Origin of the sequence: Corallococcus sicarius, from assembly GCF_003611735.1 — a bacterium.
Taxonomy (GTDB): domain Bacteria; phylum Myxococcota; class Myxococcia; order Myxococcales; family Myxococcaceae; genus Corallococcus; species Corallococcus sicarius.
On the sequence record NZ_RAWG01000005.1, the window covers coordinates 1 to 55,874 of the forward strand.

Here is a 55,874-nt window from a genome sequence, read left to right on the forward strand (position 1 = left end):
GCCACGTCCAGCACGGAGAAGCCCCGGGGCAGGGGAAGCGGGGCCCGGCCGCCGGCCCGCCCGGCGGGGACGGCTTCGCGGTGACGTGCCTGCCCTGCTTCAAGCTGCCAGAGTGGCTCCATGCCCGCCCCCGCTCCCGTGCGTCTGCGCCCCGCCCGTCTCGATGAGATCGAGCGCGTGCGCGAGATTGAGCGCCTCTCCGCCCGCCGCTTCCTCGGCACGGACCTCGCGGCCCTGGTGGACGACGAGCCCACCGACGCCGCCACGCTCGCGGCCCGCATCGCCACGGGGGGACTGACCGTCGCCGAAGGGGAGGAGGGGAGCCCCGTGGCCTTCCTGATGGCGCGCCCCGTGGAAGGCTGCGGCTACATCGAGCAGGTTGACGTCCTGCCGGAGCACGCCGGCCGGAGGCTGGGGGCCGCGCTGATCGCGGCCCTCGAGCCGGCCTGGCCCGCGCTGTTGCTCTCCACCTTCCGCGACGTGCCGTGGAACGCGCCCTACTACGCGCGGTTGGGCTTCCGGGTGATCGAAACCCTGACGCCAGCCCTGGAGGCCATCCGCGCCGAACACCTCGCCCGGGGACTTGATGAGAGCCGGCGGGTCTTCATGCGCAAAGGCGGCAGCAAGCTCACCGTGCCCTGAGCCACCCTCTCCCGCTTCGAGGGCGGCAAGCTGGCCGAGTACAACGCGTACGTCGACGCGTCGAAGCTCTTCAACCCGTAGGCTCGGCGGACGCGAAGCGCGTGTCGATGTGCAGCGCGCGCGACAGCGTCAGCGTCACGGGCGTCTTCGCGGCGATTTCGAGCAGCCGGGCCCGCTGCTCCGCCGTCACCGTGTCAGCGCAGTCGAGGACCCGCTCGACGCGCTCACCCGCCGGCTCGCGAAGGAGCTTGAGGCGCACGACGAGCTTGCCCAGGTCCCACTTCTTCCGCTCCGCGTACATCTTGAGCGTGATGGCCGTGCACGCGCCAAGCGAGCCCATGAGCAACTGGTACGGCGCGGGGCCCAGGTCCCCTCCGCCGCGCGCCGCCGGTTCATCCGCGATGAACTGGTGGTGTCCGGTGCGGATGTGCTGGGCAAGTCCTTCACCGCTCTCCACCGTGGCGACGGAGAGCAACACGCTGTCGGGGGCATGGGCCATGGGCCCCTTCTACGTCAGGTCGAAGGGCGCGCAAACCTGACACAGGGCTGTCACTGCCAGGGGGGAGTGTGCAGCGCTTCTTCGATGGGCTGCCCCATCGAGCACCCAGGAGGTTGAACGTGAAGAGTCCCGCGGAGGTGGTGAAGGCGTACTTCGACGCGTGGAGCACGAAGGACGAGTCCCTGTTGCGCAGCACGCTCGCGCCGGACGTGAGCTTCGTCGGGGCGCTCGGCGCGGCGGAGGGCGCGGAGGCCTGCGTGAAGGGGCTCCTCAACGGCATGTGGAAGGTGTCGCCCCAGGTGACGGTGCTGCACCGCTTCGTGGATGGGGACGAGGTGCTGACCTGGTTCGAGATCCATCCCTCCGAGCGGCAGCCGGTCCCGGTGGCGAACTGGAGCCACGTCGAGAACGGCCGCATCACCCGCATCCGCGTCACCTTCGACCCGCGCCCGCTGCTGGAGAAGCGTTAGGGACCCGCGAAGAGATACGAGCCGTGCATGAAGGTGAAGAGCTTCTCGTAGTTCGCCGCGTAGTTCACCGACGCCGGGGCGGAGTCCTCGGCATAGACCGTCGTGCCGGGAGCCCCGTCGAGGGACCGCCTGACGATGACGTCGACGAACGCCTTATCCCGCCGGCCACTTGGGGTGTAGAGGGCGCCTGCACCATCCAGCAGCCCGAACTCACCACTGTAGACATCCTCGGGGAACGTGCCGTACGTGCCCTCCAGGGTCGCGACGCCGTCATGGCCGATGTGCCACAGCTGCTGGACAGTGGCGGCCTGGGAGAGGGCCATCCGAAAGCCCGTCGCATGTGCGCGTGCGTCGATGAAGGTGTGGAAGGCCGGCAACCCGGTGACAGGGAGGACGATCCGCTCCGGGGTCAGCACGAGGAACTCCAAGGAGGAGGGCCCGCGTGCGAGCAGGTGGTTCGAGGCGTTCCACGCCATCAGCCGTTGCCCGGACGACACGACCTCCCCCGCGACGTTGTAGTAGATGTTCGTCCCTCCGCCAGAGCCGCAGGTGTAGGCAATGGCGCCGGTGCCCGCCTGCATGACGAACGCCCCGACGTCCTCGGCGATGCCGCACGCTGGCGCCGGAAGCCGGGTGTCGTTCTCATTTCCGTTGGAAGGGTACGAGCGGGTCCTCCCCTCGATCTTGAAGGAGTCCGGAACGAAGACCACCACCCGTTGCGGAGTCTTCTCCTCGTTGATGTAGTGGATGCGGCCGGTGGGTGAGACCGTCGCATTGCCGCGACCGGAGCCGTAGCAGCCGAAGCCCACCTGCGCGCGCGCGGGCGTCAGGACGCTGGAGATGGCGTCCTGGTAGCAGGCGCCCTCGGAGAGCGTGCCCCAGATGAGCACGTCATTCCCGGCCGTCGGCGCGGACTGGCACTGATTGTCCTGTCCGCACGTCGCCGCCCAGAGGGAGCCGCTGGCACAGTCGTCGGAGGTGTTGCACCGGCCAGGCTGGAGATCGCATTTCCGCGTCGAGTCGTTGCAGACCTCGTGGGACTGGCAGTCCGTCGCCGACAGGCAGGAGCCCTCCGCGAGCTCGCAGGTGTACCCGGTCCCGCAGACCTCCCACTTCTGGCACTGCGTGCTGCTGCTGCACATCCCCTCGCGCGGCTCGCACCGCCGGTCCGCCGAACAGGCCTCCCAGCCCCGGCAATCGCCATCGCCGCCGCACCCGGTGCAGAGCCCTTCCTGGCAGCGCAGGCCCGGCAGACAGCCGAAGTCGTTCTCGCACAATCCCTCGGGCGTACTCGTGCACGCGAGGAACAGCACCGCACCCCACACCACGAACGAACGCATCACCAGCGCCCTCTCACGTAGAAGTTCCCGCCGCCCTGGCCATCCGAGTCGAATGACACGGTCGACAAGCCCCAGAAGGTGAGCCCCGTGAGCGCGACGACGCCGCCGCCAATCATCAGGGTGTTCGCCAGCGTGTTGTAGGTCTTCACCTGGTCATACCTCGGGCGGTCCGCCGGCACGAGGCGGCCCTCGGTGTAGCGGTTGGAGAGGTCATTGTTCAGGCTGCGGCTGCGCAGCCCGAAGAACCCGCCGGTGCCCAGCACGAGCGCGCCGCCAATCGACGCGTAGATGCCCGTCTTCCGCATCCACCCGGACGCGCTGGGCCTGGGCTGGTCGTAGAGCGAGTCGGAGGAGTGCGACGCCGAGCCCTGCTCATACAGCGGGTCGAGTTCACCGGCGGGCTGGGGCGTGGCCGCGACGGCCTGCGCCTGCGGCGCGGGACGGACCTCGGCCTGGGGTTCGGTGGGGGCCACGGCGTCCGCGACCGGGGTGGACTTCAGCTCGGTGGCGGCTTTCTCCAACTGCTCGATCGCGAAGTGCGCCGGCCGCAGGTCCAGGAACCCGGCGACGAAGCGGAAGTTGACGGGCTTCGTCCGCTGCTGCTGGGCGGTGATGAGCGACAGGGTGACGGAGACCATCCCTTCCTCCATCGCCGCCTCGGCGTAGATGACGGCGCCCCCACGCCCGAGCCCGGCCAGGCATTCCGTCGTCGCCTTGGGCGCACACGATGCCTTCAGCGGCACGGGGCCGCGCAGGACGAACGTTCCAAACCGCCGGTCACTTGAACGGACCCCGGACTCGATGAGCCCCTCCGCGTCGGTGCGGATCTTCGGGTCGAGATTTCCCTGTACCGGGTAGAGGCTGACCACGATCTGCGCGCGGGCAATTCCAGGCACCGCGAGGATCGCCGTCAGCACGAACAGTCGAACGACTCGTGCGAGCAGCATTGCGCGGGACGCTATTTCACGAGTGTTCGATTGTAAATATACCGCAAGTGTTCACCGGGTGGGTCGCGCCACACTCAATTTCGTATGGAGTTAGTTCCCGTTTTCCCTGGCTGCGGACGTCTGGTGTGGAGGTTCAGGGCAGGCGGCGGTCGCACTACGGCGAGCGCGGCGTCAACGGGCCCATCGACGACCTGTGGACCGATGCGCCCATCGCCTATCGCAAGCAGAGCGGCGGGGACTACGACATCCCCGCGCTCACGCTGAAGCCGGGCCTGGGCGACGCCCGCGCAAGCGGGTTCCGCCTCCACGTCCGGCGTCACGACTGACGCGGCCGCGAGCCCTCGCGCCTACTTGCCCTTGGTCTTCTTCAGGACGGCGGGCTTCGCGGCGGTCGGCTTCGCGGCGGCCGACTTGGCGAGGACGGTGTTGCGCCGGGCGGCCAGCTCCGGGATCAACAACAGCTCGATGCGACGGTTGCGGGCGCGACCCTGCGGCGAGGCATTGGCCGCCAGGGGCCGCGTGTCGCCGTAGCCGGCCGCGAGCATGCGCTTCGCGGGCACGCCGCCCTTGTCCTGGAGGAAGCGCACCACGTTGACGGCGCGCGCGACGGACAGCTCCCAGTTGGTGGGGAAGGTGGCCTGGAGCTTCTGCGTAGGGGGCGAGTCATCGGTGTGGCCCGACACCTGGATGAGCTTGTCATCCACCTTGGCCAGCACGCCGCCCAGCCGGGTGAGGACCTCCTGGCCGCGCGCGCTGATGCTGGCGTCACCCGAATCGAAGATGACCTTGTCGACGAGGTCCACCTGGAGGCGGCCCCCGTTCTGCGTCAGGCGGATGGCGCCCTCGGCGATCTCCTTCTTCATCTTGTCCTGGAGGTCCTCGAAGGTGGCCTTGAGTCGGGCCAGCTCCGCCTCCTGCTCCTGCACCGTCTGGCTGAGCTGGGTCTTCTCGGTGTTGAGCTGGTCCTTCTCGCTGGCCAGCTTCGCGCGCTCGGCCTCCAGCGCGGCCAGCTTCGTCTCCAGCAACGCCTGCGCGGCCTCGGCCTCGCTGGCCCGGGCGGCCGCCGCCACCGCTGCTGCATCCGCAGCGGTCGTGTTGCGATGCGCCAGATAGAGCACCAGGCCCGCCAGCACCGCCACGAGCGCCGTCACCAACCAGGGCACCCAGGCCCTTCCGCGTTCCGTTTCCATGTCGCGACCTCCGGGGGAATGGACGGAGGCCACGCTAGTGACATGCCCCGGGTGCGCCTCAATGCGACCGGGTATGTGCAGGTATCTGGAGGTGCATTGTTGCACCCAGGGCAGATGCGCGGGGGAGCTAGCTCGTCTGCGACGCGGACGGGAGGAAGCCCGGGGCCACGGGGTCGCGGCGCGCCTGGAAGCGCCGCCACACCCGGCGCTCCCACAGGGCACCTCCGAGCAGCACCGCGACGCCGCTCCAGAGCAGCAGCGGATTCTCCTCCAGCGCATGGCTGAGGACGAGCAGGGCGCTGCCGACCACCGAGATGACGAGCGGCCCCACGCGATGAAGCCGCCACGCCCGCCACGCGCTCACGACGAGCGTCACGCCGATGGCCACCACCAGGAGGAGCAGATGGGTGGACTCGGAGAGCGAGACCCCAATCCCCACGAAGGACAGCACCTTGGCATAGGCCGAGAGACACGCGGGGCACACCGCGCAGGCCAGCAGGGGCAGCAGCGAAGCCCAGCGGCCACCGGGCTCTCCGGCCGGGCTCGAAGCCTCCGCCCGATGATGGGCGCAGTCGCAGGAGGAGCAGGGGGGGACAGGCCCGGCGTTCATCTTCACTTGAGACATGGGTGGAACCCCTCCGTGAGCGCCAGCACTCCGGTTCTCGCCTGGGACATCCAAGGCGAGAGGGACGCCTCAGGTATCGCACCGTGGACACATTTGCAACTCAGTTGCGTATATGGGCTGTGCGCGCCGCGCCGCAACAGGCTGTTGAAGGTGCCCGCGACGTAGATGAAGGCCCCGGTGCAATGAAGCAGTGTCAGCCGGCTTGAAGGCGCATGAGCATGTGCAGGTAATAGAGGGGCAGGGTGCTGCGCTCGAAGGCAGCGCACAGCAGGAGGACCGCGATGCCCGCTGCATCCCCGACGACCTCACCGCCATGAAGCGGTTGATGGAACAGCACGTACCCAGGCGTGAAGCGTCCCAGCCTGTCGGAGCCAAGTCCCTCGAGCAGGATCGCCGCTGCTCCGGCCACGACGGAAACGCCGGACCAGCGCCTGGGGAAATCCACATCGTGAGTCTATTGCGGCTGCCTCCCCGGTCAGCTGGAAACCGCTCGAAGGGTCGCGGGTCGTCGGGTGTGGCGGAGGACGTACTCGACGAGCCGCGCGTGCCCCTCGAGGAGCTTCATCGTGTGCGCCCGATGGAGGATGGAAGCCATGACGACATCGGCGGCGGTGAAGCCGTTGCCCACGAGCACCTCCCGGCCCTCGAGTCGGCGCTCGACGAGCGAGAGCAGCACCTCCAGCGGAGGCCCGGCTGTGGGTCGCCCCTGCGCTGCAATCACAGGCTCCAGGGTGACCTCGGCGAAGAGCAGCCATTGGAGATAGTCGCCACGCTCGGGGGAGCCGGGGGGAGGCGCGAGGCGGTGTTCTGGAAAGCGATCCGCGAGATGGAGGCAGATGGCGGACGATTCGAAGAGGGTGACCTCGCCGTCGACCAGGACGGGAACCTCTCCCAGCGGGTTGAGCGCGAGGAATTCCGCGGACCTGTGCTCCGACTTCGCCAGGTCCAACCTCACGAGTTCGTAGGGGACCTCGAGTTCCTCCAGCAGCCAGCGGGGGCGGGTGGCTCGGGTCCTGGGCGCGAAGTAGAGCTTCATTCGCTCCAACATGGCTGCCCGGGGAGCGCCGGACAATGTGGACGGACTGGACACTTTGTCAGGCTAGGCTTGACGAACATGATCTCGCCCGCCGACATGATCCTCTTCGCCACCGTCGTTCGTGAAGGCAGCTTCACGGCAGCCGCGCGCCGCATGGGCATCACCAAGCAGGCCACGAGCGAGCGCATCGCGAAGCTGGAGGCGCAGCTCGGGGTGCGCCTCCTGGAGCGAACGACGCGCAAGCTGCGGGTCACTGGCGCGGGCGCGACCTACTACGACCGCTGCGCGTCCATCGCGGAGCAGGTCGAGGAAGCCAACCGCGAGGTCCAGGAGGGGGGAGACGAGCCCATCGGGCTGCTGCGAATCGCTTCACCGACGCTCTATGGCCGTCGCTACCTCGTCCCCGTCGTCACCCAGTTCCTCATCACCCATCCGCGCGTGCAGATCGAGCTGGTGTTGGCCGACCGTCGCATCGACCTCGTCGAGGATGGACTCGACCTGGCGATTCACATCGGGGCGCTCGAGGACTCCTCCTGGGTCGCGCGAAGGCTCGGAGAGGCCGCCACCTACCTCGTCGCGAGTCCCGGCTACCTGGCCCAGCACGGGAGCCCGCGCGCCAAGGACCTCCAGGCAGCCCGGTGCATCGGGTTCAATGCCTTCGAGACCTGGAGCGTCGAAGGCGTGAAGTCGCGGATCCACCCCGTGCTCGTGGTGAGCGACCTGGAGGTGGCGTGCGAAGCCGCGATGGCCGGAGTCGGCATCGCGAGGGTGCCCGACCTCCTGTGCCGCGAAGCCGTCCGCGAGGGCCGCTTGAGGATCCTCTTCGGGCCGAAGCCCGCGGTGCTGCGGCCCATCTACGCCGTCTACCCGAGTCGCCTCAACCTGCCCGTGAAGGTCCGCCGGTTCGTTGAGGCCCTGGCAGCACACGTCGATGCTTGACAACCAATAAGTGTAGGCTTATTGGTTGTCCATGCAGAGAGCGGTCGTGGCCGAAGACAAGATCTTCCAGGCGCTGGCGGACCCCAGCCGCAGGGCGATCTTCGAGTCGCTCACACGTGGCGAAGCGGCGGTGAAGGACCTGACTGCGCGCTTCGCCATCTCCCAGCCGGCGGTCTCACAGCACCTTGCTGCCTTGAAGGACGCCGGCCTGGTGAACGGCCGGCGCGAAGGGCGCTGTGTCTACTACCGGGTGGAGCCGCGCGGGATGAAGCCGCTCATCGACTGGATCGCGCACTACCGCGCCTTCTGGACGGAGCACGTCGATCGCCTTGAAGAACTGCTGGAGAAAATGGACGAATGAGCCCCTTCGACAAGACAGCCCCGTCGCAAACCGACGCCATTTCATTCGAATTCGATCTGCGTCATTCGCCGAAGAAGGTCTGGCGCGCGCTCACCGACCCTGAGTTGCTCACCGAGTGGCTGCTGCCTGCCGTCGGGTTCAAGCCCGAGCCCGGGACCGCGTTCGCGTTCAAGACGCAGCCGTACCCCGGCTGGGACGGCACGGTGAACTGCCGGGTCCTCGAGAGCGAAGAGCAGCGGAAGCTCAGCTACACGTGGGTGGTTGGCGACATGGTGCTGGACACCGTCGTGACCTTCACGCTCACGCCCACGGAGGCGGGCACGCGCCTGGCCCTCGTGCAGTCGGGCTTCAAGCCGGACCAGAAGCAGAACTTCGGCGGTGCGCGCTACGGCTGGAACATGATGGGCGGGAAGCTCGTCGACCTGCTCGCGAGGATCCCATGAGCACGCAGGCCTCCGTGTCCTGGACCCATTGGATCCGGGTGAGCCACCGCTGGCTGTCCCTTGCCTTCACGGTGGCGGTCATCGCCAACTTCGTCGCAATGGCAAAGGGGTCCACCGTTGTCTGGGTGGGTGTCCTGGCGCTGATTCCGCTCGCCTTGCTCCTGTTCTCCGGTCTGTACTTGTTCGTGCTGCCGTACGCCCACAAGTGGCGCCGCGGGCGACGCGCCCATTGAGCTCTGGAGGCAGAATGACGAAGGCCACGTCGCAAGCAAGCAAGCCACGCAAGGTGGCCAGGAAATCCCAGCCCAAGGCCACGCCGGAGAAGTCCGCTTCCCAGCTCATCGATCAGCGCATCCTCGACCTGGGGGACTGGCGCGGGGAGACCCTGGCCCGCATGCGGGCGCTGATCCTGGAAGCGGACCCGGAGATGACCGAGGAGTGGAAGTGGATGGGCACTCCGGTCTGGTCGCACCACGGGATTGTCTGCACGGGAGAGTCCTACAAGGCGGCCGTGAAGCTCACGTTCGCCAAGGGGGCCCGAATCCCAGACCCATCAGGCCTCTTCAATTCCAGCCTGGAGGGCAACACGCGAAGGGCCATCGACATCCACGAAGGGGAGAAGGTCGACGCGCGCGCGTTCAAGGCGCTCGTGAAGGCCGCGGTGGCCCAGAATGCTTCGACGGCGAAGCCGAAGCCCGGTGCGAGCAAGGCGAAGCCGGTGAAGCTCCTCTCCGGCGGCAATCCGCAGATCGCGAAGGGTGACGGCGACGCCCCGGTGCAGGCGTACATCGACGCGTTGCCGGGCTGGAAGCGCGACATCGGGAGCTGGCTCGACGCGCTCATCGTGCGGAACGTGCCTGGGGTGAAGAAGGCCGTGAAGTGGAACACGCCGTTCTACGGCCTTGAAGGCCAGGGCTTCTTCCTGGGGATGCACGCCTTCACGAACTACGTGAAGGTGACCTTCTTCCGCGGGACGTCGCTGCGACCGGTCCCTCCCGGCCCCAGCAAGACCCCGGACACGCGTTACTACGACATCCGCGAAGACGACCCGCTCGACGAGGCGCAGATGGCGAAGTGGGTGAAGCAGGCGGCCTCGTTGCCCGGCTGGATCACGTAGCCTCGCGACGCTGACGCGCCCAGGCCTCGAAGCTCATGGGCGAAAGGCCGTAGGAACGCGCCATCTCCGGCCGTGCCAGTACCGGGGCGACGTTCATGTACGTCAGGCCTCGCGCCACGCCAGGGTGCAGTCCGGCCGCGACGGCCTCTTCGACCGTGCTGGACTGGACCGCGTACTCCTTGCCGTCGAGGCGCGAGAGGATCTCGGCGACCTGGGGAAGCGTGAGCAGGTCCCCCGCGAGCTGCAGCGTCACACCGTGGAACGTCGCGGGATCGTTGATCGCCGCGGCGGCCGCCTTGCCGATGTCCTCCGGCGCGATCAGCGCGATGGGCCGGTCGGTCCTGATCACCGTGAGCAACCGGCGCCCGTCGACAAAGCCGGCGGGATCCAACATCGGCTGATCCATGAAGGTGGCGGGCAGGAGGAGGGTCCAGTGCTTGAAGCCCGCGGTGCGGACGAGGTCGCAGGTGGCAAGCTTGTTCTCCCAGTACTCCTCGTGCGACTTCCAGCGCCCCTCCGCCCAGCCCTCGACGTTGCGGTGGTCGCCGACACCGGACGTCGCGGTGTGCACGAACGTCCCGACGCCCTCGGCGAGCGCGGCCTCGACGAGGTTCCTCCCTTGCTGGCGCTCCTTGCTGTAGTCGACACCGGTCGCGGAGAGGATTGGCGACTGCATCGAGAAGACCGCCCGCGCCCCCGCACAGGCGGCGCGCAACGACGCCGGCGCGTCGAGGTCTCCGACGAACACCTCGGCGCCAGCCGCCGCGAGGGCCTTGGCGTTGGGCGCCTCCGGATTGCGCACCAGCACACGCACCGATGTGCCGCCTTCGGCCAGCAGTGCCCGGGCGGTGGCGCCGCCCTGGCGCCCTGTGGCGGCGGTGACGAGAACGGAATCGGTGCTGCTCATGGGCAGCTCCTTTCGTAAGTGGGGGACCCCACCGTTTAGTTTCGTGGTTAGATATGGGGGGGCACCCCGCTTGTCAAGGAAGGCCCTTGTGAGGAGAGGAGCGCCGTGGAGCATGTGAAGCCGTTGCGAGCGGACGGGCGACGCAACCGGGAGCAGATTGTCGCGGCCGCCGCGGAGCTGGTCGCCAGGGATGGCGCGCAGGCGTCGCTCGAGGAGATCGCGCGGCGGGCAGGGGTAGGCTCGGCGACCCTGCACCGGCACTTCCCGTCGCGGCAGGCGCTGTTGGAGGCGGTATTCCGGGACGGCGTCGCGCAGCTCTGTGCGAGCGCAGCCGCGCAACCGGGCAAGAATCCCGCCGCCGAGTTGGCGACCTGGCTCGAGGAACTGACGGTCTACACCGCGACCCACCGCGGGCTTGCCGCTGCGCTGCTGACCGGCCCGGATGGCCTCAAGGCCGAAGAAATCTGCTGCACCGACATGCTGCTCGACGTGTTGAACGTCCTGGTGGCACGGGCGTCATCGGTGGGCGCGATTCACGCCAGCGCCACAACGAAGGACCTGATGGTGCTGGCGAACGCGATCGCCGTCGCGAACGAAGACGATCCGCTCACCGCGCGCCGGGTGCTGCACCTCGCGCTCACCGGCATCCGGCCGTGAACGTGGCGAGAGGGCCCCCGCTCGGCTGTCGGTGATTGCCCGCAGTCTGCTTGCGGCAGAAGACGGGTATCACCTGGCCTTCGCTGCCAGCTCCCTCGCCGCCTCGACGAAGAGGCGCAGGGGGCCCGAGCGCCGAGCGCGGCTGGGAAAGTAGAGGAAGAAGCCGGGGACGGTGGGCGCGTAGGCCTCGAGCACCACCTTCAGCCGGCCGGTGCGCAGCTGCTCCCGCACCTCCGGCTCGAAGGCGTACGCGAGCCCGGCGCCTGACTCGGCCAGGGACAGCATCACCTGGCCATTGTTGGAGATGACGCCCCCGCGCACCGGCACGCGCCAGTTCCTGCGGCCGCGCTCCAGCTCCCAGGCGTAGAGGGCCCCACTCGTTTGCGAGCGGTAGGTGATGCACTTGTGGCGCAGCAGGTCCTCGGGCTTCTGGGGCGTGCCGTGGCGCTCGAGGTAGTCGGGAGCGCCCACCACCACGAAGCGAAACGGGTCGGTGAGGCGCACCTGCACCATGTCGCGCTCGATGGCCTCGGTCAGCCGCACACCCGCGTCGTAGCCCTCGGCCACGATGTCCACGAAGCGGTCTTCGACGACGACCTCCACCTCCACGCGCGGATGTCGCTCGCCGAAGACTGGCAGGACGGGCGTGATGACGAAGGGGACGGCCATCTGTGGGGTCGACACCCGCAGTCGGCCCACCGCCTCGCCCGGCTGCGCGGACACGGTGGTGAGGGCCGCCAGCACCTGGCCGAGCCCCGGGCTGGCCTCCTCCACGAGGCGCCTTCCCGCATCCGTCAGCGCCACGCTGCGGGTGGTGCGCGTGAGCAGCACCACGCGCAGCTGCTCTTCCAACTGCCGCACCGCCTGGCTGACGGCGGACCTGGAGACGCTCAGCTCGCGCGCCGCGCTGCTGAAGCTCCGCAGGCGCGCCACGGTGAGGAAGGCCTGGAGCTGCGGGAACGGAACCGTATTCATCAGCGACCCCCACTGGAGGCTACCGCGACACGGGAAGCCCATTGTCCAGGACGGCTTAACAACCCATTCGAGGGTGGGTGTCTAGTCCGATGCAGGGTTGGGCCGTATCTCTCCGGATGTCGCTGCACCGCGCACGCTCCTCGCCTCCGAAAGGGACCCTCCATGAAGAACGACAAGCCGCCAGCAGGTTCGAACGCCCTGGAGCACCGGGCGTTCAGTCGCCGTGACTTCCTGGCTGGTACCGCCGTGGTCGGGGCCGGTCTGGCCGCCGGCCCGGTGGCGTGCGCCACGTCGACGCAACCGCCCACCCACGCCAACAGCGCGCCACGCGCAGGAGAGCGCCGCATGAAGACACGCAAGCTGGGAAGCCTTGAGGTCTCGGAGGTGGGGCATGGGTGCATGAGCATCAGCGCCAACTACGGCCCTCCTGCGGACAGGAACCAGGGCATCCAGGTCATCCGCACGGCCCATGAGAAGGGCGTCACGTTCTTCGATACGGCGGAGGTCTACGGCCCGTACACGAACGAGGAGCTGGTCGGAGAAGCGCTCGCGCCCATCCGCGACAGGGTCGTCATCGCGACCAAGTTCGGCTTCAACCTCGGGGCGGGTGGGGGCCTCAACAGCCGACCCGAGCACATCAAGAAGGTGGTCGAGGGCTCGCTCAAGCGCCTCAAGACCGACCGCATCGACCTCTACTACCAGCACCGCGTCGACCCCCGGGTGCCCATCGAGGACGTGGCGGGTGCGGTGAAGGACCTCATCGCCGAGGGCAAGGTCCTGCACTTCGGCCTCTCCGAGGCGAGTGCGCGGACCCTCCGGCGAGCGCACGCGGTCCAGCCGGTCACGGCGCTCCAGACCGAGTACTCATTCATGGAGCGGGACCCGGAGAAGAACGGCGTCCTCGCGGCGTGCGAAGAGCTGGGAGTCGGGTTCGTTCCGTGGGGGCCCCTGGGGATGGGGTTCCTGACCGGGAGAATCGATGCGCGCACGCAGCTGGACCCGAAGACGGACCTGCGTTCCGGCTTCACGCGCTTCAGCCCCGAGAACCTGGCCGCCAATGCGCCCATCGTCGAGGCGCTCAGGCGCGTTGCGGAGAAGCAGGGCGCCACGCCAGCGCAGCTCGCACTGGCGTGGCTCCTGGCCCAGAAGCCGTGGATCGTTCCCATCCCCGGCACGCGCAACCCGGCGCACCTCGAGGAGAACCTGCGGGCCATCCAGGTCCAGCTGACGCCCGCGGACCTTCGCGAACTCGACACGGCGCTCTCCGCGCTGAAGGTGCACGGCGGCCGGATGAACGAGATGCAGATGGAGGTGGTGGATCACACGCAGTGACCGGTCGATCGACCGATGCCGCGGGCGTCACACCACCTTGCTCGCAAGCTCCCTGGGCTCAGGTCCTCATGGTCCCGCCGCCGGGCAGGTCGCGGGCTCGAGGTAGAAGCCTTCCCAGGAGGTAGCGTCGGTGGGATTGCAGATGCCCACGTTGCCGCCACTTCCGCTCTGGATGGGAGCGCCGAGGGTGGCCTCCTTCCAGTTGCGCGCGGTGCCCGTCGACGATGCGAAGCCATAGCGATTGCGGCCGCCGTGGACGCCGCAGTCGGAGCGGGTGAACGGCTCCGCCGTGGTGAGCGTGGCGCTCACGGTGAGCTGGTTCGCGACCACCGCCACGTACGCGCCGCTCGCTCCCTTGAGCTTGTAGCTCGCGCCGCTCGTGACGAGCTCGAAGACCTCGCCACCGGTCTGCGTCGTGCTGAGGGCGGCCACCTTGCCCGTGCCGTCGACGGTGAACCACTTGTCGGCGCGCTCGCTCTGGATGCGGAAGCAGCCCGCGCCGCTGACGGTCTCGGTGTGGCACGTCGCATCGCAGCCATCGCCCGACTGGGTGTTGCCGTCGTCGCATTGCTCGCCGCTCTCGACGGTGCCGTTGCCGCACACGGGGGCGGTGCTGCCATCCGGGCAGGTCACCGGTGCGAGGTAGAAGCCCTCCCAGGCGCCGCCATCGGTCGGGTTGCAGGCGCCGCCATTGCCGCCGTCACCGCTCTGGATCGGCCCGTCCGTCGTGGTTTCCTTCCAATGGGGCGCGCTCCCCAACGACGCCTGGAAGCCGACACGCGTGCGCCCGCCATAGCCGCAGGGCAGCTGCGTGAACGACTCCCCGCTGGCGAAGTTGGCGCTCATCGCGAGCTGGTTTGCCACCACCGTCAGGAACGCATCGCCCGAGCCCTTGAGCTTGTACCGGGTGCCCGTCGGAACGAGCTGGAAGATCTGCCCTCCCGTTTGCGTCGCGCTGCCGGCGACGACCTTGCCCGCGATGTCGACGATGAGCCACTTGTCGCTGCGCTCGCTTTGAATCTGGTAGCAGCTCCCGCCCGAGGTTTCGACGAACGTGGCCGTGTAGGTGGCCGCGCTGCCAGGCGTGGTGAAGTTATGCAATTGCGCGCCGCCGTCCGACCACGACGAGAACGCCCAGAACTTTCCGTTCGCGTACTGCGGCGAGTCGACGCCCACGGAGCGGACGACGCCGACCACGCCGGTCGTGTCATGCGGCGCCGCGAACGGCCGCCCGTCCATCAGCACCTGCAGCCCGCTCGGCAGGCTGGTCACCCTGAGCGGTACCGTGACCGGGAATACGTCGCGATACGTCGTGTGGGTGAGGCCAATCGAGTCGCGCACCGTGAGCCGCACGCGATACCAGACGTTGGCCGAGCTCTCGCCGGCGCTCGGGATGGGCCAGCTCCCGCTCGCGATGCCGGTGGTGTCGGACATGGCGGGATGCGTGTGGGTATCGTGATGGAAGGTGATGTTCCAGGTCATCGCGCTCGGCGGCAGCGCGCCATCCTCCGTGTCGCTGGCCGAACCGGAGAACATCATGTTCGTGGCCGCGGTGTAGGTCGCGCCCGCGGCCGGCGTCGCAATCGTGGCCACCGGCGGCTTGTTGGACGTCACCGTCAGCACCGCGGCGGCGCTGGTGGCCGAGCCAAGCCCGTTGGTCACGACCACCCGGAAGCTCGCGCCGCTGTCGGCGAGCTGCGCGGCGTTCAGCACGTAGCTCGGCGAGGTCGCGCCGGAGATGTCCACGCCGTTGCGCTGCCACCGGTAGGTGAGGGGCGGCTCGCCGCTCGCGGACACCGTGAAGGTCGCCGGATTTCCAACCGAGACCAACGTGCTCGCCGGCTGCTGCGCGATGCTCGGCGGCAGCGAAGCCGTGTAGGCGATGCGACCCACCTGGCCCGCGCCGCGCGACAGATAGTAGAGCGCGCCGTCGGGCCCCACATCGAGGTCCACGGGCCCCACGGCGGCCGTCGCGAACAGCGAACGCACGCCAGAGTTCGGGTCGATGCGCGCGATCCAATTGTTGGTGTAATCCGCGAAGAAGTATTGCCCGACATACGCGCTGGGAAACGCCGAAACCGGCGGGTTGTAGAAGGTACCGCCGGCGATGCAGTTGCCGGCGGCCGTGCCGGCGCCATGCGGGTACGCGAAGAACGGCTGCGTGAGCTCCGGGCGATTCGTGAAATAGCCTTCAGTCATCGGCCAGCCGTAGTTGGCACCGGCCTGGCCGCGGTTGATCTCTTCCCAGCCGCCTTCGCCCACGTCGTTGATGAACAGGGTCCCCGTGCCGGGCTGAACGTCGAAGGTGAAGGGGTTGCGCAGCCCCATCGCCCAGGTCGCCTTGGCAAGTCCGGTGGCGGTCGCGTAGAACGGATTGTCCGTGGGAATGCTGCCGTCCGAGTTGAGGCGCAGCAGCTTTCCGAGCGGCGTGCTCAGGCTCTGCGAGTTGGCGGAGACCGCGTTGTCGCCGACCGAAACGTAGAGCTTGCCGTCGAGTCCGAAGCGAACCGCGCCGCCGTTGTGGTTGGCGGCGTCGAGCGTCGGAAGGTCGAGGAGCACCAGCTCGCTTCCGGGAACCGCCACATTGCCGTTGGCGGTGAAGCGGCTGACTCGATTGTGGATGCTGCCAGCGACCGACGTGTAATAGACATACAGATAATGGTTGCTGGCGAAGTTGGGATCGAACGCGACGCCCATCAGCCCACGCTCGTTGCCGGTGTCCACGGCGAGCGTCACGAACGGAGTCGCCAGAAGCTGGCCGTTCGCGACGATGCGCAGCGAGCCGTCCTTCTCCGAGACGAACAGGCGCCCATCGGGCGCGAAGGTCATGGTGGTCGGTCCCTGGATGCCACTGACGAAGACGGAGTCGGCGAAGTTGGCGTCTTGAGTGACCGCAGCCGCGCGCGCGACCGCGAATTCCGGGTCCGACGGCGTCGAGCAGCCCATGACGAGGGAGAAGACCGCGCACACGACGAAGAGCGGCAGGGGACGCCGCGCTCGTACACTCGTTCTCAGCTGTGATGGCATCGCTACTTCTCCCGGTTGAACAGGCTCACGCGGCCCGTAGGCTGCGTGAGCGCTGATGGTTCTGTCCGGGTTTACATCGAAATCCAGTTTGACGGGGCGTGATTATCCCAAGGACGGGCGCCCCGACGCGGACTCACACCGTCTTCGCGGTCAGCTCCCTGGCCACCTCGATGAAGAGGCGCAGCGGCCCCGAGCGCTGCGCGCGGCTGGGGAAATAGAGGAAGAGGCCGGGCACACCCGGCGCGTACGCTTCGAGTACACGAACGAGCTGGCCGGTGCGCAGCCCCTCCTGCGCCGTTGGCTCGAAGGCGTACGCCAGCCCCAGCCCCTCGGTCGCCAGCCTGACGCTGGTCAACTCGTCGTTCGTGCTGACGCCGCCGCGTGCCGGGACGCGCCACGTCCTCTTCCCTCGCTCGAGCTCCCAGGCGTAGTAGGTGCCGGTGGTCTGGGAGCGCAGGTTGATGCACTCGTGGTGCAGCAGGTCCTCGGGCTTCTGGGGTGTGCCGTGGCGCGCGAGGTAGCTCGGTGCGGCCACGACGACGAAGCGGAAGGCGCCCGTGAGGCGCACCTGCACCATGTCACGCTCGAGGGTCTCCTCCAGGCGCACGCCTGCGTCGTAGCCCTCCGCGACGATGTCGACGAGGCGATCCTCGACGACGACGTCCACCTCGACCCGAGGGTGGCGCGCGCGGAAGGCGGGGAGCACCGGCGCGATGAGAAGGGACACGGCGGACCGGGGCACGGACAGCCTCAGCCGTCCCACCACCTCGCCCGGCTGCGCCGACACGCTCTGCAGCGCGGAAGACGCCTGGGCCAGGCCTGGCCCCGCCTCCTCCACGAGCCGCCGTCCCGCGTCCGTCACGGCGACGCTGCGGGTGGTGCGGTTGAGCAGCACGACGCCCAGCTGCGTTTCGAGCTGTCGCACCGACTGGCTCACCGCCGCGGAGGAGACGCCCAGCTCACGCGCGGCACCGCGAAAGCTCTGCAGGCGCGCCACGACGAGGAAGACGTGGAGTTGCGTGAAGGGGACCGACTTCATGCCGTGACTCCTCAGGGGCGGCGCGCTCGCGCCGTTCACTGTTAGGCGCCGCTTAACACCCTGTCCACTGCCTGCACGTAGTTCATCGACGGGCCGGGGCGCATCTTCTCTTCGTCGCAGTCAGAAGCATGCCGCCACTTCGGCGGAGATGAAGACCCTGACCCAGGAGCCGAAGATGAGGATGAACGCTGATGTCGTGGGGAGGAACCCAGTACGAAGGACGTCCGTGGGGCCGGGCGCACTCCGACGTCACCTGCTGAAGGTGGCAGCGGTCGCTGCCGCCGTGGGCACGCTCGCTTGCCAGTCGGCGGGGCAGGGCGCTGGAGGCGCAGCGAGCGCCCAGGCGACCGAGGCCTGGGACAAGACCTTTGCGCGCAGCGCTCTCGTGAGCCACGAGAAGGTGACCTTCCACAACCGGCTCGGCATCAAGCTCGTCGCTGATCTCTACGTCCCCACCAATCTGGACCGAACGAAGCGAGCGCCTGCGATCATCGTCGGTCACCCCTACGGCGGCGTGAAGGAGCAGACGTCGGGGCTCTATGCGCAGACGATGGCCGAGCGGGGCTTCATCACCCTGGCGTTCGACGCCTCGTACAACGGCGAGAGCGGCGGCCAGCCCCACTTCATCGCCTCGCCGGAGGCGTTCGTCGAGGACTTCAGCGCCTCGGTTGACTACCTCGGCGCGAATCCGCTCGTCGACCGGGACCGCATCGGCGTCATCGGTGTCTGTGGCAGTGGCGGCTTCGGCCTGGCAGCCGCGGCGATCGACCCACGCATCAAGGCTGTTGCCACGGTCAGCATGTATGACATCGGCCAGGCGACGCGGCAGGGACTCGCGGAGCAGCTGGACAAGGGCGCGCTCACGAAGAACCTGGAGCGAATCGCCGCGCAGCGCTGGGCGGAGGTGGATGGGGCACCGCGAGCGATGACGGTGGGAACGCCTGAGGTCATCACCGAGCGTTCGTCCGCGATCGATCGAGAGTTCTTCGACTACTACCGCACGCCGCGCGGTCAGCACCCGCGCTCGACCACGGCGATGTCGCTCACCAGCGCCGCGCCCATGTCGCTGTTCGGGTCCTTCGAGCACCTCGAGCGGATCTCGCCGCGCCCCGTGTTGTTCATCACGGGGGACCATGCGCACTCACGCATCTTCAGTGAGCACGCCTTCGCGAAGGCCTCCGAACCGAAGGAGCTCTTCGTCGTGCCGGGCGCCGGCCACGTGGACCTCTACGACCGCGTGCAGCTCATCCCCTGGGACAAGCTGACGTCGTTCTTCCATTCGCAGCTGGGCCCGACCGCGGCAGCCAGCCGGTAAGGGTCACAACAATGCAACCCACCCACACCTCCGTGGCGCCGGCCCCGCGCTCCGCATCATGGGGCGCCGTGTTCGCGCTCACCCTGTGCGTCTCGACGCTCATCGCCTCCGAGTTCATGCCGGTGAGCCTTCTGACGCCCATCGCGTCGGACCTTGGCGTGAGCGAAGGCCGCGCGGGTCAAGCCATCGCGGTGTCCGGGCTCTTCGCCGTGGTGACGAGCCTCTTCATCGCGTCCGTGGCCAGGGCTGTTGACCGCCGGAAGCTGCTCCTCGGTCTCACCAGCCTCATGCTGATCTCGGGCCTCGTCGTCGCCCTGGCGCCGAACTACACCGTGTTCATGTTCGGGCGTGCGCTCATCGGCATCGTCGTGGGCGGGTTCTGGGCGTTGTCGGCGGCCACCGTCATGCGCCTGGTGCCCGAGAAGGACGTGCCGCGGGGACTGGCCATGCTGAACGGCGGCAATGCACTGGCCACGACCGTCGCGGCGCCGCTTGGCAGCTTCCTGGGGCAGTACATCGGCTGGCGGGGTGCGTTCTTCGCCGTCGTTCCCCTCGCGGCGCTCACCCTCGCGTGGCAGTACTTCACCTTGCCCCGGATGCCCACCGAGCAAGCCGCTGCGCCTCCGAGCACTGTCGCCGTCCTTCGCCGCCCCAGGGCCCGGTGGGGAATCCTGGCGGTCACGTTGCTCTTCATGGGCCAGTTCGCCCTGTTCACGTACCTGCGTCCCTTCCTGGAGACGGTCACCCGGGTCGGCGTGTCCATGCTCTCGCTGGTCCTGCTGGGCATGGGCGCCGCGGGGCTCCTGGGCACGTATCTGATGGGGTTCCTCGTGGCCCGGCGGCTGTCCGCGGTGCTCATCGCCGCGCCACTCGCGATGGCGGTCATCGCGGTCGCCCTGGTCATCTTCGGCCAGTCCCTTGCGGCCACGGCCCTGCTCCTCGCCGGCTGGGGCCTGATTGGCACGGCGGCGCCGGTCGCGTGGTGGACGTGGCTCAGCCGCACGCTGCCACACGATGCGGAGGCGGGCGGCGGCCTCATGGTCGCGGCCATCCAGCTCGCCATCACGGCGGGCGCTTCGCTCGGAGGACTGCTATTCGACCGCGGCGGCCACCAGGGGACGTTCCTGGCGAGCGCCGCGCTGCTCGGGGCCGCGGCGCTCACGGCCTTCTGGGCGTCGCGGCCCGCGAGGCTGCCGGCGGTGGTCTTGCCGCCCGGTGACGCTGCGGCTTCCTGTCCCTCCACCCACTGAGGCGCGAGCACCGCGCCTTGGTTTCAGCCACCGCCGCCCGTCGCGGCATTCACACACGGAGTCACCCATGAAGGCACTCGTCACCACCGCACTCGCCCTCCCGCTGATCGCACTCGCCGCCGCTCAGGCGCGCCCGGGGGGCGCGGATGGGGGAAGCGCCGTTCCCGCGGCCGCCGCGCGCGAGGGCGTCCGTGTCTCGCGCGCAGGCAGCCAGGCCTCCATGAAGGGGCCTGCCGAGTGGTTCACCGGCGTGGTGCGCATCGACCCGCTCTTCGCGGCGAACGCGCCGTCGCGCGGCGCGGGCGCGAGCGTCACCTTCGAGCCCGGCGCCCGCACGGCCTGGCACGCGCACCCGCTGGGGCAGACCCTCGTCGTCACGGCAGGGGTGGGGCGGGTGCAGGGCTGGGGCAGCGCCGTCCAGGAGATCCGCCCGGGCGACGTCGTGTGGATTCCGGCGGGCCAGAAGCACTGGCACGGCGCGGCGCCCACCACCGCCATGACCCACCTCGCCCTCCATGAGGCCCTGGACGGCAAGGTGGTGGAGTGGATGGAGAAGGTCACCGACGCGCAGTACGGCACCCAACCCTGAAAGGAGCCACACCATGGCCACGAACGAGAAGCCCCTGACCGCCGCCCAGAAGGCCCTGGGCGACTTCGCACCCAAGCTCGTCGAGCTGACCGACGACGTCCTCTTCGGCGACGTGTGGGAGCGGCCGCAATTGTCCAAGCGCGACCGCAGCCTCATCACCTGCGCCGCACTGGTGGCCACGGGGAAGACGGAGCAGATGGGCTTCCACTTCCCGCGCGCCATCGAGAACGGCGTCACGCAGGAGGAGCTCGTCGAGCTCATCACCCACCTGGCCTTCTACGTGGGCTGGCCCCACGCCATGTCTGCGATGGGCCGCGCCAAGGAGCTGCTGGGGAAGGCGTCGCCGTGATGGCAAGGCCCGTGTACCGGGCCCGCGCGGCCGTCCTCGCGCTCGGGCTCCTGTCGTCCGCGGTCCATGCGCAGGCGCGTGCCCACGTTGAGGAGAAGCCCATGAAGATTCGACTGACGGCCGGGGCAAAGGTCCTGACGGGCACGCTGCTCGACAATGCGACGGCGCGCGACTTCGCCGGGCTTCTGCCCCTCACGCTGACCCTGACGGACTACGCGGCCACCGAGAAGGTCAGTGACCTGCCCCGGCGCCTGTCCACGAAAGGGGCCCCCTCGGGCACCACCCCTTCGGCCGGCGACATCGCCTACTACGCGCCCTGGGGGAACCTGGCCCTCTTCCATAAAGGATTCAGCCACTCGAGCGGGCTCATCAAGCTCGGAACGCTGGATGGCGGCATCGAGGTCCTGCGTGCAGCGGGCCCTCTTGAGGTGAAGGTCGAGCTCATGAAGTGAAGTCGCGGATGTAGGCTGCCGTGTCGCGCAGGGCCGTGGGGCCCAGGGCCGCCTTCTCCGCGCGGTGGCCCGGGATGACCGTGGTGGCGCCTCGCTTGTCGAACTGCTCGATGTTCTTGAGCCACTGCGCCCGCCACCGGGCGTCCGCGTTCACGAGATACGCATGGACCTGCTGGTAGGCCGTATCCCCCGCGATGAGCGTCCGGGTGGAGGGAATCCACACCGCCGTGGCGGCCTCGCTCTCACCGGGGTTCAGGCCGATGAGTTCCAGCCGTTGACCCTCCAGCGTCAGGTGGTCCGCCGTGAGCAGGGACGGAATCACCGGCTCGGAGGTGAGGTTGGCGCCGAAGAGCGGCTTCCACTGCGCGAGCTGCTTCGGTGCGAGCGCCTTGATCTCCGCGATGACCGCGGGCGCGGCGACAATTCGCGCCTGGGGGAAGGCGGCCCGCACCACCTCCAGGCCGAAGTAGTGGTCCGGGTGACCATGGGTGATGAGGATCGTCTTCAGCGTCTTCTTCGACTCGATGATTTTCGCGACCAGCCGGTGCGCCTCCGCGAGCGTGAACTGCGAGTCGACGAGCACCGCGTCCTGCTCCCCCGTGATGAGGGTGGACGTGACGCGGAAGCCCTCGGAGGCCGCGGTGAAGACCTCGGTCTTGAGCGGCGCGGCGGCCTGGCTCGTGGTCGCGAGGGAGAGGGCGAGGGCGAACATCGGAAGGGCGGGTTTCATGGCGTTCTCGTGTGACGAGGGAGGTGCCCGAAGCCGATGGCTTCGAGACACCCCCAAGATGCGAAACCCAGCCCGTGAGATATACGGCATGAAAGTCATCGCATCGTTGACGTGGCGTCACGAATCACGCGAGCGTCGAGCGCATGGATGCCTTCTCCGAGATCGCGGTCTTCACGCGCGTGGTGGACCTGGGCGGCTTCACGCGAGCGGCGGAGCAGCTGAGACTCACGCCGTCGGGAGTGAGCCGCATCGTGTCGCGGTTGGAGGCGCGGCTGGGGGTGCGGCTGCTCAACCGGACCACCCGCAGCCTCAGCCTCACGGACGAGGGGGCCGCGTATTACGAGCGCTGTACGCGCATCCTCGCGGAGCTCGAGGACGCCAATGCCACCCTGGCCCGGGCCAGCGTCACCCCGCGTGGGCGGCTGCGCGTGGATGCTCCGGTGGCGATCTCGGAGTTCGTCCTCGGGGCGGCACTCCCGCGCTTCCTCGAGCGCTACCCGGAGGTGTCCATCGACTTGACGGTCCGGGACCAGCTCATCGATCCGACCGCCGAGGGCGTGGACGTGGTCATCCGCCTCGCGGCGGCGCGGGATTCCGAGCTCATCTCCCGCAACCTCTCCCGCGCGCGCTCCATCCTGGTGGCCTCTCCGGCCTACCTCGCCGCGCATGGGCGTCCCCGCACGCTCGCCTCGCTGCGCGAGCACACGTGCATCGCGTACCTGTCGAGCACGGGCCCCCTGCCGTGGCGCCTCAAGGGAAACGCGGGTGAGATGAGCTACGTGGCCAATGCCCGGCTCGTCGCGGGGTCGGGCAACGTGCTCACCCGGGCCGCGGTCGCCGGGCTGGGAATCGCCCAGACCTTCGAGTACCACGTGGCTGCGGAGCTCTCCCGCGGCGAGCTGGAGATCATCCTTGAGGAGTACGAGCCCGAGCCTCGCACCGTCCACGCCCTCTTCGCGCGGCAGAAGTCCGCCGTCCCCAAGGTCCGGGTCTTCATCGATTTCCTGGTGGAACTCTTCGCGTCCACCACGGCGGAGCTGTCCGGCCGGAAGAAGCGACGCTGAAAACACCACGGGCGGCAGGGTTTCCCCCGCCGCCCGTTCGAGCCACGACCCTGGCGCTCATCAGCGAGGGCAACTCCTCCTTCGAGGAGGGCTTCGGCAAGAAACTGACTCCGACAGCAGTGATGGGGAGCAACGGCCTGATGGTGGCGTCGCCAGTGACTCCACGCCAGGACGTGCGCGAGCGGAGCCACTGCGGGACATGCTGTGTCATTCCGTCGCTGCCCGACAGCTGACCTTCTCATGCCATCCGTATGCCACGAGGACCGCATAGGGCCAGACCTGGCGCATCGAGTGAATGCCGGGGGCCTTCGCCCGCCGGTAGTAAACGATCAGATCCGGGCCGTTCTTCTCCGGCTTCTGGATGAGCTGGACGGAGTCGATGAGGAGGACGGTGCCATTCTCCTCGCTCGTGGACGACACGCAGAGCACCCAGCTGGCGAACTTGAAGTTGTTGTTGGGCCGCGCGGCCTCGTCGACCAGCGAGAGGTAGGGACCCTTCAGGCGCCCTTCGGCCGGAATGTAATCCAGGTCATCGACACTGGCGGCGATGATCTGTTCGAAGCGCTGCTCCCGGTAATCGGTTTTGAAGCTCGCGCGCATGTCGCGCCCCTCCGCCCCCGCGTTCGCTCCCAGCAACAGACAGGTGAGCCCCATCCCCCAGTGAAATCGCATCATGTGTGCCTCCCTGTTGAGATGCCTTGCAAGCGGTTGGCCAGGGATCGACGCTCTCGGAGCCCTCCTGGGGACTCATCGCGTGTGACAGTTTGACCCGGAACCGCGCTGTTGGCGGGACGGAGTGTCCGTGCCGTGGCAAGCCTCGGACAGGCATACGGGGCTGGCGAACGAAGCGGGAACCCGGAGCAACTCCTCGTGACGTCGCTTCTTCAGGCTCTCATTTGTTTTCGACCCGTCCCTGCGGAGTCGGGCTCGTCATCCACTCCGCGCACGCCACGGGCCAGGCACGATCATCGGGGTAGAGCGCCGTGTGGAGGTACGCCCACCCCCAGTGTCAGCGTAGTTGTCGCCTCGGCTGATCAGCCGGGCTGACCACGCCTTGGGGACGAGAGCAGGCAGGACTCAGTGCTGTACACGGATGGATTCAAGTCAGAGAGGGTGAGGTGGATGGTGGGCCTCGGGCCAAGCCGCTCTGGTCGCCATCGGGTGTGAAGCACTGTGCGAGCCGAGCGTGCGCCTGGTGATGCTGACCCCAAGCGCCCCTTCGAGCATGGCCGCGGCAGAGCTGACGAGGGCTCTGCCTGACTGCGGAAGGCCGCATCTCTCCCATGCCACTTCGCAGGAGAGCCTTACTGCCTCACCTTCTATGTGGAGTCATGCCATGCGCAATCCCAACGATGTTCAGGAATACAACGCCATCGTCGAGGTACTGAGCAAGCAAGACGAAGGCCGAGCGCAGGCCAACCCGCCTATCGCCCGAAGCCAAGGCAGCCATCGTCGCGCCTCATTACCCGTGAAAGGAGAACCCTCATGTCGAAGAACATCAAGGCTGTACCCACCCGCGACTATGGCGCGGTCATCGCCACCGCCAGCAAGTACGTGGAAGGTCTGCGCGTCGGCAGCGTCGAAGGTGTGGCCGAGGCCTTCCACAAGGACGCAGTGATGTACGGCTTCACCCATGGAGAGCTGCTGGGAGGCTCGATCAAGAACCTCTACGACTTCGTCCAGAAGAACGGCAAGGCGCCCGACATCACCACGCGGCTCGACGTGCTCGCGATCACGCCGACCACGGCGGTGGTGCGTGTCGATATGGAGAAGGACGCGGTCGGCGCCGACTACAACGACTTCCTCACCCTGATCAAGGTCGATGGTGACTGGAAGGTGATTGCCAAGGTGTTCCACCAGTTCGAGGGTTGAGCGTTGGGTTGCTCCCGGTCCGCGTCTGGACCAGGCCCTCATCCCCCGAGGTTTGATTCTCTCGGGGGGGAGCGCGCCGTGGCCTACGGATGCGTCATCGCGGCGTGACCTTGAGCACCTTGCCGTTGGTGGCGTCGGTGAGCAGGTAGAGGGCGCCGTCGGGACCCTGCACCACCTCGCGGATGCGCGAGTCCAGGTTCTTGAGGAGGTGCTCCTCGCCCACCACGCGGTCATTGCGCACCATGAGCCGCACCAGTGCCTTGGAGCTCAGGCCGCCGATGAACATGTTGTTCCGCCACTCGGGGAACAGGGTCCCGGAGTAGATGGTCATCCCCGAGGGGGCAATCACCGGGTCCCAGTAGTACACGGGTTGCTCCATGCCCGGAGCCTGGGGACTCTCGTGGATGGGAGCGCCGGAGTAATCCTCTCCATACCCGATGGTGGGCCAGCCGTAGTCCTTGCCTGCCTCGGGGCGGTTGAGTTCGTCACCTCCTTGCGGCCCCATCTCCACCGTCCACAGCCGGTTCTGGCTGTCGAGCGCCGCGGACAGGACGTTGCGGTGACCCACCGACCAGATCTCCGGCTTCGCCTGCGGGTTGTTCAGGTACGGGTTGTCCTGGGGCACGGTGCCGTCGGGGTTGATGCGGACCACCTTGCCGAAGTGGCTCTTCACGTCCTGGGCCTGGACACGGCCCTGGAGGATGGAGCGTTCCCCGAGCGTGACGAACAGCTTGCCGTCCGGGGTGAACACCATCCGTCCCCCGGAGTGCAGCGTCGACTCGAGCGTGGGCATCATGCGGAAGATGACCTGGACGTTCTCCACGCGAGGCTGCGCTCCGTCCACGAGCCGCGCGCGCGCTACCGCCAGCCCGTTGCCGCCCTGGCGTGGCTCGGAATAGGTCCAGTAGATGAGCTGGCTCTGGGCATGGTCGGGTCCCACCTCCACGTCGAGCAAGCCGCCCTGACCGCGTGCGTCCACGGCGGGCAGACCGCTGACGGCGGGGGACTTCGCGCCCTGCTGCGTGACGATGTAGAGCGAGCCGGTGGCCTTCTCCGTCACCAGCATGCGCTGGTCAGGCAGGAAGGCGATGGCCCAGGGGTTCCTGAAGCCCGAGGCAATCTCAGTGACCTGGATGGGTGTCTTCGTCTGGATGGCGGGGACGCGCGTCTGCCCGGGGAAGGCCGGCTTGAACTCGGGTACGTTGGGCGGGCCCTGTGGAACCGGGGGACCGCTGGGGAGCGGATCCTCTGGAACGCCCGCGTCGTCGTCAGGGACGCCAGAGTCCTGTGGTGGAACGCCAGCGTCCTGCAGCGAGACGCCCGAGTCCGGTGGCGTGGGTTCTGGATCCTCCCGGCAACCGACCAGGAGGGTGGCAACGATGAGGGGCATTGAAAGGATGCGCATGCGGCTCACTCCAGAGGGGGAAGGGGAGGGAGCATCGCGTTCTTCGTGAATGGCGGCCACCTCTTTCCCATATCCATGCGCTGGCACCCACTCCAGCCCCACCGCCCTGGTGACCCACCAGACCACGGTGTCTGGGATTGCCATGGATGTCACGGCCGGGCGGCTGTATTGGGCGGATTGGCTGGGGACCGCGCTCCGGAGCGCCAATCTGGCCGACGAAGGTGGAACGTGAGGTGGAGCGAGACCTCGTCTATTACACTCCGCTGGCTCCGCGACCCTTCCCGGGTCCGAAAGGACGAAGTGAAGACGATGAAGAACCCGCTTTTCGGCTGTCTGGCCTCCGCGCTCATGACCCTGACGGCGATGCCCGCGCTGGCTCAGCTCCAACTGCCGGCCCCCAGCCCCGCGGCGAAGGTGTCGCAGGCGGTGGGTGTCTCCGAAATCTCCGTCGAATATTCCAGCCCCGCGGTGAAGGGCCGGAAGATCTGGGGCGAGCTGGTCCCCAACGACAAGGCGTGGCGCAGCGGCGCCAACGTGGCGACGAAGATCACCTTCAGCCACCCTGTCACCTTCGGCGACAAGGCCGTCCCGGCCGGTTCCTACGCCATCGTCAGCCTGCCCTCGCAGAAGGGCTGGAAGGTGATGCTGAACACGGACCTGGGCCTGTGGCGGGGCGGCGCGCCCTATGACACCTCCAAGGACGTGGCCTCGGTGAGCGCCACCACCACGGCGATTCCGGCGCGCGAGCGCCTGGCGTACCTCTTCTCCGACACCACGGACACCGGCACGCGGCTGGACCTGGAGTGGGAGAAGCTGCGCGTCTCCGTGCCCATCACCGTGGACACCGCCGCCTTCGTAAAGGCCAACATCGCGCAGGCGGAGAAGAACGCGGCCAGCATGCACATGAGCGCGGCCAGCTACCTGTCGGACACCAAGGACCATGCCGCCGCGCTGAAGCACGCCGACGCGGCCGTGGCCGCCACCCCCACCTGGTACGCCCACTGGAATCGGGCGGACGTCCTGTCGCAGATGGGCAAGTACGCCGAGGCCCGCAAGGCCGCGCAGACCGCGTGGGACCTGGGGCAGAAGGACAAGAACTTCTTCGCCCGTGAGCAGGTCGCCCAGGCGCTGGCGGAGTGGAAGAACAAGAAGTAGCCCGCCAACGCTCCCGGGGCCCCTCAGCGACGGAGGGGCCCCGTCAGGAGCCGGCGGTAGAGCGCCTCGTAGCGGTCGATGGCGGGTTCCTTCTGGAAGCGCTCCAGGACCCGCGCCCGCGCGCGGCGTGAGAAGCCCTGCCAGCGCTCCGCGTCCTCGACCAGCGTGAGCACGTGCCGGGCCATGGCGGGGACATCCCCCAGCGGCGCCAGGAAGCCCGTCTCTCCGTGCGTGACGAGCTCTGGGATTCCGCCCAGGTCGCTGGCCACCACGGGAACGCCGCAGCTCAGCGCCTCCAGCGCGGCGAGCCCGAAGCTCTCCTGCTCGCTGGGGAGCAGGAAGACGTCGGAGGCGGCGACCAGCTCCTCGAAGCGGTCCTGCTTGCCGAGGAACGCGACGCGGTCCTCCAGGCCCTTCTCCCGCAGCATCCGCTCCGCGTGCGAGCGCTCCGGACCATCTCCCACCATCACCAACCGGCAGGGACGGTGGCGGTGGACCTCGGTGAAGATGGCGACCACGTCGACGATGCGCTTCACCGGCCGGAAGTTGGAGACGTGGATGAGCACCGGCTCGTCGTCATACAGGGCCGGGAAGAGCGCGCGCAGGCAGGCGCGGTCGCGCACCGGGGCGTAGCGCTCGGTGTCCGCGAAGTTGGTGATGACGTCGATGGGGACGCTCTCCGGGATGTCGAAGCCCTGCCACGTCGCGCGGCGCAGGTAGGCCGACGGCACCGTCACCGCGTCGCTGCGCAGGATGGAGAAGCGGGTGATCGGCAGGTAGCTGGGGTCGATTCCCACCAGCGTGGTGTCCGTCCCGTGCAGCGTGGTGACGACGCGCGGCGCCCTGGGGCCCAGCACCTCGCGCGCCATCCACGCGGCGGTGGCGTGCGGCACCGCGTAGTGGACGTGCAGGATGTCCAGGCGCTCGTAGCTGGCGACCTCGATCATCTTGGAGGCCAGCGCGATGGGATAGGTGCTGGACTGCTGGAGCGCCGGGTAGTCGCTCTCCGTCACCTCGTGGAAGACGACCTTCCGGTTCGTGCCGTGGAGACGGACCGGCAGGTCCCGGGCGATGAAGTGGACGCGGTGGCCCCGGTCCGCCATCGCGAGGCCAATCTCCGTGGCGACCATGCCGCTGCCACCGAAGGTCGGAAAGCAGGTGATGGCCACGTTGAGAGGAGCGTTCATGTGCGTGCCGGGAAGAACAGGGGCCGGGCGAAGCCATTCCTGCGGAAGTGGTCGAGCGGGTCGGCCAGTCCCAGCGCCTCGCGCAGGACGTAGGGCTCGCCGTGGGTGACGCCAATCTGCGCGCCATAGAAGCGGTCCCGGGCCTCCAGCGAGGACAGCGACAGCGGTGAGCCCACCAGCGTGGGCGGCGCGTCCGGGCGGGGCATCACCTGGCTGGCGTAGCAGTGCACCGCGGCCAGCTTGCGCTCGTAGACGGCGGAGACGTCCACGATGACGCCAGGCTCGGCCAGATGCCGCAGCGGGTAGTAGAGCACCTGCCGCGGCGTGAAGGGCTCCGCGGCGGGCTCCGCGTCGAACTTGCGCACGCCCGCGAAGAAGAGGGCGCGCGTCACCAGCGCACTGGCCGCCTCGTGGTCCGGGTGTCGCTCCTGCTCCCAGGGCACGACGACCAGCTCCGGACGCAGGCGGCGCAGCGCCTCCACCACGCGGGCCACGGCGGCGGTGCGGGCGCGCTCGGGCTCGGGCGTGTCGAAGCCCGCCCACGGGTGGAGCCATCCGTCGGGCAGCTCCAGGTTCTCCCGGTGGGCCAGCCCCAGCGCGCGGGTGGCGGCTTGCGTCTCCTCCGCGCGGGACTGCAGCGTGCCGCGCGAACTCTTCTCGCCGCGAGTCAGGTCGACGATGCCGGTGCGGTAGCCGCGGGTGGCCATGCTCGCCATCAGCCCACCGCAGAACAGCTCCACGTCATCCGGGTGGGGGCCAAAGGCGAGGACGTCGATGCCGTAGTCGGTGCCGGTCGCGCTCATGGCGTCAGGTCCTTCGAGTCACCGCGGAAGGGGACACACGCGTCCAGCACCGTCTTCGTGAAGGCACGCGCCCCGATGCGGCAGGCGAAGTAGGGCAGCCCGAGGACACGCTCCTGGGGCGCGTCCTCCGGGAAGAGGAACGTGCGCAGGCGGTCCACCTGTTCGGCCGCCGTGGCATCGCGCCGGGCGAGCGCGCGGCGGTAGCGGCCCGTCAGCCGGGACACCGCGACCCGCACCGTGCCTTCGGTGCGGCGCAGCGCGTCCTGGAGGTTCGCGTCCACCGCCGACACCTGTCCGGCGACGCGCTCCAGCTCGGAGGCGAAGGCGCCCAAGAGGCGGGCCTCCAGGGCCTCGGGCGTCTCCAGCGACTCCGGGGCATCCCGCGTGGCCAGCCGCGTGAGCAGCGTGTCGCGCGGCACGTTCACCTCATCCGGCTGGAGCCCCACCTTGCCCAGCCACCGGCGCGCGCGGTCATCGAGCACGCGGAAGCGGGCCCGGGGAATGGCGAGCGGCATCGGCTGGCCCGCGTGGGCGTAGAGCGGCGCCAGTTGCGCGAAGTAGGCCAGCTCGCCCGGGCCGCCGACATACGCCGCCGTGGGGAGCAGGGTGTCCTGGAGGAGGGGGCGCAGCAGCGCGGACGTGGTGAAGCGCAGCGGTTCGCGCTCCAGGGCGGCGTGCAGCGCGTCCTGGGTGATGGTGCTGCCTTCCGGGTGGCCCACCAGACTCCAGGCGCCCGCTTCCGCCGGATCCAGCCGGTAGCGCGGGCCATCGAGCGCCTCCGGTGAGAAGAAGCTGAGCGGCGAGCCTGGGCGGACATGGACCTGCACCGCGTAGCCCGCGCGGGTGAGCGCCTCCGCACGGGCCTCGAGCACCGCGCAGAGTGTCCCCGCTTCCTGGAGGGCGAAGCGATGCACGGGGGCGGCCAGTGGCGCCAGCCGTGCGTCTCTCGGGTCGAGGAAGACAAGGCCCTCGTCGGCGAAGAGGGACGACAGCACGTCGGTGAAGGCTTGCGCGAGCGTGGCTTCGGGACGGTAGGCCTGCTCCAGCAGGCAGAGGAACTCCTCCGCGTGGGGTTCTGCTTCCAACTGGGCGCGGAGGGTGGCCAGGGCGGGGAGGACGCTCGGGCCCAGGTGGCGGTGGGCGATGGGCGCTCGAGACGTTGCTGCACCCGGAAGCTCGAGCGCCAGGCGACAGGGCCCTCCGCCCGGACGTGGGATGACACAGTGATCAATCTCCGGAAGGTCGTGGTCCTCCGTCTGGAGCCAGAAGACGGGAACACAGGGCCGGCCGGTTTCTTCCCCCAGTGCGCGCGCCGTGACGATGGCGGACGCGGCTTTGTAGAGCGTGTACAGCGGGCCCAGGAAGAGGCCCATCTGCTGTCCCGTCACCACCGCCACGGTGCCGGGCCGCGCGAGCAGCGCGAGGTTTCGCTCCCGAGCAGGACTCGGTGCGAGGCGCGCGTTCTGCGCGGCAAGGACGTCCAGCAGCGCGGGCGACACCGTGCGCGACGCGGCGGCGGCCACGGCCCGGGCGCGCGTTTCACGGTGCCGATAGTCGTCGGAAAGGAAGGAGAGCGCGGACGCATCTCCGCGAAGCCACGCGGCCGAGAACGAGGACGTCACGGCATGCCGTACTAACAGGTCGCGGCGGGCGCGCCACCGGAAGTGCATGCGCGCACGGTCGTGGCGGCGGGCGTCATCCCGGAAGCAATGCGGGCCGCGCGCAGGGAAGGGGCCTGTTGTAGGGTCCGCCCGAATGCGGAACCTGCTCCTCGGAATGATGCTGGCCATGAGCCTCGGAATCGGGTCGACGGCGGTGGCGCGGCCTGCTCGGCAGCTCCACGCAGGTGAAGTCGCGGCGGGCCTGAAGCGGCTCGGTGTGACGGGCAGTGTGCTCTATGTCGCGGCCCACCCGGACGACGAGAACACGCGCTTGCTCGCGTGGCTGGTGGGCGAGCGCGGCCTGCGCGCGGGTTACCTGTCCGTGACGCGCGGTGATGGTGGGCAGAACCTCATCGGCACCGAACAGGACGCCCTGCTCGGGCTCATCCGCACGCATGAGTTGCTCGCCGCGCGGAGCGTGGACGGCGCGGAGCAGTTCTTCACGCGGGCGCGGGACTTCGGTTATTCGAAGAGCGCGGAAGAGGCGCTGCGCATCTGGGGACATGAAGCGGTGCTGGCGGACGTGGTGCTCGCCATCCGGCGCTTCCAGCCGGACGTCATCATCACCCGCTTCAGCACGGCGCCGCCGAACCACGGCCACCACACGGCCTCCGCGCTGCTGGCGGCGGAGGCCTTCATCGCCGCCGCCGACCCGAAGCGCTTTCCTGAGCAGTTGTCCGAGGTGACGCCGTGGAAGGCGGACCGCCTGCTGCAGAACGCGTCCTCGTGGTCGTTCAAGCCCGGTGAGGACCTGTCCCGCTACGTGAAGCTGGAGGTGGGCGGCTACGACGCGTTGCTCGGGCGTTCATGGGGCGAGGTGGCCGCGGAGAGCCGCAGCCAGCACAAGAGCCAGGGCTTCGGTCAGGCCCCGGAGCGGGGCCCCAGCGCCGAGTACTTCACGCCGCTGGCGGGGACGCTTCCGAAGCGCGACGTGTTCGAGGGGCTCGACTTCTCCTGGAAGCGTTGGAAGGGCTCGGAGGCCGTGGCCCGCGCGGTGGCCGCTGTGACGAAGGCGTACGATGCGCGCGCCCCTCACCACTCCCTGCCCGCGCTCGTCCGCGTGCACGAGGCGCTGAGCGCGCTGCCGGACACCCACCCATGGAAGGCGCCCAAGCTGCGTGAGACGGAGGCGCTCATCGCCGCTTGCGCGGGGCTGTTCCTGGAGGTGCGTGCCGCCGCGCCCACGGGCATCCCGGGGCTGCCCGTGGCGTTGGACGTGGTGGCGCTGAACCGCTCGCCCGCCGCCGTCGAGTGGGTGGGGCTGACGCTGCCCGGCGAGAAACCCGAGGCCGTGGGGAAGGTGCTGGGCGCGAACGTGCCCCTGAAGCTGTCGCGCACGGTGACGCTGCCGACGACGGCGCCCATCTCCACGCCCTACTGGCTCCGGGAGCCTGTCACCGGAGGGCTCTACACGCTCAAGGGCGAGGACCGCGCGCTCACCGGCCAGCCGGAGGGCGCTCCCGCGCTGTCGGTGGCGTTCGAGTACACGGTCGCGGGCCGGCGCTTCCGCGCGGTGCGTCCGGTGCTCTACGCCTGGACGGATCCGGTGCGCGGCGAGCTCTACCGTGACTTCGAGGTCGTCCCGCCCGTCACCGCCACGCTGGCGCAGGACGTGCTCATGTTCCCCAACGGCGAGTCCCGCGCCGTGCCGGTGGTGCTGGCCGCGGGGATGGATCAGGTGCCGGGCACGGTGCGGATGATGGCGCCGCCCGGCTGGCGCGTGGAGCCCGCGTCGGTCGAGTTCAAGCTCGCGGCGCGCGGAGACGAGCGCACCCTCATCTTCCAGGTCACGCCGCCCCGGGGCTCGACGCAGGAGGGAGTCCTCTCCGTGGATGTCGACGTGGGGGACCGCGCCTGGTCGTGGCGTGCCCGTTCCGTGTCGTATCCCCACCTCCCGCCGTTGACGGTGCGCCAGCCCTCCACGGCCAAGGTGGTGCCGTTCTCCCTGGCCATGAAGGGCAAGCGCATCGGCTACATCCCGGGTCCGGGCGACCGCGTCGCGGAGAGCCTGAGCGCGGTGGGCTACGACGTGACGCTGCTTCCCGGGGAGCGGCTGGCCCGGGAGCCGCTGGAGCGCTTCGACGCCATCCTCGTGGGCGTACGCGCCTTCAACGCCGACACGCACCTGACCGTCCACCGGGAGCGGCTGCTCCAGTACGTGGAAGGCGGCGGGCGGCTGGTGGTGCAGTACAACACCAACAGCCGCGTGGGGCCGCTCACGTCCTTCGTCGGGCCCTATCCGATGGAGATTGGTCGCGACCGGGTGACGGATGAGACGGCGGCGATGACGCCGCTGCGCGCCAATGAGCCGCTGCTGCGCGCGCCCAATGCGCTGACGGCCGCGGACTTCGAGGGCTGGGTGCAGGAGCGGGGCCTCTACTTCGCGTCGTCGTGGGACGCTCGCTATCAGCCCGTGTTCGCCATGCACGATGCCGGCGAGGCGCCGCTCCAGGGCGCGCTGCTGGTCGCGCGTCATGGCAAGGGCACCTTCATCTACACGGGCCTCGCCTTCTTCCGTCAGCTCCCCGCCGGGGTTCCCGGCGCCTACCGCCTGTTGGCCAACATCCTGTCTCCATGAGCACCGCTCCCAACCTGTCCCCCCGTGAGCCCGCCGGCGCCGCCCCCGCGCACCGGCCCGAGATGGATGACGCGCCGCCGCTGCTGGGCTCCTGGCGCAACATCTACATCGTGGTGCTGGGCATCTTCGTGCTGTTCGTCGCCGTGTTCTGGGTGCTCACCGAGGCGTACGCGTGACGGGGCTCGACTGGCTGGTCCTGGGCGCGACGATTGCGTCCATCGTGGCGTGGGGCCTCTGGAAGTCCCGGGGGCAGGCCACCAGCGACGAGTACATGCGTGGAGGCCGTGAGCTGAAGTGGCCCACCATTGGCCTGGCCGTCATGGCCACGCAGGCCAGCGCCGTCACCTTCCTCTCCGTCCCCGGGCAGGCCTACGAGGACGGGATGCGCTTCGTGCAGTTCTACTTCGGACTGCCGATCGCGATGGTCATCATCAGCGCTGTCTTCGTGCCCATCTACTACCGGCTGAACGTCATCACCGCGTACGAGTACCTGGAGTCGAGATTCGACCTGAAGACGCGGCTGCTGGGCGCCTTCCTCTTCCTCATCCAGCGCGGCCTGGCCGCGGGCATTACGATCTACGCGCCGGCCATCATCCTCTCCACCATCCTCGGTTGGCCGCTGGAGCCCACGGTCATCGTCATGGGTGCGCTCGTCATCCTCTACACGGTGACGGGAGGCTCCAGGGCGGTGAGCCAGACGCAGAAGCAGCAGATGGTGGTGATGATGGGCGGCATGGTGGTGGCCGCCGTGGTCATCCTCTGGCGCTTGCCGGCGAACGTGTCGTTCGGCAAGGCGGTGGACGTCGCTGGCGCGTTCGGCCGGATGAACGTGGTGAGCTTCGACTTCGACATGCAGGACCGTTACAACTTCTGGTCCGGCATCACGGGAGGGCTGTTCCTGTCATTGTCGTACTTCGGCACGGACCAGTCCCAGGTGGGCCGCTACCTGACGGGCCGCTCCATCTCCGAGAGCCGGCTGGGGCTGCTCTTCAACGGCGTGCTGAAGATCCCGATGCAGTTCTTCATCCTCTTCGTTGGGATTCTGGTCTTCGTCTTCTACCAGTTCAGCACGCCGCCGCTGCTCTTCAACGAGGCGCTGCGCACCCGCGTGCAGGGCACGCCGCAGGCGACCGAGTACGCCGAGCTGGAAGCGAAGTGGGAGCAGGTCCAGTCCGGCAAGCGCGCGGAGGTGGAGCGCTACCTGTCGGCCGTCGAGTCGGGCGACGTGGCGGCCGGCGAGGCGTCACGGGCGCTGCTCCAGGGCGCGCAGCAGCAGGCGAGCGCGGTCCGCAAGGAGGCGAAGGCCATGGTGGCGCGCGCGCTTCCGGGCGCGGAGACGAAGGACTCGGACTACATCTTCATCACCTTCGTGAAGCGCTGGTTGCCAAGCGGGCTGTTCGGGTTGCTCATCGCCGTCATCTTGTCCGCGGCCATGAGCTCCATCTCCAGCGAGCTGTCGGCGTTGGGGACCACCACGACGGTGGACTTCTACCGGCGGGTGTTCAAGCCCGGCGCCTCGGACCGGCACGTGCTGGTGGCGTCCAAGCTGTTCACCGTGTTCTGGGGGCTGGTCGCGGTGGCCTTCGCGACCTTCGCTTCGCTGTTGGACAACCTCATCCAGGCCATCAACATCCTGGGCTCCATCTTCTACGGCACGGTGCTGGGCATCTTCCTGGTGGCCTTCTTCGTGAAGCGCGTGCGAGGCCATGCCGTGTTCGCGGCGGCCGTCATCTCCCAGGCGACGGTGATTGCCCTCTACTTCCTCTCCGACGTGGGTTACCTCTGGTTCAATGTCATCGGCTGTGCGCTGGTGATGGTGCTGAGCCTGGTGATGCAGGGCGTCCTGCCGCGCGGGGAGACGCCGGCCCCGGCGACGGGGGCCTGAGTCCGCGGGGGCCTGGGATTGGTGGGCGATGCGGGGTACTGCCCTTCAACCGCTGCCAGCATGGAAGAGGCCATCCGCGCGAAGAACGCGCGGACCCGCTCCTCCTTTTGTCGCTCACGGACTCGATGCCTTCACGGAAGCGCTCGCAGCCCTGCGGAAGGCCGAGGGCGTCTGGCCGAAGTGCCGATGGAACGCGCGGTTCAGTCCGGACTGACTGGCGAACCCCGCCGCATGCGCGATTTCGCCAATGGAGTCGTCTCCGTCCCGCAGCCGCTGCGCGACCAGGTCCAGCCGGAGGTTCATGAGATAGGTCATGGGAGGATGTCCGATGCGTTTCTGGAAGAGCAGGGCGAACCGGGTGCGGGACATTCCGGCTCGCGCGGCCAGTTCTGCGACGGACCAGGGTCGAGCGGGGTCCATGTGGAGCTGATGGAGGGCCTCTGCCAGTCGAGGCTCGCGCAGGCCCGCCAACCATCCCGGGGGCGTCTCCTCCGTGTCGAGGAGCAGGGCACGCAGCACCTGGACGAAGAGTGCCTCCGTGATTCGGGCGGCGGCCGTGGCCGCACCGGGAGCAGAGGAGGCTGCTTCGTGTGCGAGGGATTCCAGCAGTGCGCGGAGCGCGGGAAGGGAGGCCAGCTTCGTGCGTCCCAGGTGGACGACGCGGGGGAGCCCGCGCAGCATGCGGAGTCCCTGCGCTCCCTCGGCGGCGAACTTGCCGCAGACCAGACGGGAGGACTCGCCCGCTCCGCCCGCATGATGAACGCCTTCCACCGGGGAATGCCGCGCGACGAGCTGTGCCAGGGGAACGACCGGTGCTTCCCGTGAGGACAGCAGCACGTGCGCCTGACCGTCGAAGAGGACGACCAGCTCACCGGCCTCCAGGTGGAGGACCTCGCGTGAGGTGCGCACCACGCACCGTCCTCGCTCCACCAGGTGAAACGACGCGAAGGGGCCTTCCGGCAGGTCCATGCCCCAGGGGGCGCGCAGCTCCCATGCGGCATAGATGCTTCCTTTCAGGCGCATCCCGCGAAGTACCGCCGAGAGGGGCTCCATCCTCATTTCATCCTTCCGGGACGCCGGGCACGGGAATTGGAACGGGCGGCCAAGCAGGTCTCCTCGCTGGGTTCTACACGTTCAGAGTCGAGCGGGAGTCCACGCCCGGATTCCCATTCCCACTCGCCCGGGAGTTCATTGGTGTCCATGAAGGTTCGTCGAGCGGCCTTGTTTCTTCTTGTCACTGTCATGGCAGGCGTGGGAGTCGCCGCGCCGCCTCAACCCGTTTCGAAGAAGGGTCCGACCATGGTCGTGGAGTACATCCGTTATGACGTTCCCGCCGAGCGGGCGGGGGCGTTTCTCGAGGCGTATCAGCTCGCGGGTGAGCACCTGCGCGCCTCGTCTCACTGTCTGCGCTATGAAGTGAGCCGGGGCGTGGAGGAGCCGCACCACTTCGTTGTCCGCATCGAGTGGGACTCCGAGGAGGGCCACCTTCAGGGGTTTCGCCGGAGCCCCGAGTTCCGGAAGTTCTTCGCGCTCATCAAGCCCTTCGTCTCCGATATCCAGGAGATGAAGCACTACCGCGTCGAGAGTGCCTGGAGCCGCCCGTGAGCGAGCCGTCCCTTCCGGATGGACGCGGGGACTCCAGCTCCGTGCCATCGTTGTACGTGTGGGCGGGAGGGGCCGAGGCCCTCGCGCGATTGACGGAGCGGTTTTACGAACGCGTGCGCGCGGACGCGCTGTTGGGCCCTGTCTTCGAGCGGATGTCCGCGGCACACCCGACCCACGTCGCCCATTTCCTGGGCGAGGTCCTGGGAGGGCCTCCCCGCTACAGCGGCGAGAGAGGAGGGCATCCCGAGATGGTTCGCCATCACCTCGGGCGACACCTGACGGAGGCGCAGCGACGACGCTGGACGGAGCTGCTGCTCGATTGCGCCGACGAGGTGAAGCTGCCGGAGGACCCCGAGTTCCGGTCGGCGTTTGTCGCCTATGTCGAGTGGGGGTCGAGGCTCGCGGTCATCAACTCCCGAGAAGGCGTGAGCGTGGACCTGGAGGCGCCCATGCCTGTCTGGGGGTGGGGTGTTCCGGGCGGTCCATACCGTCCTGGATAGGAGGCGCCACGTCTTGCCCGGGAACCCGCCACGGGTTCCTCGGGTCAAATCCAGTCCGCTCATGACGAGCGTGGATCCGAAGCAAAAAGGCCCCGCCGGGTCAGGGCAGGGCCTTCTTTTTTGCTCCCCGAGTGAAGCCCTGCGCGAACTCGTTCTCTGTGTTTCTCTGAGAGGACTCAAACTCTCTGCGGGCCGAAAACCGAATGATATCCAGTGTTCTCAAAGAGGGGTAGGGGCAAGCCCTTCCATCGGGGGCCGATTGAATGTCCGCAAACTACACGGTGGGTGACCTCCCGCCCATGGTGTTGATCCTCGCGACGCCCGATTCACAAGGAGTGTGTGGCGGCGACGCGCGTGAGCTCGCGGGCGACGCGCTGAGGTAGGTGGAAGTCGCATGCTTCGAGGCGAGCGCGGGACCTGGGATGCGCGAGGGCCTTGGCCTGGAGCTCCCGTGGTCAATCGCGGCCCGCCCGGCAGCGGTCCACGGCCTGCGAGGGCAGGCCTTCGTAGGCGGTGTCGAGCCAGGCCGCGCGCAGCAGCAGACTGGTACGCCCCGCTGCCGCCCCCCGGTGCTCCACCTCTCCCTTCGCCGCTACAGGCGCTCGATGGCCGGTCCCCTATGCGTCGCGCTCACTCGCTTTTGACGTACGCATGACTCCGCGACCGAAGTCTGGGTAGGCACAGGCGGTCCGACAGGAAGCGCCGCCAGCGGCTGTAACGGACCGGGGTAATGGATCGCAGGCGGGTCACCCAAGCTGTTCGTAGCGGGGTCGGCCAAGCGGATCGCCCTGGGGGCGGCCAAGCGGACCTTGAGCTGGAGCAATCGGGACGGCGGTCCGTTCCACGCTGAAGACAGTTGGAAGAAACGCGGCTGGGAGAGAGTTGGTGCGGTTGCGCCGAATGGGGACGGGTGCGCGCGAAGTGGCCCGGCTGTTGGGCATGGGGCCTCGCGCGTCTGGCTCCGACCTGGGGGGCGTGCGAGAGTGCCCATCCCCTTTATGCGCCTGATGAACAAACTCTCCGTAGCCATTGCTGAAATGATGCTGGTGCTGGCCGCTTGCAAGACGACGGGCCCTGCACCCGCCCGCGATATCCCCACGGCCATGAACCAGGCCGCGACGACCCTGCTGCAGTCACGACTGCTGCACGCAACGTCGATCGCAGTGGTCTATCGCGGCGAGGAGTTCATCCTGCATCGGGGTGAGCTGGAGACCGGCAAGTCCAATCCGCCCGATGATTCGACCCTCTATGAGATAGGGTCGGTCAGCAAGACCTTCGTCGGCCTGCTGTTGGCAAACGCTGTCCTCGAAGGTAAGGCGACCCTCGACGACCCGATACAAAAGTATCTGCCGTCCGCCTATCCGAACCTTCAGTCAGACGGCGGGCCGATCCGTCTGCGCCATCTGGTCACACACACCAGCGGCATGCCGGGGATGTTGCCACTGCAAGTGAATGAGGTGTTGAGGGACTTCGCTGCGCATGCCACCCCGGCAAAGCTCAATGCTGCCTATGCGGACTACGGGCGGCCGCAGTTCTGGCAGGACCTGCACACCGTCAGCATCAAGGGCCCGCTCGGCAAGGACTATGCTTACTCGAGCGCCGGCACCGAGTTGGTCGCGCACACCCTTGAGAAGATCCACGGGGCTCCCTACGAGTCGTTGCTCGCGGAGTTCCTGGCGCGGGAAGCCGGTATGCACGACATGTGGCTGCGCCTGCGTGCCCAGGACGCCAACCGCTTGGCTCCTGGCTACCACAGCGACAACCCGGTCGGTACCACGCCGATGCCACTCCTGCCCTGGGGCGCGGCGGGAGCCTTGAAGGCGACGATGCCGGAGATGGTGAAGTACTTGCGCTTGCAGTTGAGCAACCATCCTGCGGTGACAGAGTCACACAAGCCGCTGGTGCGCTTCGCGGAGGACTTCAGCATTGGCTATTTCTGGAACATCGGCCAGAGCAGCCAGTTGGGCACCCACTACGTGCATCACGGCGGCGTGCCTCGCGCGCAATGCTATCTCTACCTCGTGCCGAAGTATCAGTTGGGGGTGTTCATCATCACCAACCAGAGCGGCGATGCGACCGCTAACGCCATGGAACGCGCGCTGGCGCCCCTCTTTGACAGGGTCGAATCCATGCAGGGTCGCTAGCACGGCGAACAACAGGGAGTGAGTACGCGTCGAGCCCCCGCAGACTTCTCTCAGCTCGACAAGTCGTCGGAGAGCATGTGGAGCAGGGAGGCCGAGGGCTCACGGGTCGGAATCGAAGAGGCAGGTCAACGCGAGGCCCATGAGGGCCTGCCGGTGCGCACCGTCTACCTGCGTGGCCCCGTAGCTGTCCCGGCGGTGTCGTCCGAGACTGGCTTCGCCTGGCGCGGAGAGGCGGAGCGCTTCGGTCGCGCGCACGGTCAGGTGGCCGTCCTGGTGGGTCGCACCGGAGGTCCCGCGGAGTTGCTGCTGTGTGGCAACGAAGCGCCGCCATCCGCGCCATGAGTACGGGCGGCAGCCGCAGACCCGTGTCGAGACGAAGTCGGGGCGCGAGCTTCACCGTGCCGCCATGAAGTCGCGCCATCGTCCACGAACCAGAGTAGGTTCCCCCTCCCTGTTCGTTGGAGTTCCGTCGATGCCACAAGCCACACCGCGCTCGTCACTTCTGGGAGCGCGTCCCAGCGTCTTCCTGCTCGCCGGAGCGTTCGTCACCGGCATGTTCCTCTTCGCCCAGGGCGGCTGCGGAGGTGACGAGTGCCAGGACGCCGCCGACTGCCGTGAAGACAAGGGACCGCCGGCTTCGAACACGGAGTGGGTCTGCGAGGACAAGCGCTGTGAGCAGCATTCCGTCCAGGTGCCGCCCCCGGATTCCGGCACGGACGCGGGGACGCCCGACGCGGGGACGCCCGACGCGGGGACTTCCGACTCGGGTCCCACCACGGTGAGCGTGCAGGTGCTCGCGTTCAATGACTTCCACGGGCAGCTCGAGGAGCCCGCGGGCCAGATTCTGACGGGCGTGGCCCCCGACGGTGGACCGGTGCGGGTGAGCGCGGGCGGCGTGACGTACTTCGCCCGGCACATCGCGGCCCTGCGGGCCACCCATCCGAACACGGTGGTGGTAGCGGCGGGAGACCTCATCGGCGGCTCCCCGCTGCTGTCGGGGCTCTTCCACGACGAGCCCACCGTCGAGGCGATGAACCTGATGGGCCTGGACCTGGTCGCGGTGGGCAACCACGAGTTCGACGAGGGCAGCACGGAGCTGTTGCGCATGCAGTCGGGCGGCTGCCACCCGGTGGATGGCTGCCTGGACGGGGATGGCTTCCCGGGCGCGAAGTTCAAGTTCCTGGCGGCCAACGTGGCCACGGGCGTGGACCGCACGCTGTTCCCCCGCTACGACGTGCGCGAGTTCGAGGGCGTGAAGGTGGCCTTCATCGGCATGACGTTGGAGGACACGCCGGAAAGCGTCATACCCACGGGAGTGGCGGGGCTCACCTTCAAGGACGAAGTGCAGACGGTGAACGCGCTGGTGCCGGAGCTGCGGCGGCAGGGCGTCGAAGCCATCATCGTGGTGGTGCACCAGGGCGGAATTCCGACCTCGGGCTCGCTGGTGAACGAATGCAAGGGCGCGGGTGCGGACGGCCTCATCTCAGGTGCCATCGTGGGCATGGCCAAGGGCCTCAACGACGCGGTGGATGTCATCGTCAGCGGCCACACGCATCAGGCCTACAACTGCGTCATCGATGGCAAGGTCGTCACGAGCGCCTCGTCGATGGGGCAGCTCGTCACGGACATCGACCTGACGTTGAGCAAGGCGACGGGCGACGTCGTGGAGGCGCGAGCGAACAACGTCATCGTCACTCGCGACGTGCAGGAGGTCGGCGCGGTGAAGGAGCTGGTGACGAAGTACCAGGAGCTCGTCGCGCCGAGGGCCAACCGGGTCATCGGATGGGTGTCGCAGACGCTCAGGACACAGACGGACTCCGCGGGCCAGTCCACCCTGGGCTTCGTCATCGCGGACTCGCATCTGGAGGCGACGAAGCCCGCGAACCTGGGTGGGGCGCAGGTGGCCTTCATGAACCCGGGCGGCATGCGCGCGGGCATCGCCCAGGGCGAGGTCACCTACGGCGAGGCCTTCACCACGCAGCCGTTCGGCAACAGCCTGGTCACCCTGACGCTGACGGGCGCGCAAATCGAGCAACTGCTGGAGCGGCAGTGGCGGCCGTCGGGAGCCACCCTCATGCTGCTTCCGTCGGCGGACTTCACCTATGCGTTCAGCGCGTCGGCGCCCATCGGAAGCCGCGTCGACCCGGCGTCCATCCGGATCAACGGCGTGCCAGTGAGCCTGACGGCGGAGTACCGCGTCACCGCGAACAACTACCTCGCGAGTGGGAGTGATGGCTTCCCGGTGTTCGCCGAGGGAACGAACCGGCTGGGTGGCGCCGTGGACAGCGACGCGCTGGAGGCATACCTGAAGGCGCACAGCAGCATGGCGAGCCCCTTGCCCGCCCCCGCGCTCAATCGCATCACCATGCTGCCCTAGCACGGCGGACACCACGGTGGAGGGGGCGCACAGCAACTCCCGCGCCGCCTGGGCTTGCGACTGGCCCGCTGCCACCTTGGCCACCGCCAGGCACCGCCGCAGGGTGAGCGGGCAGCCAGTCCTCTCTCCCCAACGCGTCAGGCGTCTGCGGTCACGACAGCCCATCCTTGCGGCGTTTCTGGGTGCGGCTGCCTTACAGTCGGCCCGTCACCTCGCCAGTGGTGACGTTGGCCGAGGCAAACGTGTGCACCACGTCCTTGCAGCCGCGGGCGCCGATGACGGGGCGCTCTCCTTTCAGACACCGATGTCGAGACGCGGGCGAAGGTGCTCCGGCGTCCCCCTTCCTTGAAGCGCCAAGGCCTGCGAGGTAGAGAACGACGCCTCATCTCCGCAGGGGGCGGGGATTCAGGGCAGGGACGCCTTCATGAACCCACGTGGCGCCGAGAAGGAATACCTTCAAGATGGCCTGCGCAGCGGCCTCAAGCTCGACGCGCGCTTCGACGCCCTGACGCCCCACCTCCACGTGGCGTGGATCTCCTGGGACAGCGGCTTCCGCGGTTCGGGACTGCGCGTGGGCGACCGGGTCATCGCCATCGACGGTCAGCCCGTCGTCAAGCCACCCGACCTGGCCACCACGCAGCGCACCGTGCCCTCCATGCTCGGCCAGTACGCCGAGAGCCAGACCTGGGACAAACAGGGGCGAAAGGAGGGTGACAAGGTCCAGGTGCGAATCGTTCGCCGGCGCGAGCCCGGCGATGGCTGGGAGGAGCACGAGTTCAGCGGCGCCCTGCTCCATGAACGCACCTGGAGCATCGCCGATACGACGCGGCAGCTCATCGGACCGGGAGGACCCGAACGCATGGGTCGCGACGGCTTCGACGCGACCTGGATGTCATGGCTCGAGAAGCGCGTCTTCGACTGGGAGCGCCTGCTCGACAGCACCTTCGGCGCCTGGCGCACCTCGCGAGGGACGCGCGCGGAACTCGCGAATCACCTCGGACACAAGGCCCGCGTCGACTTCCTCGTCGAGCATCATCCCGGCCCCTTCGCGACGGCGATGCGCGAGGACTGGGAGACGGTGCGTGCCTGTCTCGATGGAGACCTCGTCACGCTCCCGGCGGATGCCCTTGAGTTCCGCACCCGGGGCGAGGAGCAGGTGAAGGCCATCGGCCTCCAGGCCGCGGCGGCGTGGAAGGTCCTGCTGGAGGCGCGTGCAGGGGAGACGCTCGGCGCCTTCCCCGTCGTCGACCCCTTCCGGGGTGACCGCTCGGCGGTGACCGGCAAGCTGGTCTCGCTGCCGACGCTGACGCAACGGGAGTGGCTGGTCGACATGGGCAAGGGCTACCTGGCCTGGAACCAGTCCGGCGCCTGGGTCTTCTGCCCCGCCAACACCCCGGCCATGAACAAGGTCTTCTCCGCCATGCAGCGCTACCAGAAGCGCGTTGCCCCGTCGGTGAGGCTCGACATCGCCGTGCTCGGCCGCATCCTTCCGGATCCCCGCCTGCTCGCGGGCTCGGGCCGCACCGCGGCCGGCCTGGAGGTGGAGCCCGTCGCCGCTCTGGTCGGCGGCGTGGTCTGCGTCGATGTCAGCGACCCGAGCGAGGGCGGACCGCGCTTCGCCGGAGAGGAGACGCTCAGCCAGGAGAGCTTCGGCGCTCCGGCCGACGACGCGAGCCCGCGCGAGGTCCTCACCGCGATGATTTCGGCCGTGAAGCGCGGTGACCAGGAGACCTGGAACGGCCTCTTCGCGGACTGGCGCGCCGTGCCAGACGCCGACCGGCCCATCTACTACCCGGTCTGGACCTGGAACGGCCGCGACAGCGACTGGGTGCGCGCGCGGCGCCTCATCCTCGACAAGGTGCTCGACGCGCGGGTGCGCTGGATGGGTGAGGTGCGGGTCGTCATCCGGGGCGACGAGGCCCCGGGCCTGCCGCGCGTCGAGGAGGTCGAGTTGGAGCTGGACCACGTCGGCCTCTTCGAGGGCCAGACCCGCACCTTCAACTCAGTCGACGTGCGTCGGCGCTGGACGGTCCAACGCCGCAACGGTGGCCCCTGGCGCATCACCAGCGAGCAGAGCCTGTAAGGAGCACTCCATGGGCTGGTACTCAAGCCGCGTCTCTGAACTCAACGACCAGTTGAACCGCGCCTCGGAGGGCGCACCCGACACGGTGAAGCGCGCTTTGAGCGACGCCATCGTGAAGGTTGGAAACGCGGCCGATCAAGCCCTCTCGGCCATGCTCGACGCCAGCGAGCGCACCAGCGCCGGCAATCTGGGGACGCAGCGCAAGTGGCAGGAGCGCTGCGCCACGGCCACGGCCGACATCAGCCGCGCCTTTGGCGATGCCGCCAAGGACCACATGCTCTCGCCCGCCCTCCAGCTCTTCTGGTACCAGGCGCTGGAGCACGAGATGGCCTTCTTCGGCTCCCTGGCCGCGGTGCAGACGCCCCAGCTCCACGACGACCTGCTCGTCCACCAGGACCTGCTCAACAAGATGCTGGGCGAGCTGTGGGACAAGTGGACCTTCCTGCTGTCCAAGGACGTCATCTTCGAGAACGACCAGCGTCAGGTGGTGCAGCAGGTCTCACGGATGGCGCAGTCCATCGTCGACGAGCTCGCCCCGGGCGTGCTCAAGCGCACCAGCGAGGGCGTCTCGCGCGCCACCGCGAAGTCGCTCGACGTGGCCCTCAAGCTCGATGACAAGCTCCTGGGCGGCAAGGGCGTGGATCTGGCCAAGTTCGTCGCCTCGATGTTCGATGTCGACATCCCCGACGAAATCGACCGCAACCTGCTGGACGCCGTGCAGGGTGGCTCCGAAGTCTACCAGGTGCAGACGGGCCACTACCGCAACCTGGTGTCGGCCTACCAAAGCCTGGTGCAGGCGGAGAAGGGCAGCGTCCTGCTGCTCTTCAACGCGACGCGGGCGGAGGTCGACACGTACCGTGACAAGAACGACCTGGGGAAGGCCAAGGTCATGCTCGACCAGGCCAAGGGCTACCTCTCCGACTGGGCCTCACGCGTGCCCAGCTCGGCCCAGCGAAGCGAGGCCTCCAGCTTCAAGGACAAGGTGTGCTCGGCCATCGACACCGACTGGAGGCTCACCGAGGAGCTCGACACCAAGTTCCGCGACAAGTTCAAGGGCATCTTCATCCAGTCCCTGGGCAGCGAGACCCTCGAGCAGCTCGCGGAGTCCTACCTCTTCCGTCAGCACATCGAGGAAATCACTCGCAAGGACGCCGCCGGCAAGCTCAAGGCCTTGCCGGGCAACCTCCAGAGCGAGGTCGACAGCGCGCTCGAGCGGGGCCTGCGCCCCCTCGACGACCTGGTCAACCGCGTCCCGGAAGAGGTGCGCGAGCTGGCCCGCATGAAGAACCAGCGGTTCAAGGAGCACGTGCGCGCCAGGCTCAAGGACCGCATCCAGGCCCTGCTGCCGGCCATCGTCGAGCTGGCCGCCCTCTGGGACCCGAACAACCTCTCGAGGGACTTCAGCCGCGAGGAGCTGGAGAAGGCCCTCCGCTGAGATTGGGCGGCGTGACTCAGGGCCGCGCGTAACTCCGCTTCACCACCTGGGACTTGAATCCATCCGTGTACGGCAGCGCGGCGCCGCCCCTCGCGCACTCCGGCGACGCTGCGAGACGTTGGGCGACCGGCACCCCACGCGCCGCGCCGGCCACCGAATCCTCTTCTCGGTAATGCCCCTTCGGAGGAACGCCCATGCGTGCCGTGCTCCTGCTCTGCCTTATCCTTCCGCTGTCCCCCGCCCAGGCCGAGCTGGGCACCCTCACCGTGCCCGCTGTCGCGCCACCGCCGTTCATCCAAGTCATTGAGCACGAAGTGCCGGCCCTCATGAAAGAGGCCCGTATCCAAGGCGCGGCCGTGGGGCTGATTGTCGGAGGCAGGCTGGTCTACGCCAAGGGCTTCGGCTTCGCGGACCACGCGGGCAAGGTGCCAGTGACGCCCGACACGGTGTTCGTCGCTGCCTCGCTGGCCAAGCCGATCGCCAGCTGGGTGACGATGCGTTTGGCCGAGCAGGGGCGCGTGCAGTTGGATAAGCCGGTGGCCGATGTGCTGTCGCCGTGGCCCCTGGCGCAGAGCCCGTTCAACCCTCGCCTGTTCACGATCCGCCGCCTGCTGTCGCACACCGCGGGCACGACCTTGGGCGGGTATCAGGGCTGGCTCGATTACAAGGAGCTGCCGAGCCTGGAGGAGTCGCTGGCCGGCAAAACCAATGGACGCGGCGCGGTGGAACTGTTCGCGCCGGTCGGTGTGAAATTCCAGTACTCCGGCGGCGGCTATACGCTGATGCAACTGGCCATTGAGCGGGCCACGCAGCGCAAGTATTCGGACCTGGCGCGCGAGCTGGTGTTCCGGCCGCTGGGCATGAAACACAGCAGCGTCCTCTTGACGCCGGAGGTGCTGGCCGGCGCAGCGCAGGGACACGGCGACGATGGCAGGCCGGTGCCGATGCGTTACTACGTCGAGCAGGCGCCTTCGACCCTGACCACCACCGTCCGCGACTTCGCCCGCTGGATGATTGCCGGCATGGCGAGGACCGCCGGCGCGCATCCACTGACCCAGGCGCAACTGGCCCAGATGTACACACCGGCGGAACTGAGCACGCCGCGTGCGCCCGATGAGGCGGTCTACGGCCTGGGCCACTTCATCGAACGCCTTGGCGACGGCAGTACCGCCGTCGGTCACGACGGACGCAACCAGGCCGGCTTCCGCGCCAAGTTCTTGATGCGTCCGCACTCCGGCGACGGCATCGTCTTCTTCAGCAACTCCCGCAGCGGGCTGGCATTGGACCGCGTCGTCTGCCTGTGGGGCGCCGACGTGGCCAAGGTCGATCCGGTGACGACCTGCAAGAAATAGCGTTGTGTTCTACCGGGTGCCCGAATGCGCGGCGCAGCTTGCGCAGGTGGGCTCCAGCATCTTGGGGAGGCACAGCGGGAACTCGATGCGAAACACGGCGGCGCTCGCGGTGTGTGGGGCGAACACTCGCCGCGAGCCCCCCGCGCCGCGCCGCGGCTACGCCTTGCCGGGCTTTTCGCCGAGCCGCCTGGCTCGTTTCTCGGCCTCGCCCGGCACGTCGAACTCCGTCGGGTCGAACAGCGGCCGGAGCTCGACCTCCCACTCTTCGCCGTCTTGCACGAGGAGGCCGAACGGCGCGCGCCTTGCCCACTCGATTGCCTCGGCGAACGTCTTGACTTCGAGCAGGCTGTAGCCGGCGATCAGCTCCTTGGCTTCGGCGAACGGGCCATCAATCACCTTGCACTGGCTCCTGCTGTACCGCACGAGCGCGCCGCGGCTCATCGGCGTGAGGCCGCCGAGATCGAGCAGCACGCCGACCTTCCGCAACTCCTCGTTGAAGGAGAGTCTGAGAGCCGTCTCGGAGCTCCCCAAAATGGGCGAAAGAGTGCTCCAGAGAGCCCAATCGGCGGCAGAGAAGAGGGGGCACTCGCTCTGCGGGGGCGAAAGCCGAGAACGCCCTCTTCAGCACCTCGAGCCAGAATCCCTTGGGATTCAGCGGCTCAAGCACGAGGGCCCGCGATGTTCATCGCGAGGCCCGTGGAAAAGCAAAAAGGCCCTGCCGGGTTGGGGCAGGGCCTTCTTTTTTGCTCCCCGAACGAAGGCTTCTGCGAACCCGTTCTCGGCGTTTCTCTAGAGACTGCGACGGAAAACACGAGAGACATCATGGGGTTAGGTGAAGTCCGGAAAATTCGGGGCCCGCTTGAGTGTCCGCAAACTTCCCTGCGGATGTTTCCCCGAGTAGCGCGGATTGGGGATGGCGTCCAGAAACCTTCAGTAGAAGGAGATGTGGGGAGGTGTCTCATGGGGTAGTCTATGTGGGGCTTCACGCGGCGCCGTGGGGCGGCGCCACCAACTCCTGCGTGTCCGCTCTTCCAGTGAGCGCCCTGCCTGATGCGATGCCGGCCCCTCATTCAGGTGGGAGGCTGCTCGAGGCCGTGCGCTGGTTACCTCGTGAGGAACGCCCTGCCTACAGCGGCGGTAGCGCGGGCCGTTCCATTGTGGCTGAGCCGGAAAACCTCCGTGAAGGTGGCGCTGACGCTGGGTGGCGGTTGCCGACAGCGTCGTGCTCGGGACTGTGCATGGCGAGCAGCACCTCTGGGGTGCACGCGGGCTCTTTGTCCAACAGCACAGGTCGAGGCTGCCACTCCGCCGCGGTGAGGACGATCTGGCGCGGTTTGGGATGCAGTCCCTCGACAGGGGCAGGCGACCAGTTCGGCCAGTCGCTCATCTCCTCCTCTTCCTCGAAGCCTCGGACGTTCAACCAGGCGGGGGGGCCGGATCTCGAACCTTAAAGAGGGGCAGTGTGCCGGTGTTCCGGCTCCCTCCGCCGGCATAGGAATTCGATGGTGTCGTGCGCCGCGCTCACTGACCTTTACCCTCTGGCGGACTAGACTTGACGCACCCATGACGTAGCGACCGATTATTGGGTAGGCACAGGTTATGTGCGCAGTAATGAGGCTAATCGTGAGCAAGGGGTGGAGCTATGTCGGCCAAGAACGCAGAAGCGAAGGCGCACCAGGAGCACTCCTCTCCGGTCAACAAGTACAAAGCGGCCGCCCTCGTGAAGATGTCACCCCAGTTGCTGGAGTGGCTTACGAAGTACGCGGCCAAGTCCGGACATTCGCGAAAGCTTGAGTGTGTAAAGGGCCCCGATGGCGAGTTGCTTTTTGATGCGGAAGCGCTCAAGAGCTTTTCGGCCTACCTTGCAGAGCCATGGCCTGCAGAGCAGGGAAAACGTCCGAATGTTCCATCTGGCATCGAGCAAGAAATTCAAGAAGAAGCATCATTCGGGTGCGTGATCTGTAGTCGCCCCAAGGGTGAGTTTGCTCACATTGATCCAGTTCATAACAGCAAAAACAACCACCCACATAATCTGATCTACCTCTGCCCAAATCATCACGATGAGTTTGATAGACAGAAGCTGATTTCGAAGTCCGACGTTGAAAGAACGAAGAGGCAGGTTCTTGATGCTCGAACAGCCATATGGCGGGCTCACGCGGGGCTCCTTGATGAAATTCTTGCGCTGATTAAGCAGCTTCAAGCGGTAAACGTCGCGACCCAGAAAGAGCACTTTCCGGCGTTGGATGCAGTCAAGGACGAGTTGCTCAAGCACATCAAGGCTCATGCACTCGCTCCCGGCCTAAAGAAGACAGCGCCGGAGTTTGCAAAGAAGCTTGAGGTTGCGCTTGGCGACAATGCTGCTCCTGTCGAGAAGGTTATCGACGAACGTGCCAAGTTTCTCGAGGAAACGGGACTTGTAGACTGTCCGCTGTGCGATGGCTCCGGCAGTCACAACAATTGGGAGTGCCCCGCTTGCCGAGGCGAAGGAACGGTCGCGGAGAATTTGGTCGGCGAGATCGATCTGGAGCCGTACCGTCAGGAGGAATGCCCTCTCTGTAACGGAAGTGGCAACCACAATAACTGGGAGTGCCCTGTTTGTCGTGGCATTGGCACTGTTGATGCGTACTCAGTCAACGAGATTGATCTTAGTGGCTACAAGCAAGCCGAGTGCCCGCTGTGCGAGGGGAGTGGGAGCCACAATAACTGGGAGTGTGCGTTTTGTCGCGGAACCGGGAGTGTCGACGAAGGCAAATTGGAACACTTCGACCCGAGCGATTACGAGCAGGCGAAGTGCCTTCTCTGCAAGGGACGCGGGACTCACAACAACTGGGAATGCCCCATCTGCCGAGGCGTCGGAAAGGTCGATGCAGTAGCGCTCACGGACATAGACCTGAGTCCCTATCAGCAAACGAAATGCCCGGTTTGCAAGGGGAGCGGGAGTCACAACGAGTGGGAGTGTAGGTTTTGCCGAGGTGTTGGAACGGTCGACGTCGCCGCTCTTGAGCACTTTGAGCCGTCCGAGTGGGAGGACGAAGATTCCGATAGCTAAAGCAGCCGAGAGCTCATTGCTGCGTTCAACCTAGGTTTTCTGTCACACAACCACTCGGGAAATTCGTTGGGGTGTGCGACGGGATGGAGAGGGAAGAAGAACATTCAGGGCGCATGTGTCCGCTATGGGGGAGGGTGGGGTGTTGGTTCAGAGCGGAAGAGGGGCTATCCAAAGGAGGAAGGACTTGGAGTTGTCTGGTCGAGACGGTGGAGCCGCTTTGGGAAAACCGTCACGTCGCTGACCGGACGGTTACCGAGCGCGAGCAGGCGCAGCGTATGCGCGCAGAGCAGGCAGAGGCGGAGGCGGCGAAGCAGAAAAAGCAGGCCGAGGTCGTCGCCGCGGAATCCGCCAAACTGAAGCAGCAGCTCACCGTCGCTGAGGCCGCACAATCGGGTGCTACCGAGGACACCAGTAAGCCGGTGGCCTCCGCGTCGGAATGAAGGCCCTCCTCCATCCTGAGGAGGAGGGCCTTTCATCCACCTGGGGCAAGGACGTTTCACCCCGGAGGATGGCTGCGCTGACGGTGACCTCCGCGCGCCTCGGTTACTCGCATTGATGCGCTGCTTGTCGCACTCATGACGCAGCGACCGAATTCTGGGTAAGCACGGGCGTGGGCCGCGCTAACTACGCGTGGAGCGACCGAGCCCCCGAGCAAGTGAGGCACTCCTTGTTGTTGCTGTGCCCGTTTACGCGCTTCTTCGACTGAACCTCCGCAACGCTCGGTTTCTTCGTGCCCTTGACGATGGCAGCGGAGAGCTCGAGGACGCGATTCGCGTCGGCGATGTACATAAGGCCCCGAGCCCCCTCGAAGCCGCAGTTGAGCGCGGCCAGCGCTTGTCCCTGCTGGATCGCGAATACGATGGCATCGAAGTCGGCCACTGCCTCGTCCGGGGATGCTCGCTTGCGCATCAGTCCGTGGATGAACCCTGCCGTGGTCCAGTCGCCAGCGCCAGCGGCATCGCGCAGTTCTGGAGCAGAGAAGGCGGGAAGGTCCTTCCATGCCCCCGCACGACCGTTGGCGCGCACGCGGAGCCGCAGCCCCTTCGCTCCGAACGTTTCGACCTCGACCGGCACCTTGGTTTTGGCGACGACGTCGTGGACGCCCTCGATTCGATCGTTCGCGTACTTCACAACGTGAGCCGCCTTTAGGCACTCAGCGAAGAGTCGCTCGTCCTTGATGCCCGAGGGCTCGAACACGACGAGTGCTCCGTTCGCCCGGCTCTTCTGCGCGAGCTCGAGTGTGCCCGGTGCGACGCGGTCGAAGTAGAATACCGAATGAGAGGGAAGCTTTGCTGAGATGGTCGCCGCCTCGCTAGTCAGCAGCGGTCGGTATGCCGGGAGCGTCGCTCCGCATACCGGGCATGCCCGGGAGAATCGGTGGCGCGGGCGCCCCCTCGCGTCCAGGTAGTTTTCTTGGACGATAATCGGCGTTCCTCGACCAGTCTCGACTTGCAGGAGCTTGGTGTTGACGTGCCACTTCGAGAGATCGTCGACGAGTTCGCGGCCGACATGATCGTCGCCGATGCGTCCAACGGCGTTCGCATTCCAACCGAAATACGCCAGGATCGTGAGAACGTTGCCGCACGACCCTCCCGCGAAGCGCTTCTCGGTGGCGGTGGCCCCGACAGAATTTCGGATGACGTCGAGGACGATGAATCCTGTTCCCACACAACTGTACTGATGGGCTTCACGCGGCATAGCATTCCCCAGAGAGCCACATCGTGAACAGCGTCGGCAAAGGCGCCGGGCCGACCGATTCATCAACGTGGTACCCCTGCGACTCGACGTGGGCAACGCCCACAAGCACCTTCGGATCTCGTCGGCCGAGCTCGTAAGCAGCAAGCAGTACGCCGATCGACGCGAGCTTAGAGGACATGGCTGAGAGTGCGACCTTGCATCCTCCCAGCGGTTTGAGAGCGCGGTCGTAGTGGAGGATGGACCGCATAAGCTGCCGGTACACCTCAAAGGGATTGGATTCGGCGGCGTAAATAATGTTGCGTGGCTCGACACGGAGCTGGTCGAAAAGCAGCTTCCGGTATTCGATCATGATGGAGTCCCCCTCGCGTGGGTCTTGCGCCGGCGAGGGAAGCAGCGGGCAAATCTCGTCAGGCATGACAAGAGTGTGAATGCGTTCCAATTGGGCTTGCTGACGCTTTCCAAGGACCGGAATCCAAATCTTTGGCTGGCTACTGGTGGATTCGCTCTCAAGAGCGGCCGCCGCGAAGCCGAAGAGGTAGTTCGCACTCTCCTCCAAGCCTTCGTCGACAATAGCGTTATCCGAAGTCGGTGAGTGCGAGACGATTACATGCAGATTACGCTTCTCGCCATCCTCTTGCTCTACGTCGAAGAGCGCTAAGAACTTCGCCAGCAGCGGCAAGTAGAGCCCGCGGGGCAAAGCGCTGATGTCGACAACAACGTCGGTGTAAGACCTGAATTCGGCCGACGATGCAAATTCCTTCGCAATGCTCCGAGCACTAATCCGCCGTCCTTCTTCCGAGAACATCGTAATGTCTCGGTGCCCGATTTGACCACGTCCTCTGACGAGTTCGGCGAGCCGGTCACCATTCGCCTTGCGCTGGTCCACGCGGGCATGAGATGCCGACTCAGCACCCTCTTGGAATGCGAGCAGAGTTACATCACGCGCACCTTGGCCGCCGAGGCTCAGAATTTGTTCGATGCCGTCGCACATGCGCGAATCGAACCCATGCCCGAGCACGAATAACACGTTCCTTTTTCGTTCGGCCAAGAACATCTGCCAGAACTCGTTGAAGTGCCGCCCCTCACGAAGGAAGTAGTCACGCCAGCGAAGGCTGTCAGTGGTCATAGCAAGAGCCGCTCCTGTCGCGATGGGCGAAATCCAAGCGTCGGCCACGTCATAACATCTTGAAGGCGCTTCTCGCGGAAGCCACCGTAATGCAACGGAAGGTCGTACTTCGCACACACGAGGCGGTTCAGGTACAGGACAACCACACGCCCCGACGGCCGCGGGCGATCAACGTCGGGAAGCAGGAGGTTGTATTGCAACGCCGTCGAGAGGACGTCTCCGAAGGCTGCGAAATCGGGGCGCGTCTTTCGCGTTTCGGGGTCGTACAATGAACTGCAGTCTGCCATCGACAGTGAGAAGCCGGTCACACCCGGCGCATAGGGGGCGTTCGGCTGGTAAGTCTCCTCGCGGCAGAATTGCCCGATGGCGTCGAGGAAGTTGAGCGCCGCCCGACCATTCCGTGCTCGACGTGGAAGGTCCTTCATGCGCTCGTCGAACGCATCCTTGATGATGCGTTCTTGGCGTTGCGGTGACAGGCTCGTAGGGCGGCGCATCACCGCAGCCGCCAAGGACTCCTCGAACAGGTCGCCAGCAAGACGAATGAACTGCTCCACGTTGAAAGAGCCAAGGCTGGCAAGCCTACTGAGTCCGAAGTAGTAGGGGAAGCCGAACTCTTTGCTCAAGAAGAGTTCGGCAGCATTGCGCTCGGACGCTTCTTCTTTGTCGTCGAGCTCGCTCGCACTGAGCAACTCGGGGAATAGGCTCTGCTGGGGCTTCCCCGCGTGTCGTGCGATTAGAATCTCAAGCGTTCGCCACTTGATGAGTTGATGGCGGATACTGCCGTCTATTTCGGTGCGAGATTTCACCCAGTCGGCGTACTGAGGCTTTGCGACAGCGAGCGCTTCGACGCGTTTGCGAACAACAGTCAGCGCGGCCTGCGTCTTTTCATGCCAAGCTGGAGCCTCGAGATCTGCTTCAATGGTGGGAGCAAATGCGTCGGGCGCGTTGGTTCCTGCCGATTCAGCCGCCATGCGGGCCCGTCGTTCGGCGATGAGCTTCACCGCAGGCTCGAACTTGCCTTTCTTCCATTCTCGCTCGAGCGCTATCACGAGATGGTCGCGGCCACTCAACACGCCGTTCGCCAGGAGTTCCTCGTTGGCCAGCGCCTCGAAGCGCTCGGCAAGCCACACAGTTGAACGCGCCCGCTGGTCGACGACAACTTCGAGCAGTGCAGAGCGTTGCGAAGGTGCCAGCTTCTGCATGTCATCAAAAGTGATGAGCCAGCGAGTCTCGAAGGGCTTTCCGTCGAGGTGGATGCAGTTAGCATCGAGTAGGCGCAACGAGAGGAGTGCGTCGTGCCCAGACGGACCAGAGCCGTCGGGGGACATCAGGGTGTCGATGAGGTCGGCGACGCGTTGCTCAATCAATTCAGCCCAGCGCTGAACGGTGACGCCTTCGGCGGGAAAGGTGAGACCAGGGATAATGTCGTCTGGTGGCGCAACGAGGCTGAGTCGACCTAGGTCATCGGGGAATCGAAGCCCGCGGATGACGAGGATTGCGCGAAGAGCCCCCAGGATGACCCGCGCATCGATGAGTGCGAGAAGTAGCCGCTTCGCGCGCGCTGGGTTCAATCCGACGTCAGCGAGTGCTGGGTACGTTCGTGCGCAGGGAAGCATGACGGACAAGATATTCGCGCCGTGATCCGACACTGCGCCTAGAGCCTTAAGCTTGCCGAAGAGGTCCTTGGTCGCGTCGTTGGTTTTCATCGCCACCAGATGCTGTAGCACTGATGGCGTAAACAATTTCAGCAGAGAGGTCTTCCCTCCACCTGGCGCGCTGCGGATGAACAGAGGGCGACCGCTGAGCGCATCCTCGGGCAACAGCTCGAGCACTCCATGGCCGAACAGTCGCAGAAAGTCTGCGTCAGAATCGATGCTCTCGGCCGTTTGCAGGCGAAAGGGGTTGCGTACGTCCTTCATGACTCCCTCCGGTGACGACTCACGCGAGGGAACAGGGGACGCACGGTGTCGCTATCCTCGGCCCACAGCACAAAGATGGAGTTGTTTGGGGTGTTATGATGGATGACGAGCGGCAGCCCTCCGTTCTTGTATCCAAACGGTACATCGCCCTCCCATTCAGGGTGCTTGTCCTTTGCTCGAGGGTCGTAGTACTTATTGATCAACTCGATCACTGGCTCAGTGTGTGATGCCTGGAGTGAGATGCTATTTTCGATGCGCTGAACACACAGCACCGTAATATCGATTCCATGCGTCTTTCTGAGGACGTCCGCGCCTCTCTCAATGTTGACCAGAGCTTGCGCCGTGGCGACGTAGAATACGACTACTAGCCGAGTTTTCGGGAATGAGACGACGGTCCTCCATTCCGCGCTATCCTCGCTCTCTTGTAGCCGCTTGACGAACTTTGCGAGCTTGCCCTTGGCTTGTTGGCCATCCGCCGTTAGGCAGCTTGTTCCACTAGCCGTGAAGTCGTCGAGCAGAACGAGCGTCGGCGCGACATCCGTGTGTCCACGCTTCTCGTTGAGCCACGTTCGGATCTCGCGGACCTTCTCCTTAGAGATCTCATAGCTGCTGAAGATCTGCTCGTGGCTCAGTTCCTTGTTGCTGCGGCGGAACAGGTCGATCCGCGCCCCGTCGCTCAATCCGAAGAACAGGCTTGCAGCTTCGAGTTGTTTGAACGCGCCGGTCGCAAGGACTTGGCTGACAC

At 67.2% G+C, this 55,874-nt stretch carries 54 protein-coding genes and 1 pseudogene (1 of these 55 running past the window's edge); 32 read left to right on the forward strand and 23 right to left on the reverse strand.

Annotation, left to right across the window (positions count from 1 at the left end):
• Positions 1–120 precede the first annotated feature (120 nt).
• On the forward strand, positions 121–642 hold the full coding sequence (locus tag D7X12_RS01285) for a GNAT family N-acetyltransferase (protein WP_120623443.1): 522 nt from the start codon (positions 121–123) through the stop codon (positions 640–642).
• Between the two features lie 70 nt (positions 643–712).
• On the opposite strand, the gene D7X12_RS01290 is transcribed toward D7X12_RS01285, so the two are convergent.
• The gene (locus D7X12_RS01290) at positions 713–1,141 is read right to left on the reverse strand and encodes an OsmC family protein (protein WP_120623444.1); all 429 of its coding nucleotides are present in this window, start codon (positions 1,139–1,141) and stop codon (positions 713–715) included.
• A 119-nt stretch (positions 1,142–1,260) separates the two neighbouring features.
• Between D7X12_RS01290 and D7X12_RS01295 the strand changes: the two genes are divergently transcribed.
• Positions 1,261–1,611 (forward strand): nuclear transport factor 2 family protein, encoded by a 351-nt coding sequence (locus D7X12_RS01295; RefSeq protein ID WP_120623445.1) that lies wholly within the window; start codon positions 1,261–1,263, stop codon positions 1,609–1,611.
• Here the strand turns inward: D7X12_RS01295 and D7X12_RS01300 are convergent.
• A complete protein-coding gene (locus D7X12_RS01300) occupies positions 1,608–2,954 on the reverse strand; it encodes a hypothetical protein (RefSeq protein ID WP_147443473.1) in 1,347 nt (448 codons plus the stop codon). The two genes, D7X12_RS01295 and D7X12_RS01300, sit on opposite strands and share 4 nt — an antisense overlap.
• Positions 2,951–3,898, reverse strand: coding sequence for a hypothetical protein (locus tag D7X12_RS01305; RefSeq protein WP_120623447.1), 948 nt, complete (start codon positions 3,896–3,898; stop codon positions 2,951–2,953). The genes D7X12_RS01300 and D7X12_RS01305 overlap by 4 nt, the downstream gene beginning before the upstream one ends.
• A gap of 125 nt (positions 3,899–4,023) precedes the next feature.
• Here D7X12_RS01305 and D7X12_RS01310 point away from each other — a divergent pair, with 125 nt between their 5' ends.
• Positions 4,024–4,224 (forward strand): hypothetical protein, encoded by a 201-nt coding sequence (locus D7X12_RS01310; protein ID WP_120623448.1) that lies wholly within the window; start codon positions 4,024–4,026, stop codon positions 4,222–4,224.
• Positions 4,225–4,245: 21 nt separating this feature from the next.
• Here the strand turns inward: D7X12_RS01310 and D7X12_RS01315 are convergent, their stop codons facing one another.
• The 4 genes from D7X12_RS01315 to D7X12_RS01330 all read right to left on the reverse strand — a co-directional run bounded on the left by D7X12_RS01315 (position 4,246) and on the right by D7X12_RS01330 (position 6,749).
• Positions 4,246–5,088: an OmpA/MotB family protein gene (locus D7X12_RS01315; protein ID WP_120623449.1), complete on the reverse strand. Its 843-nt coding sequence runs from the start codon at positions 5,086–5,088 to the stop codon at positions 4,246–4,248.
• Between the two features lie 127 nt (positions 5,089–5,215).
• Complete coding sequence (locus tag D7X12_RS01320) at positions 5,216–5,713, reverse strand: MerC family mercury resistance protein (RefSeq protein ID WP_120623450.1); 498 nt, start codon at positions 5,711–5,713, stop codon at positions 5,216–5,218.
• Positions 5,714–5,906: 193 nt separating this feature from the next.
• Complete coding sequence (locus tag D7X12_RS01325) at positions 5,907–6,122, reverse strand: hypothetical protein (protein WP_147443474.1); 216 nt, start codon at positions 6,120–6,122, stop codon at positions 5,907–5,909.
• Positions 6,123–6,188: 66 nt separating this feature from the next.
• The gene (locus D7X12_RS01330; RefSeq protein WP_120623452.1) at positions 6,189–6,749 is read right to left on the reverse strand and encodes a glutathione S-transferase family protein; all 561 of its coding nucleotides are present in this window, start codon (positions 6,747–6,749) and stop codon (positions 6,189–6,191) included.
• Positions 6,750–6,827: 78 nt separating this feature from the next.
• Between D7X12_RS01330 and D7X12_RS01335 the strand changes: the two genes are divergently transcribed.
• The 6 genes and pseudogenes from D7X12_RS01335 (at position 6,828) to D7X12_RS43935 (ending at position 9,609) form a co-directional block, all read left to right on the forward strand.
• A complete protein-coding gene (locus tag D7X12_RS01335) occupies positions 6,828–7,688 on the forward strand; it encodes a LysR family transcriptional regulator (RefSeq protein ID WP_120623510.1) in 861 nt (286 codons plus the stop codon).
• Positions 7,689–7,734: 46 nt separating this feature from the next.
• On the forward strand, positions 7,735–8,049 hold the full coding sequence (locus D7X12_RS01340) for an ArsR/SmtB family transcription factor (RefSeq protein WP_244224274.1): 315 nt from the start codon (positions 7,735–7,737) through the stop codon (positions 8,047–8,049).
• Entirely contained in the window at positions 8,046–8,492 is a 447-nt protein-coding gene (locus D7X12_RS01345; RefSeq protein ID WP_120623454.1) for an SRPBCC family protein, read from the forward strand. The genes D7X12_RS01340 and D7X12_RS01345 overlap by 4 nt, the downstream gene beginning before the upstream one ends.
• Positions 8,489–8,725: a hypothetical protein gene (locus tag D7X12_RS01350; protein ID WP_208718769.1), complete on the forward strand. Its 237-nt coding sequence runs from the start codon at positions 8,489–8,491 to the stop codon at positions 8,723–8,725. The genes D7X12_RS01345 and D7X12_RS01350 overlap by 4 nt, the downstream gene beginning before the upstream one ends.
• Before the next feature lie 14 nt (positions 8,726–8,739).
• Positions 8,740–9,186: pseudogene (locus tag D7X12_RS43930) on the forward strand (DUF1801 domain-containing protein); the annotation flags it as partial.
• Between the two features lie 81 nt (positions 9,187–9,267).
• Entirely contained in the window at positions 9,268–9,609 is a 342-nt protein-coding gene (locus tag D7X12_RS43935) for a DUF1801 domain-containing protein (protein ID WP_439329339.1), read from the forward strand.
• Here the strand turns inward: D7X12_RS43935 and D7X12_RS01360 are convergent.
• Entirely contained in the window at positions 9,602–10,516 is a 915-nt protein-coding gene (locus D7X12_RS01360) for an NmrA family NAD(P)-binding protein (protein ID WP_120623456.1), read from the reverse strand. The genes D7X12_RS43935 and D7X12_RS01360 overlap by 8 nt on opposite strands.
• A gap of 105 nt (positions 10,517–10,621) precedes the next feature.
• Between D7X12_RS01360 and D7X12_RS01365 the strand changes: the two genes are divergently transcribed.
• Positions 10,622–11,173 carry a TetR/AcrR family transcriptional regulator gene (locus D7X12_RS01365; RefSeq protein WP_120623457.1) on the forward strand — a complete coding sequence of 184 codons (552 nt, stop codon included), beginning with the start codon at positions 10,622–10,624 and terminating at the stop codon, positions 11,171–11,173.
• Between the two features lie 69 nt (positions 11,174–11,242).
• On the opposite strand, the gene D7X12_RS01370 is transcribed toward D7X12_RS01365, so the two are convergent.
• Positions 11,243–12,148 (reverse strand): LysR family transcriptional regulator, encoded by a 906-nt coding sequence (locus D7X12_RS01370; protein WP_120623458.1) that lies wholly within the window; start codon positions 12,146–12,148, stop codon positions 11,243–11,245.
• A gap of 162 nt (positions 12,149–12,310) precedes the next feature.
• Here D7X12_RS01370 and D7X12_RS01375 point away from each other — a divergent pair, with 162 nt between their 5' ends.
• Entirely contained in the window at positions 12,311–13,480 is a 1,170-nt protein-coding gene (locus D7X12_RS01375) for an aldo/keto reductase (RefSeq protein WP_120623459.1), read from the forward strand.
• 66 nt (positions 13,481–13,546) lie between these two features.
• Here D7X12_RS01375 and D7X12_RS01380 read toward each other — a convergent pair whose 3' ends face one another.
• Positions 13,547–16,507, reverse strand: coding sequence for a PQQ-dependent sugar dehydrogenase (locus D7X12_RS01380; RefSeq protein WP_120623460.1), 2,961 nt, complete (start codon positions 16,505–16,507; stop codon positions 13,547–13,549).
• 133 nt (positions 16,508–16,640) lie between these two features.
• Positions 16,641–17,546 (reverse strand): LysR family transcriptional regulator, encoded by a 906-nt coding sequence (locus D7X12_RS01385; RefSeq protein ID WP_120623461.1) that lies wholly within the window; start codon positions 17,544–17,546, stop codon positions 16,641–16,643.
• 283 nt (positions 17,547–17,829) lie between these two features.
• Between D7X12_RS01385 and D7X12_RS01390 the strand changes: the two genes are divergently transcribed.
• The 5 genes from D7X12_RS01390 to D7X12_RS01410 all read left to right on the forward strand — a co-directional run bounded on the left by D7X12_RS01390 (position 17,830) and on the right by D7X12_RS01410 (position 21,501).
• Positions 17,830–18,861 carry an alpha/beta hydrolase gene (locus D7X12_RS01390; protein WP_208718771.1) on the forward strand — a complete coding sequence of 344 codons (1,032 nt, stop codon included), beginning with the start codon at positions 17,830–17,832 and terminating at the stop codon, positions 18,859–18,861.
• A gap of 68 nt (positions 18,862–18,929) precedes the next feature.
• Positions 18,930–20,111, forward strand: coding sequence for an MFS transporter (locus D7X12_RS01395; RefSeq protein WP_244224276.1), 1,182 nt, complete (start codon positions 18,930–18,932; stop codon positions 20,109–20,111).
• Positions 20,112–20,178: 67 nt separating this feature from the next.
• The gene (locus D7X12_RS01400; protein ID WP_120623463.1) at positions 20,179–20,700 is read left to right on the forward strand and encodes a (R)-mandelonitrile lyase; all 522 of its coding nucleotides are present in this window, start codon (positions 20,179–20,181) and stop codon (positions 20,698–20,700) included.
• A gap of 13 nt (positions 20,701–20,713) precedes the next feature.
• Positions 20,714–21,049: a carboxymuconolactone decarboxylase family protein gene (locus tag D7X12_RS01405; RefSeq protein ID WP_120623464.1), complete on the forward strand. Its 336-nt coding sequence runs from the start codon at positions 20,714–20,716 to the stop codon at positions 21,047–21,049.
• Positions 21,050–21,150: 101 nt separating this feature from the next.
• Positions 21,151–21,501, forward strand: a complete 351-nt coding sequence (locus D7X12_RS01410; protein WP_244224277.1) for a cyclophilin-like fold protein — start codon at positions 21,151–21,153, stop codon at positions 21,499–21,501.
• Here the strand turns inward: D7X12_RS01410 and D7X12_RS01415 are convergent.
• Entirely contained in the window at positions 21,491–22,231 is a 741-nt protein-coding gene (locus D7X12_RS01415; protein ID WP_158619918.1) for an MBL fold metallo-hydrolase, read from the reverse strand. The two genes, D7X12_RS01410 and D7X12_RS01415, sit on opposite strands and share 11 nt — an antisense overlap.
• Positions 22,232–22,374: 143 nt before the next feature.
• On the opposite strand from D7X12_RS01415, the gene D7X12_RS01420 reads away from it, so the two are divergent.
• The gene (locus D7X12_RS01420) at positions 22,375–23,295 is read left to right on the forward strand and encodes a LysR family transcriptional regulator (protein ID WP_120623467.1); all 921 of its coding nucleotides are present in this window, start codon (positions 22,375–22,377) and stop codon (positions 23,293–23,295) included.
• A 207-nt stretch (positions 23,296–23,502) separates the two neighbouring features.
• On the opposite strand, the gene D7X12_RS01425 is transcribed toward D7X12_RS01420, so the two are convergent.
• Positions 23,503–23,970 (reverse strand): hypothetical protein, encoded by a 468-nt coding sequence (locus D7X12_RS01425; protein ID WP_147443475.1) that lies wholly within the window; start codon positions 23,968–23,970, stop codon positions 23,503–23,505.
• An 810-nt stretch (positions 23,971–24,780) separates the two neighbouring features.
• On the opposite strand from D7X12_RS01425, the gene D7X12_RS01435 reads away from it, so the two are divergent.
• Positions 24,781–25,167, forward strand: coding sequence for a nuclear transport factor 2 family protein (locus tag D7X12_RS01435; RefSeq protein ID WP_120623469.1), 387 nt, complete (start codon positions 24,781–24,783; stop codon positions 25,165–25,167).
• 94 nt (positions 25,168–25,261) lie between these two features.
• On the opposite strand, the gene D7X12_RS01440 is transcribed toward D7X12_RS01435, so the two are convergent.
• Positions 25,262–26,572, reverse strand: a complete 1,311-nt coding sequence (locus tag D7X12_RS01440; RefSeq protein WP_120623470.1) for a PQQ-dependent sugar dehydrogenase — start codon at positions 26,570–26,572, stop codon at positions 25,262–25,264.
• Positions 26,573–26,872: 300 nt separating this feature from the next.
• On the opposite strand from D7X12_RS01440, the gene D7X12_RS01450 reads away from it, so the two are divergent.
• The gene (locus D7X12_RS01450; protein WP_120623472.1) at positions 26,873–27,727 is read left to right on the forward strand and encodes a DUF2911 domain-containing protein; all 855 of its coding nucleotides are present in this window, start codon (positions 26,873–26,875) and stop codon (positions 27,725–27,727) included.
• A gap of 23 nt (positions 27,728–27,750) precedes the next feature.
• Here D7X12_RS01450 and bshA read toward each other — a convergent pair whose 3' ends face one another.
• The 3 genes from bshA to bshC are packed head-to-tail and all read right to left on the reverse strand — an operon-like array spanning position 27,751 to position 31,387.
• Entirely contained in the window at positions 27,751–28,914 is a 1,164-nt protein-coding gene (bshA, locus tag D7X12_RS01455) for an N-acetyl-alpha-D-glucosaminyl L-malate synthase BshA (RefSeq protein ID WP_120623473.1), read from the reverse strand.
• Positions 28,911–29,717 carry a bacillithiol biosynthesis deacetylase BshB1 gene (bshB1, locus tag D7X12_RS01460; RefSeq protein WP_120623474.1) on the reverse strand — a complete coding sequence of 269 codons (807 nt, stop codon included), beginning with the start codon at positions 29,715–29,717 and terminating at the stop codon, positions 28,911–28,913. Before bshB1 ends, bshA begins: the two co-directional genes overlap by 4 nt.
• Positions 29,714–31,387: a bacillithiol biosynthesis cysteine-adding enzyme BshC gene (bshC, locus tag D7X12_RS01465; protein ID WP_208718773.1), complete on the reverse strand. Its 1,674-nt coding sequence runs from the start codon at positions 31,385–31,387 to the stop codon at positions 29,714–29,716. The genes bshB1 and bshC overlap by 4 nt, the downstream gene beginning before the upstream one ends.
• An 85-nt stretch (positions 31,388–31,472) precedes the next feature.
• Here bshC and D7X12_RS01470 point away from each other — a divergent pair, with 85 nt between their 5' ends.
• The 3 genes from D7X12_RS01470 to D7X12_RS01480 are packed head-to-tail and all read left to right on the forward strand — an operon-like array spanning position 31,473 to position 35,841.
• Positions 31,473–33,956 (forward strand): PIG-L family deacetylase, encoded by a 2,484-nt coding sequence (locus D7X12_RS01470; protein WP_120623476.1) that lies wholly within the window; start codon positions 31,473–31,475, stop codon positions 33,954–33,956.
• Positions 33,953–34,132 carry a hypothetical protein gene (locus D7X12_RS01475; RefSeq protein ID WP_120623477.1) on the forward strand — a complete coding sequence of 60 codons (180 nt, stop codon included), beginning with the start codon at positions 33,953–33,955 and terminating at the stop codon, positions 34,130–34,132. The genes D7X12_RS01470 and D7X12_RS01475 overlap by 4 nt, the downstream gene beginning before the upstream one ends.
• Positions 34,129–35,841 (forward strand): sodium:solute symporter family protein, encoded by a 1,713-nt coding sequence (locus D7X12_RS01480; protein WP_120623478.1) that lies wholly within the window; start codon positions 34,129–34,131, stop codon positions 35,839–35,841. Before D7X12_RS01475 ends, D7X12_RS01480 begins: the two co-directional genes overlap by 4 nt.
• 114 nt (positions 35,842–35,955) lie before the next feature.
• On the opposite strand, the gene D7X12_RS01485 is transcribed toward D7X12_RS01480, so the two are convergent.
• Positions 35,956–36,894, reverse strand: coding sequence for an AraC family transcriptional regulator (locus tag D7X12_RS01485; protein ID WP_158619919.1), 939 nt, complete (start codon positions 36,892–36,894; stop codon positions 35,956–35,958).
• A gap of 246 nt (positions 36,895–37,140) precedes the next feature.
• Between D7X12_RS01485 and D7X12_RS01490 the strand changes: the two genes are divergently transcribed.
• The 8 genes from D7X12_RS01490 to D7X12_RS01535 all read left to right on the forward strand — a co-directional run bounded on the left by D7X12_RS01490 (position 37,141) and on the right by D7X12_RS01535 (position 47,337).
• On the forward strand, positions 37,141–37,446 hold the full coding sequence (locus D7X12_RS01490) for a putative quinol monooxygenase (protein ID WP_120623480.1): 306 nt from the start codon (positions 37,141–37,143) through the stop codon (positions 37,444–37,446).
• Positions 37,443–37,946, forward strand: a complete 504-nt coding sequence (locus tag D7X12_RS01495; protein WP_208718775.1) for a group II truncated hemoglobin — start codon at positions 37,443–37,445, stop codon at positions 37,944–37,946. Before D7X12_RS01490 ends, D7X12_RS01495 begins: the two co-directional genes overlap by 4 nt.
• A gap of 983 nt (positions 37,947–38,929) precedes the next feature.
• Complete coding sequence (locus tag D7X12_RS01505; protein WP_244224280.1) at positions 38,930–40,090, forward strand: serine hydrolase domain-containing protein; 1,161 nt, start codon at positions 38,930–38,932, stop codon at positions 40,088–40,090.
• An 18-nt stretch (positions 40,091–40,108) separates the two neighbouring features.
• Entirely contained in the window at positions 40,109–40,432 is a 324-nt protein-coding gene (locus D7X12_RS43940) for a hypothetical protein (protein ID WP_244224281.1), read from the forward strand.
• Positions 40,433–40,562: 130 nt separating this feature from the next.
• Positions 40,563–42,467 (forward strand): bifunctional metallophosphatase/5'-nucleotidase, encoded by a 1,905-nt coding sequence (locus tag D7X12_RS01515; RefSeq protein WP_120623482.1) that lies wholly within the window; start codon positions 40,563–40,565, stop codon positions 42,465–42,467.
• Between the two features lie 424 nt (positions 42,468–42,891).
• Complete coding sequence (locus D7X12_RS01525) at positions 42,892–44,550, forward strand: hypothetical protein (protein WP_120623483.1); 1,659 nt, start codon at positions 42,892–42,894, stop codon at positions 44,548–44,550.
• A gap of 10 nt (positions 44,551–44,560) precedes the next feature.
• Positions 44,561–45,985 (forward strand): hypothetical protein, encoded by a 1,425-nt coding sequence (locus tag D7X12_RS01530; protein ID WP_120623484.1) that lies wholly within the window; start codon positions 44,561–44,563, stop codon positions 45,983–45,985.
• Between the two features lie 194 nt (positions 45,986–46,179).
• On the forward strand, positions 46,180–47,337 hold the full coding sequence (locus D7X12_RS01535; RefSeq protein WP_120623485.1) for a serine hydrolase domain-containing protein: 1,158 nt from the start codon (positions 46,180–46,182) through the stop codon (positions 47,335–47,337).
• Positions 47,338–47,493: 156 nt separating this feature from the next.
• Here the strand turns inward: D7X12_RS01535 and D7X12_RS01540 are convergent, their stop codons facing one another.
• A complete protein-coding gene (locus D7X12_RS01540; RefSeq protein ID WP_279637122.1) occupies positions 47,494–47,868 on the reverse strand; it encodes a YciI family protein in 375 nt (124 codons plus the stop codon).
• 1,111 nt (positions 47,869–48,979) lie between these two features.
• Between D7X12_RS01540 and D7X12_RS01545 the strand changes: the two genes are divergently transcribed.
• Both D7X12_RS01545 and D7X12_RS01550 read left to right on the forward strand, forming a co-directional pair.
• The gene (locus D7X12_RS01545; protein ID WP_120623487.1) at positions 48,980–50,386 is read left to right on the forward strand and encodes a zinc finger domain-containing protein; all 1,407 of its coding nucleotides are present in this window, start codon (positions 48,980–48,982) and stop codon (positions 50,384–50,386) included.
• Positions 50,387–50,592: 206 nt separating this feature from the next.
• Positions 50,593–50,826 carry a hypothetical protein gene (locus D7X12_RS01550; protein ID WP_120623488.1) on the forward strand — a complete coding sequence of 78 codons (234 nt, stop codon included), beginning with the start codon at positions 50,593–50,595 and terminating at the stop codon, positions 50,824–50,826.
• A 184-nt stretch (positions 50,827–51,010) separates the two neighbouring features.
• On the opposite strand, the gene D7X12_RS01555 is transcribed toward D7X12_RS01550, so the two are convergent.
• The 4 genes in view from D7X12_RS01555 to D7X12_RS01570 are tightly spaced (each overlapping or abutting the next) and all read right to left on the reverse strand, a layout consistent with a single transcriptional unit that may run on beyond the window.
• The gene (locus D7X12_RS01555) at positions 51,011–52,084 is read right to left on the reverse strand and encodes a PfkB family carbohydrate kinase (RefSeq protein ID WP_158619921.1); all 1,074 of its coding nucleotides are present in this window, start codon (positions 52,082–52,084) and stop codon (positions 51,011–51,013) included.
• On the reverse strand, positions 52,074–53,210 hold the full coding sequence (locus D7X12_RS01560; protein ID WP_120623490.1) for a hypothetical protein: 1,137 nt from the start codon (positions 53,208–53,210) through the stop codon (positions 52,074–52,076). The genes D7X12_RS01555 and D7X12_RS01560 overlap by 11 nt, the downstream gene beginning before the upstream one ends.
• Positions 53,207–55,129 carry an ORC-CDC6 family AAA ATPase gene (locus tag D7X12_RS01565; protein WP_120623491.1) on the reverse strand — a complete coding sequence of 641 codons (1,923 nt, stop codon included), beginning with the start codon at positions 55,127–55,129 and terminating at the stop codon, positions 53,207–53,209. Before D7X12_RS01565 ends, D7X12_RS01560 begins: the two co-directional genes overlap by 4 nt.
• A protein-coding gene (locus D7X12_RS01570; RefSeq protein ID WP_120623492.1) for a phosphoribosyltransferase-like protein crosses the window boundary here: on the reverse strand, positions 55,126–55,874 show its 3' portion. 340 nt of this gene lie beyond the right edge of the window; the window shows 749 of its 1,089 coding nt (coding positions 341–1,089); its start codon lies beyond the right edge, outside the window — the gene reads right to left on this strand; it ends in the stop codon at positions 55,126–55,128. The genes D7X12_RS01565 and D7X12_RS01570 overlap by 4 nt, the downstream gene beginning before the upstream one ends.

Bases quoted from the DNA above. Each gene is read 5' to 3' on its own strand.
- D7X12_RS01285 (WP_120623443.1), top strand. From the start codon at position 121: ATGCCCGCCCCCGCTCCCGTGCGTCTGCGCCCCGCCCGTCTCGATGAG.
- D7X12_RS01290 (WP_120623444.1), bottom strand. From the start codon at position 1,141: ATGGCCCATGCCCCCGACAGCGTGTTGCTCTCCGTCGCCACGGTGGAG.
- D7X12_RS01305 (WP_120623447.1), bottom strand. From the start codon at position 3,898: ATGCTGCTCGCACGAGTCGTTCGACTGTTCGTGCTGACGGCGATCCTC.
- D7X12_RS01315 (WP_120623449.1), bottom strand. From the start codon at position 5,088: ATGGAAACGGAACGCGGAAGGGCCTGGGTGCCCTGGTTGGTGACGGCG.
- D7X12_RS01320 (WP_120623450.1), bottom strand. From the start codon at position 5,713: ATGTCTCAAGTGAAGATGAACGCCGGGCCTGTCCCCCCCTGCTCCTCC.
- D7X12_RS01330 (WP_120623452.1), bottom strand. From the start codon at position 6,749: ATGAAGCTCTACTTCGCGCCCAGGACCCGAGCCACCCGCCCCCGCTGG.
- D7X12_RS01335 (WP_120623510.1), top strand. From the start codon at position 6,828: ATGATCTCGCCCGCCGACATGATCCTCTTCGCCACCGTCGTTCGTGAA.
- D7X12_RS01345 (WP_120623454.1), top strand. From the start codon at position 8,046: ATGAGCCCCTTCGACAAGACAGCCCCGTCGCAAACCGACGCCATTTCA.
- D7X12_RS01350 (WP_208718769.1), top strand. From the start codon at position 8,489: ATGAGCACGCAGGCCTCCGTGTCCTGGACCCATTGGATCCGGGTGAGC.
- D7X12_RS01360 (WP_120623456.1), bottom strand. From the start codon at position 10,516: ATGAGCAGCACCGATTCCGTTCTCGTCACCGCCGCCACAGGGCGCCAG.
- D7X12_RS01370 (WP_120623458.1), bottom strand. From the start codon at position 12,148: ATGAATACGGTTCCGTTCCCGCAGCTCCAGGCCTTCCTCACCGTGGCG.
- D7X12_RS01375 (WP_120623459.1), top strand. From the start codon at position 12,311: ATGAAGAACGACAAGCCGCCAGCAGGTTCGAACGCCCTGGAGCACCGG.
- D7X12_RS01380 (WP_120623460.1), bottom strand. From the start codon at position 16,507: ATGCCATCACAGCTGAGAACGAGTGTACGAGCGCGGCGTCCCCTGCCG.
- D7X12_RS01385 (WP_120623461.1), bottom strand. From the start codon at position 17,546: ATGAAGTCGGTCCCCTTCACGCAACTCCACGTCTTCCTCGTCGTGGCG.
- D7X12_RS01400 (WP_120623463.1), top strand. From the start codon at position 20,179: ATGAAGGCACTCGTCACCACCGCACTCGCCCTCCCGCTGATCGCACTC.
- D7X12_RS01405 (WP_120623464.1), top strand. From the start codon at position 20,714: ATGGCCACGAACGAGAAGCCCCTGACCGCCGCCCAGAAGGCCCTGGGC.
- D7X12_RS01410 (WP_244224277.1), top strand. From the start codon at position 21,151: ATGAAGATTCGACTGACGGCCGGGGCAAAGGTCCTGACGGGCACGCTG.
- D7X12_RS01415 (WP_158619918.1), bottom strand. From the start codon at position 22,231: ATGAAACCCGCCCTTCCGATGTTCGCCCTCGCCCTCTCCCTCGCGACC.
- D7X12_RS01420 (WP_120623467.1), top strand. From the start codon at position 22,375: ATGGATGCCTTCTCCGAGATCGCGGTCTTCACGCGCGTGGTGGACCTG.
- D7X12_RS01425 (WP_147443475.1), bottom strand. From the start codon at position 23,970: ATGATGCGATTTCACTGGGGGATGGGGCTCACCTGTCTGTTGCTGGGA.
- D7X12_RS01435 (WP_120623469.1), top strand. From the start codon at position 24,781: ATGTCGAAGAACATCAAGGCTGTACCCACCCGCGACTATGGCGCGGTC.
- D7X12_RS01440 (WP_120623470.1), bottom strand. From the start codon at position 26,572: ATGCGCATCCTTTCAATGCCCCTCATCGTTGCCACCCTCCTGGTCGGT.
- bshA (WP_120623473.1), bottom strand. From the start codon at position 28,914: ATGAACGCTCCTCTCAACGTGGCCATCACCTGCTTTCCGACCTTCGGT.
- bshB1 (WP_120623474.1), bottom strand. From the start codon at position 29,717: ATGAGCGCGACCGGCACCGACTACGGCATCGACGTCCTCGCCTTTGGC.
- bshC (WP_208718773.1), bottom strand. From the start codon at position 31,387: ATGCACTTCCGGTGGCGCGCCCGCCGCGACCTGTTAGTACGGCATGCC.
- D7X12_RS01470 (WP_120623476.1), top strand. From the start codon at position 31,473: ATGCGGAACCTGCTCCTCGGAATGATGCTGGCCATGAGCCTCGGAATC.
- D7X12_RS01475 (WP_120623477.1), top strand. From the start codon at position 33,953: ATGAGCACCGCTCCCAACCTGTCCCCCCGTGAGCCCGCCGGCGCCGCC.
- D7X12_RS01485 (WP_158619919.1), bottom strand. From the start codon at position 36,894: ATGGAGCCCCTCTCGGCGGTACTTCGCGGGATGCGCCTGAAAGGAAGC.
- D7X12_RS01490 (WP_120623480.1), top strand. From the start codon at position 37,141: ATGGTCGTGGAGTACATCCGTTATGACGTTCCCGCCGAGCGGGCGGGG.
- D7X12_RS01515 (WP_120623482.1), top strand. From the start codon at position 40,563: ATGCCACAAGCCACACCGCGCTCGTCACTTCTGGGAGCGCGTCCCAGC.
- D7X12_RS01525 (WP_120623483.1), top strand. From the start codon at position 42,892: ATGAACCCACGTGGCGCCGAGAAGGAATACCTTCAAGATGGCCTGCGC.
- D7X12_RS01530 (WP_120623484.1), top strand. From the start codon at position 44,561: ATGGGCTGGTACTCAAGCCGCGTCTCTGAACTCAACGACCAGTTGAAC.
- D7X12_RS01535 (WP_120623485.1), top strand. From the start codon at position 46,180: ATGCGTGCCGTGCTCCTGCTCTGCCTTATCCTTCCGCTGTCCCCCGCC.
- D7X12_RS01545 (WP_120623487.1), top strand. From the start codon at position 48,980: ATGTCGGCCAAGAACGCAGAAGCGAAGGCGCACCAGGAGCACTCCTCT.
- D7X12_RS01555 (WP_158619921.1), bottom strand. From the start codon at position 52,084: ATGCCGCGTGAAGCCCATCAGTACAGTTGTGTGGGAACAGGATTCATC.
- D7X12_RS01560 (WP_120623490.1), bottom strand. From the start codon at position 53,210: ATGACCACTGACAGCCTTCGCTGGCGTGACTACTTCCTTCGTGAGGGG.
- D7X12_RS01565 (WP_120623491.1), bottom strand. From the start codon at position 55,129: ATGAAGGACGTACGCAACCCCTTTCGCCTGCAAACGGCCGAGAGCATC.